The sequence below is a fragment of the Thermosynechococcus sp. B3 genome, assembly GCF_030323045.1.
Classification (GTDB): Bacteria; Cyanobacteriota; Cyanobacteriia; order Thermosynechococcales; family Thermosynechococcaceae; genus Thermosynechococcus.
The window spans coordinates 114,213-170,943 of the sequence record NZ_CP097584.1 but is presented as its reverse complement, the minus strand read 5'-3'; the positions used below and the strand labels follow the sequence as shown (position 1 = coordinate 170,943).

Annotated in this window: 59 protein-coding genes, 1 tRNA gene, 2 pseudogenes and 1 other annotated feature (2 of these 63 only partly in view); of the genes and pseudogenes, 39 read left to right on the top strand and 23 right to left on the bottom strand. The window is 48.4% G+C overall.

The window, feature by feature from the left end; all coding sequences use genetic code 11:
• From M0646_RS00850 to M0646_RS00835, 4 genes are all read right to left on the bottom strand, one after another.
• Positions 1–581 carry the 5' portion of an FAD-binding domain-containing protein gene (locus M0646_RS00850; protein ID WP_286626181.1) on the bottom strand. The gene continues 247 nt to the left of window position 1, outside the view, so only the first 581 of its 828 coding nucleotides appear in the window; it begins with the start codon at positions 579–581; its stop codon lies beyond the left edge, outside the window.
• A gap of 4 nt (positions 582–585) precedes the next feature.
• A complete protein-coding gene (locus M0646_RS00845; protein ID WP_190278139.1) occupies positions 586–1,314 on the bottom strand; it encodes a circadian clock KaiB family protein in 729 nt (242 codons plus the stop codon).
• A gap of 4 nt (positions 1,315–1,318) precedes the next feature.
• Positions 1,319–2,683: a type IV pilus twitching motility protein PilT gene (locus M0646_RS00840; RefSeq protein ID WP_149817266.1), complete on the bottom strand. Its 1,365-nt coding sequence runs from the start codon at positions 2,681–2,683 to the stop codon at positions 1,319–1,321.
• 83 nt (positions 2,684–2,766) lie between these two features.
• A complete protein-coding gene (locus M0646_RS00835) occupies positions 2,767–3,750 on the bottom strand; it encodes an AEC family transporter (protein WP_286626178.1) in 984 nt (327 codons plus the stop codon).
• A 66-nt stretch (positions 3,751–3,816) separates the two neighbouring features.
• Here M0646_RS00835 and M0646_RS00830 point away from each other — a divergent pair, with 66 nt between their 5' ends.
• Complete coding sequence (locus tag M0646_RS00830; RefSeq protein WP_286626176.1) at positions 3,817–4,980, top strand: MFS transporter; 1,164 nt, start codon at positions 3,817–3,819, stop codon at positions 4,978–4,980.
• On the opposite strand, the gene M0646_RS00825 is transcribed toward M0646_RS00830, so the two are convergent.
• Entirely contained in the window at positions 4,952–6,778 is a 1,827-nt protein-coding gene (locus M0646_RS00825; RefSeq protein WP_286626175.1) for an ABC transporter ATP-binding protein, read from the bottom strand. The genes M0646_RS00830 and M0646_RS00825 overlap by 29 nt on opposite strands.
• Before the next feature lie 413 nt (positions 6,779–7,191).
• Here M0646_RS00825 and M0646_RS00820 point away from each other — a divergent pair, with 413 nt between their 5' ends.
• Positions 7,192–8,793 carry a hypothetical protein gene (locus M0646_RS00820; RefSeq protein WP_286626173.1) on the top strand — a complete coding sequence of 534 codons (1,602 nt, stop codon included), beginning with the start codon at positions 7,192–7,194 and terminating at the stop codon, positions 8,791–8,793.
• Positions 8,794–8,827: 34 nt separating this feature from the next.
• Here the strand turns inward: M0646_RS00820 and M0646_RS00815 are convergent, their stop codons facing one another.
• Both M0646_RS00815 and M0646_RS00810 read right to left on the bottom strand, forming a co-directional pair.
• The gene (locus tag M0646_RS00815; RefSeq protein ID WP_286626172.1) at positions 8,828–9,406 is read right to left on the bottom strand and encodes a hypothetical protein; all 579 of its coding nucleotides are present in this window, start codon (positions 9,404–9,406) and stop codon (positions 8,828–8,830) included.
• Positions 9,407–9,418: 12 nt separating this feature from the next.
• Positions 9,419–10,018: a DJ-1/PfpI family protein gene (locus tag M0646_RS00810; RefSeq protein ID WP_286626171.1), complete on the bottom strand. Its 600-nt coding sequence runs from the start codon at positions 10,016–10,018 to the stop codon at positions 9,419–9,421.
• Positions 10,019–10,116: 98 nt separating this feature from the next.
• Between M0646_RS00810 and cobM the strand changes: the two genes are divergently transcribed.
• Entirely contained in the window at positions 10,117–10,902 is a 786-nt protein-coding gene (gene cobM, locus M0646_RS00805) for a precorrin-4 C(11)-methyltransferase (RefSeq protein ID WP_286626170.1), read from the top strand.
• Positions 10,903–10,938: 36 nt separating this feature from the next.
• On the top strand, positions 10,939–11,199 hold the full coding sequence (gene yidD, locus M0646_RS00800) for a membrane protein insertion efficiency factor YidD (protein ID WP_286626169.1): 261 nt from the start codon (positions 10,939–10,941) through the stop codon (positions 11,197–11,199).
• Positions 11,200–11,212: 13 nt separating this feature from the next.
• Here yidD and M0646_RS00790 read toward each other — a convergent pair.
• From M0646_RS00790 to pseB, 3 genes and pseudogenes are all read right to left on the bottom strand, one after another.
• Positions 11,213–11,895 (bottom strand): annotated as a pseudogene (locus M0646_RS00790) (PD-(D/E)XK nuclease family protein).
• A 59-nt stretch (positions 11,896–11,954) separates the two neighbouring features.
• Positions 11,955–13,118: a UDP-4-amino-4,6-dideoxy-N-acetyl-beta-L-altrosamine transaminase gene (pseC, locus tag M0646_RS00785; RefSeq protein WP_286626167.1), complete on the bottom strand. Its 1,164-nt coding sequence runs from the start codon at positions 13,116–13,118 to the stop codon at positions 11,955–11,957.
• Entirely contained in the window at positions 13,119–14,147 is a 1,029-nt protein-coding gene (gene pseB / locus M0646_RS00780; RefSeq protein ID WP_286626165.1) for a UDP-N-acetylglucosamine 4,6-dehydratase (inverting), read from the bottom strand.
• 293 nt (positions 14,148–14,440) lie between these two features.
• On the opposite strand from pseB, the gene M0646_RS00775 reads away from it, so the two are divergent.
• From M0646_RS00775 to M0646_RS00755, 5 genes are read left to right on the top strand one after another with little or no spacing between them, the layout of a single operon-like run.
• Positions 14,441–15,892: a DUF354 domain-containing protein gene (locus tag M0646_RS00775; RefSeq protein ID WP_286626164.1), complete on the top strand. Its 1,452-nt coding sequence runs from the start codon at positions 14,441–14,443 to the stop codon at positions 15,890–15,892.
• 1 nt (position 15,893) lies between these two features.
• Positions 15,894–16,565: a class I SAM-dependent methyltransferase gene (locus M0646_RS00770; RefSeq protein ID WP_286626163.1), complete on the top strand. Its 672-nt coding sequence runs from the start codon at positions 15,894–15,896 to the stop codon at positions 16,563–16,565.
• The gene (locus M0646_RS00765; protein WP_286626161.1) at positions 16,534–17,502 is read left to right on the top strand and encodes a glycosyltransferase family 2 protein; all 969 of its coding nucleotides are present in this window, start codon (positions 16,534–16,536) and stop codon (positions 17,500–17,502) included. The genes M0646_RS00770 and M0646_RS00765 overlap by 32 nt, the downstream gene beginning before the upstream one ends.
• 18 nt (positions 17,503–17,520) lie before the next feature.
• Positions 17,521–18,330: a class I SAM-dependent methyltransferase gene (locus M0646_RS00760; protein WP_286626159.1), complete on the top strand. Its 810-nt coding sequence runs from the start codon at positions 17,521–17,523 to the stop codon at positions 18,328–18,330.
• A gap of 55 nt (positions 18,331–18,385) precedes the next feature.
• Positions 18,386–19,240, top strand: coding sequence for a hypothetical protein (locus M0646_RS00755; RefSeq protein WP_286626157.1), 855 nt, complete (start codon positions 18,386–18,388; stop codon positions 19,238–19,240).
• On the opposite strand, the gene M0646_RS00750 is transcribed toward M0646_RS00755, so the two are convergent.
• The 6 genes from M0646_RS00750 to M0646_RS00730 all read right to left on the bottom strand — a co-directional run bounded on the left by M0646_RS00750 (position 19,237) and on the right by M0646_RS00730 (position 23,948).
• Positions 19,237–20,154, bottom strand: a complete 918-nt coding sequence (locus tag M0646_RS00750) for a histone deacetylase (protein ID WP_286626156.1) — start codon at positions 20,152–20,154, stop codon at positions 19,237–19,239. The genes M0646_RS00755 and M0646_RS00750 overlap by 4 nt on opposite strands.
• 10 nt (positions 20,155–20,164) lie before the next feature.
• The gene (locus M0646_RS13185; RefSeq protein ID WP_399374057.1) at positions 20,165–20,401 is read right to left on the bottom strand and encodes a DUF29 family protein; all 237 of its coding nucleotides are present in this window, start codon (positions 20,399–20,401) and stop codon (positions 20,165–20,167) included.
• 30 nt (positions 20,402–20,431) lie between these two features.
• Positions 20,432–21,514, bottom strand: a complete 1,083-nt coding sequence (locus M0646_RS00745; RefSeq protein ID WP_286649762.1) for a hypothetical protein — start codon at positions 21,512–21,514, stop codon at positions 20,432–20,434.
• 259 nt (positions 21,515–21,773) lie between these two features.
• Positions 21,774–22,781: a transposase gene (locus M0646_RS00740; RefSeq protein ID WP_399373867.1), complete on the bottom strand. Its 1,008-nt coding sequence runs from the start codon at positions 22,779–22,781 to the stop codon at positions 21,774–21,776.
• 14 nt (positions 22,782–22,795) lie between these two features.
• Positions 22,796–23,116 carry a hypothetical protein gene (locus M0646_RS00735; RefSeq protein WP_286626154.1) on the bottom strand — a complete coding sequence of 107 codons (321 nt, stop codon included), beginning with the start codon at positions 23,114–23,116 and terminating at the stop codon, positions 22,796–22,798.
• A gap of 94 nt (positions 23,117–23,210) precedes the next feature.
• Entirely contained in the window at positions 23,211–23,948 is a 738-nt protein-coding gene (locus M0646_RS00730; protein ID WP_286626153.1) for a histone deacetylase, read from the bottom strand.
• Positions 23,949–24,034: 86 nt separating this feature from the next.
• On the opposite strand from M0646_RS00730, the gene pseF reads away from it, so the two are divergent.
• The 18 genes and pseudogenes from pseF to M0646_RS00650 form a co-directional block, all read left to right on the top strand.
• Complete coding sequence (gene pseF / locus M0646_RS00725) at positions 24,035–24,742, top strand: pseudaminic acid cytidylyltransferase (protein WP_149817234.1); 708 nt, start codon at positions 24,035–24,037, stop codon at positions 24,740–24,742.
• A gap of 79 nt (positions 24,743–24,821) precedes the next feature.
• Positions 24,822–25,913 (top strand): UDP-2,4-diacetamido-2,4,6-trideoxy-beta-L-altropyranose hydrolase, encoded by a 1,092-nt coding sequence (gene pseG / locus M0646_RS00720; protein WP_286626151.1) that lies wholly within the window; start codon positions 24,822–24,824, stop codon positions 25,911–25,913.
• A 25-nt stretch (positions 25,914–25,938) separates the two neighbouring features.
• A complete protein-coding gene (pseI, locus tag M0646_RS00715) occupies positions 25,939–26,994 on the top strand; it encodes a pseudaminic acid synthase (protein ID WP_149817230.1) in 1,056 nt (351 codons plus the stop codon).
• A gap of 56 nt (positions 26,995–27,050) precedes the next feature.
• Positions 27,051–27,614, top strand: a complete 564-nt coding sequence (locus tag M0646_RS00710; protein WP_286626149.1) for a bifunctional 2-polyprenyl-6-hydroxyphenol methylase/3-demethylubiquinol 3-O-methyltransferase UbiG — start codon at positions 27,051–27,053, stop codon at positions 27,612–27,614.
• A 14-nt stretch (positions 27,615–27,628) separates the two neighbouring features.
• A complete protein-coding gene (locus tag M0646_RS00705; RefSeq protein WP_399374051.1) occupies positions 27,629–28,636 on the top strand; it encodes a transposase in 1,008 nt (335 codons plus the stop codon).
• A gap of 259 nt (positions 28,637–28,895) precedes the next feature.
• Positions 28,896–29,978, top strand: coding sequence for a hypothetical protein (locus M0646_RS00700; protein ID WP_286649762.1), 1,083 nt, complete (start codon positions 28,896–28,898; stop codon positions 29,976–29,978).
• 24 nt (positions 29,979–30,002) lie between these two features.
• Positions 30,003–30,245, top strand: a complete 243-nt coding sequence (locus M0646_RS13180) for a DUF29 family protein (protein ID WP_399374876.1) — start codon at positions 30,003–30,005, stop codon at positions 30,243–30,245.
• Positions 30,246–30,255: 10 nt separating this feature from the next.
• Positions 30,256–30,978, top strand: a complete 723-nt coding sequence (locus M0646_RS00695; RefSeq protein ID WP_286649761.1) for a histone deacetylase — start codon at positions 30,256–30,258, stop codon at positions 30,976–30,978.
• Between the two features lie 94 nt (positions 30,979–31,072).
• The gene (locus M0646_RS00690) at positions 31,073–31,393 is read left to right on the top strand and encodes a hypothetical protein (protein ID WP_286626154.1); all 321 of its coding nucleotides are present in this window, start codon (positions 31,073–31,075) and stop codon (positions 31,391–31,393) included.
• 14 nt (positions 31,394–31,407) lie between these two features.
• Complete coding sequence (locus M0646_RS00685) at positions 31,408–32,415, top strand: transposase (RefSeq protein ID WP_399373867.1); 1,008 nt, start codon at positions 31,408–31,410, stop codon at positions 32,413–32,415.
• A 113-nt stretch (positions 32,416–32,528) separates the two neighbouring features.
• Positions 32,529–32,870 carry a hypothetical protein gene (locus tag M0646_RS00680; RefSeq protein ID WP_286626147.1) on the top strand — a complete coding sequence of 114 codons (342 nt, stop codon included), beginning with the start codon at positions 32,529–32,531 and terminating at the stop codon, positions 32,868–32,870.
• Between the two features lie 61 nt (positions 32,871–32,931).
• Complete coding sequence (gene pseG / locus M0646_RS00675; protein WP_286626146.1) at positions 32,932–34,467, top strand: UDP-2,4-diacetamido-2,4,6-trideoxy-beta-L-altropyranose hydrolase; 1,536 nt, start codon at positions 32,932–32,934, stop codon at positions 34,465–34,467.
• Positions 34,464–35,189 carry a PIG-L deacetylase family protein gene (locus M0646_RS00670; protein WP_286626144.1) on the top strand — a complete coding sequence of 242 codons (726 nt, stop codon included), beginning with the start codon at positions 34,464–34,466 and terminating at the stop codon, positions 35,187–35,189. Before pseG (M0646_RS00675) ends, M0646_RS00670 begins: the two co-directional genes overlap by 4 nt.
• Positions 35,186–35,905 (top strand): formyltransferase family protein, encoded by a 720-nt coding sequence (locus tag M0646_RS00665; protein ID WP_286626142.1) that lies wholly within the window; start codon positions 35,186–35,188, stop codon positions 35,903–35,905. Before M0646_RS00670 ends, M0646_RS00665 begins: the two co-directional genes overlap by 4 nt.
• Positions 35,892–36,935 (top strand): pseudaminic acid synthase, encoded by a 1,044-nt coding sequence (gene pseI / locus M0646_RS00660; RefSeq protein WP_286626141.1) that lies wholly within the window; start codon positions 35,892–35,894, stop codon positions 36,933–36,935. The genes M0646_RS00665 and pseI (M0646_RS00660) overlap by 14 nt, the downstream gene beginning before the upstream one ends.
• Before the next feature lie 136 nt (positions 36,936–37,071).
• Positions 37,072–37,143 (top strand): hypothetical protein, encoded by a 72-nt coding sequence (locus tag M0646_RS13175; RefSeq protein WP_399363159.1) that lies wholly within the window; start codon positions 37,072–37,074, stop codon positions 37,141–37,143.
• Positions 37,144–37,159: 16 nt separating this feature from the next.
• Positions 37,160–37,330: a hypothetical protein gene (locus M0646_RS00655; RefSeq protein WP_286626139.1), complete on the top strand. Its 171-nt coding sequence runs from the start codon at positions 37,160–37,162 to the stop codon at positions 37,328–37,330.
• 231 nt (positions 37,331–37,561) lie between these two features.
• A pseudogene (locus M0646_RS00650) lies at positions 37,562–37,669 on the top strand (IS630 family transposase); the annotation flags it as partial.
• A 154-nt stretch (positions 37,670–37,823) separates the two neighbouring features.
• On the opposite strand, the gene M0646_RS00645 reads toward M0646_RS00650, so the two are convergent.
• Positions 37,824–40,832: a glycoside hydrolase family 38 C-terminal domain-containing protein gene (locus tag M0646_RS00645; protein ID WP_286626138.1), complete on the bottom strand. Its 3,009-nt coding sequence runs from the start codon at positions 40,830–40,832 to the stop codon at positions 37,824–37,826.
• A gap of 176 nt (positions 40,833–41,008) precedes the next feature.
• Between M0646_RS00645 and M0646_RS00640 the strand changes: the two genes are divergently transcribed.
• Positions 41,009–41,803 (top strand): hypothetical protein, encoded by a 795-nt coding sequence (locus tag M0646_RS00640; RefSeq protein ID WP_149817222.1) that lies wholly within the window; start codon positions 41,009–41,011, stop codon positions 41,801–41,803.
• 6 nt (positions 41,804–41,809) lie between these two features.
• Here M0646_RS00640 and M0646_RS00635 read toward each other — a convergent pair whose 3' ends face one another.
• Positions 41,810–42,691, bottom strand: a complete 882-nt coding sequence (locus tag M0646_RS00635; RefSeq protein ID WP_286626136.1) for an alpha/beta fold hydrolase — start codon at positions 42,689–42,691, stop codon at positions 41,810–41,812.
• A gap of 95 nt (positions 42,692–42,786) precedes the next feature.
• On the opposite strand from M0646_RS00635, the gene secE reads away from it, so the two are divergent.
• The 7 genes from secE to rnhA all read left to right on the top strand — a co-directional run bounded on the left by secE (position 42,787) and on the right by rnhA (position 46,698).
• Complete coding sequence (secE, locus tag M0646_RS00630) at positions 42,787–43,002, top strand: preprotein translocase subunit SecE (RefSeq protein WP_149817217.1); 216 nt, start codon at positions 42,787–42,789, stop codon at positions 43,000–43,002.
• Between the two features lie 30 nt (positions 43,003–43,032).
• Positions 43,033–43,716 carry a transcription termination/antitermination protein NusG gene (nusG, locus tag M0646_RS00625; protein ID WP_149817215.1) on the top strand — a complete coding sequence of 228 codons (684 nt, stop codon included), beginning with the start codon at positions 43,033–43,035 and terminating at the stop codon, positions 43,714–43,716.
• 14 nt (positions 43,717–43,730) lie between these two features.
• Positions 43,731–44,156, top strand: coding sequence for a 50S ribosomal protein L11 (gene rplK, locus M0646_RS00620; protein ID WP_149817213.1), 426 nt, complete (start codon positions 43,731–43,733; stop codon positions 44,154–44,156).
• A gap of 85 nt (positions 44,157–44,241) precedes the next feature.
• Complete coding sequence (rplA, locus tag M0646_RS00615; protein ID WP_190278287.1) at positions 44,242–44,958, top strand: 50S ribosomal protein L1; 717 nt, start codon at positions 44,242–44,244, stop codon at positions 44,956–44,958.
• A 27-nt stretch (positions 44,959–44,985) separates the two neighbouring features.
• Positions 44,986–45,118, top strand: a sequence feature (ribosomal protein L10 leader region).
• An 18-nt stretch (positions 45,119–45,136) separates the two neighbouring features.
• Positions 45,137–45,664: a 50S ribosomal protein L10 gene (gene rplJ, locus M0646_RS00610; RefSeq protein ID WP_149817208.1), complete on the top strand. Its 528-nt coding sequence runs from the start codon at positions 45,137–45,139 to the stop codon at positions 45,662–45,664.
• 75 nt (positions 45,665–45,739) lie between these two features.
• A complete protein-coding gene (gene rplL, locus M0646_RS00605) occupies positions 45,740–46,138 on the top strand; it encodes a 50S ribosomal protein L7/L12 (protein ID WP_149817205.1) in 399 nt (132 codons plus the stop codon).
• A gap of 80 nt (positions 46,139–46,218) precedes the next feature.
• Positions 46,219–46,698: a ribonuclease HI gene (gene rnhA / locus M0646_RS00600; protein WP_149817203.1), complete on the top strand. Its 480-nt coding sequence runs from the start codon at positions 46,219–46,221 to the stop codon at positions 46,696–46,698.
• Here rnhA and M0646_RS00595 read toward each other — a convergent pair.
• On the bottom strand, positions 46,631–47,428 hold the full coding sequence (locus tag M0646_RS00595; RefSeq protein WP_190278134.1) for a TIGR01548 family HAD-type hydrolase: 798 nt from the start codon (positions 47,426–47,428) through the stop codon (positions 46,631–46,633). The genes rnhA and M0646_RS00595 overlap by 68 nt on opposite strands.
• Before the next feature lie 91 nt (positions 47,429–47,519).
• Between M0646_RS00595 and M0646_RS00590 the strand changes: the two genes are divergently transcribed.
• Together M0646_RS00590 and M0646_RS00585 are read left to right on the top strand one after the other, a co-directional pair.
• The gene (locus M0646_RS00590) at positions 47,520–47,819 is read left to right on the top strand and encodes a 30S ribosomal protein PSRP-3 (protein ID WP_149817201.1); all 300 of its coding nucleotides are present in this window, start codon (positions 47,520–47,522) and stop codon (positions 47,817–47,819) included.
• Positions 47,820–48,018: 199 nt separating this feature from the next.
• Complete coding sequence (locus M0646_RS00585) at positions 48,019–49,095, top strand: isocitrate/isopropylmalate dehydrogenase family protein (protein ID WP_149817199.1); 1,077 nt, start codon at positions 48,019–48,021, stop codon at positions 49,093–49,095.
• Here M0646_RS00585 and M0646_RS00580 read toward each other — a convergent pair.
• Both M0646_RS00580 and M0646_RS00575 read right to left on the bottom strand, forming a co-directional pair.
• A complete protein-coding gene (locus M0646_RS00580) occupies positions 49,092–50,450 on the bottom strand; it encodes a TrkH family potassium uptake protein (RefSeq protein ID WP_315863014.1) in 1,359 nt (452 codons plus the stop codon). The two genes, M0646_RS00585 and M0646_RS00580, sit on opposite strands and share 4 nt — an antisense overlap.
• Positions 50,451–50,537: 87 nt before the next feature.
• Positions 50,538–50,611: transfer RNA gene (locus M0646_RS00575), tRNA-Pro, on the bottom strand.
• A 103-nt stretch (positions 50,612–50,714) separates the two neighbouring features.
• On the opposite strand from M0646_RS00575, the gene lepA reads away from it, so the two are divergent.
• Both lepA and M0646_RS00565 read left to right on the top strand, forming a co-directional pair.
• The gene (lepA, locus tag M0646_RS00570; RefSeq protein ID WP_181496686.1) at positions 50,715–52,526 is read left to right on the top strand and encodes a translation elongation factor 4; all 1,812 of its coding nucleotides are present in this window, start codon (positions 50,715–50,717) and stop codon (positions 52,524–52,526) included.
• A gap of 10 nt (positions 52,527–52,536) precedes the next feature.
• Positions 52,537–52,692 (top strand): hypothetical protein, encoded by a 156-nt coding sequence (locus M0646_RS00565; protein WP_206201713.1) that lies wholly within the window; start codon positions 52,537–52,539, stop codon positions 52,690–52,692.
• A gap of 6 nt (positions 52,693–52,698) precedes the next feature.
• Here M0646_RS00565 and M0646_RS00560 read toward each other — a convergent pair whose 3' ends face one another.
• Together M0646_RS00560 and M0646_RS00555 are read right to left on the bottom strand one after the other, a co-directional pair.
• A complete protein-coding gene (locus M0646_RS00560; RefSeq protein WP_286626131.1) occupies positions 52,699–54,420 on the bottom strand; it encodes a transglutaminase domain-containing protein in 1,722 nt (573 codons plus the stop codon).
• Positions 54,421–54,434: 14 nt separating this feature from the next.
• Positions 54,435–56,731: the 3' portion of an ATP-dependent Clp protease ATP-binding subunit gene (locus M0646_RS00555; protein WP_149817189.1), read on the bottom strand. The gene runs 178 nt beyond the window's last position; only the last 2,297 of its 2,475 coding nucleotides appear in the window; the start codon falls outside the window, past its right edge — the gene reads right to left on this strand; it ends in the stop codon at positions 54,435–54,437.

Genomic DNA, 56,731 nt, shown 5'->3' with positions numbered 1-56,731 from the left:
CGACACCAATGCACCACATAGGCCGCCAACCATAACCGCGCATGGTTATGCAAGTAGCCCATTCGCTGTAGGTCGTCACTAAAGGCATCCATACAGGCCAGTCCCGTTTCCGCTGCGATGAGTGCAGGAGGTAAGTCGGTTTGATAATCGGCTGCTTGCCAACCCGTTTTATAGGGTTCGATGTCCTGCCACAGACGATCGCCCCAGCGGGCATAGAGGCGCTGCCAATAGTCTCGCCACGCCAGTTGTTGGAGTAAGGCTTCCGCTTGATGGGGATGAGCTACCACTTCCCGCAGGCGATCGCGCACAGTTGCCAAACTAATCACCCCATGGCGCAAATAGGCCGAAAGCCCCGTTACTGCCCCCGCCAAAAAGTTGCGACTCTTGCCATACCGTAGAGGCTGTATCTTGGCCAAACGCTCTTGGGCTGCTCCTAAGCCACCACAGGTTTCACTGACCGCGTCATCCGCCCCCACCACATCGGCAAAGACTTGGCGCAGATAGGGCACATAGGCATCACGAGTTCCCGCCATTCGCTCCACAGCAGCAGCCGCGAGCAGATCTTTAGCAGAATTTGTCATCGGTCTAAGGGCTTAACAAACGTTGCAGGCGATCGCGATTATCCAAGTGTCCCACAAGGCGGCGCACCGGCTGGGGATAGACCCGCACCAATGTTGGCGTGGCCTGCACTTGATCCTCCTCCGCCAGATCGGGTTGCTTGGTGACATCCACCACTTTGAGCGTATAGGGCACCTTGAGGGAGCGACTCAGCAAGTCATGGAGGTTTTTGAGGGCAACTTCCGTGGCATGGGTTTCTCCACGCACATAGAGGCGAAAGACATAGCGATCGGGTTCCGAAGGACGCGGTGCAAAACTGCTCAGGGGGGTGGCTTCCTGCAAATCATAGATCAGTTGGTGAGGCTCCCACAGTTGGGGAAAGCTGCTGCGGTAGGCCTCTAGGGCTTGGACATCGCAGGGATGCTGCGGATCCTGTACCAACTGCCACGGCAATGTGGGCTGATGAGCAGGGGCAAAGAGGGCATTCAATAGGGGACGATGGGGCCATGCCAAGGGATAGACCTCCGCCGCCACTCGCAGGCATTGCTGCTCCTCATCAAACCAGTAATCTACCGCCGCTGTGTAGCAGGGGGATAGGAAAAGGGGCGGCTCCTCCAAATCCAACAGTTGTTGCAGGGCTTGACAAAGCGACTGATGCCAATGCCCCTGTTTTGATGGGTCACGGCAAAAGACCACATCCTCCCCCGGTGTAAAGAGGGCCAACCCCTTGTATAAGACAGGCTTGAGGCCAACCATTGCCCTAGACACGACCCCGTAGAATTTGCGCCATTTCGTTGGGTTTGGGGGAGTTTTCGATGGCGGTTTCCTCGTCAATGCGCCCCGCCTCATAGAGTTCGTAGAGGCACTGGTTCATCGTGCACATACCGTCGTAGGTACACTGCGGAATAATTGCCTCAATTTCCTCCACTTCACCCCGCAAAATGTAGTCCTTGATGGCATCGGTGTTGATCATGATCTCGTGAATTGCCGCCCGCTTACCATCCGTCGTGCGCACAAGGGCTTGGGCAATGACCGCCACCAGCGACTCCGCCACCTGCATCCGCATCGGTCCCTGTTCATCGGGGTTGTAAAGGTTGAGGATCCGCTCAATCGTTTTCACGGCACTGTTGGTGTGCAATGTACCAAAGACCAAGTGACCCGTTTGCGCTGCTTTTAGGGCTGTATTCACTGTCTCGCGATCGCGCATCTCCCCAATCAGAATAATATCGGGGTCTTCCCGCAATGACGCCTTCAGAGCATTGTCAAACTTCAGTGTATGGATACCCACCTCCCGCTGGCGGATCAGGGCACGGCGACTTTGGTGCACAAACTCAATCGGGTCTTCAATGGAGATAATGTGCTTCGGCATTTCGGTATTGATATAGTCCACCATTGCCGCAAGGGTGGTGGATTTCCCGGAACCCGTTGGCCCTGTCACCAGAATCAGACCCTTGTGGTAGTGGCAGAGATCCTTGAAGACCGGCGGCAAATTCAACTGCTCTAGGGTCAGAATCTTCACCGGAATCAAGCGCAGCACCATGGCGGGGCCTTTGAGGGCGACAAAGATGTTGATCCGCACACGGCACAGACCCTCGTACTGATAGGCACCATCGTATTCAAGGTGGGTGCGAAACTGCTCAATTTGTTGGGGGGTCAGCAGTTCATTCAGCCAGTAGTTAAAGGTTTCCTCATCAGTAACGGGATAGTTGGTAATTTCTAAACGTCCGCGATCGCGAAAACGGGGCGCTTCTCCCACTCCAACATGAATATCAGAATAGCCGTGCTCAAAAGCCTCCCGCACCAGTTGTTCCATTGTCGGGCCAGAGATCCGCGCGGCTGGTGTCGGCATCGGTTGGGTCGGTACCCCCTGTTGGGGCATTCCCGGCTGCGGCGGCATTGGTCGTGGCGGCATCCCCGGTTGTGGTGGCATGGGTCGAGGCGGCATGCCGGGCTGTGGGGGCATCCCTTGGGGAGGCGGTGGGGGGGCAGCAGGACGGGGAGGCGCCATTCCCGGTTGGGGAGGCAGCGGTGGAACACCCCCACCCATTGGCGGCCGGGGCGGCGGCATCGGGGGTGAATTGGGAACACGCGGCGGTGGCGGCGGAGGACTTTGGGGATTCGTCATAGGGAGACTCGTGAAAGGGCTAGCAATGGATCAGGTATTTTCAGTGTGCCACTGTTCTTGGAAAAGGAGAGCAGTCGTTAGCGTTATGTTAAAACTTGGCGGCACAGGAACACCCACAGCGGTAACACCACCACAAAGCTCAGGGTACTCAGGGCAATCACCGCCGGTGGCAGTTCGGTATTGAGTTCGTATTCCTCTGCCAAAATTAGCGCGGCAAAGGCGGTGGGCGTACCAGTCATAATCGCGATCGCCAGCAACGTATCGCCCCGCAAGCCCAAACCATAGGCGATCGCCATCATCGTCAATGGCAGCAACAACGTCTTCACTAACATAGGCAGCAACCCCATACGAAAACTTTGCCAGCCGGGGAGCCGACTCAAACGAATTCCAGTGAGAACAAAGGCAAAGGGAATCACCAAGTGAATATCTATCTCACACAACCTTTCGATTGCATCTGGCAAGGAAAGATCATGGGTAGCAAAGCCGGCCATGGAGGCCCAAAGTGTCGGTACCGTTGGAATCACCCCGAGGGCGCGCCACCAAGGTTGATCATTGCCCTTACCGTAGTACTGACCGAGAAATGAACCCAATCCATAGGTGCCGAGGGCATTTTGGGTAATGGCATAGAAGGCCGCCCAGGGCAATGCCGTGGCACTCAGGAGAGGAATCGTGACCCCCAAACCGACAAAGCCCGTATTGCCGAGAATGCTGGCAATCAGATAGCTCCCCTGAAAGCGGCGACTTTCTCCTTCGGGAACTGTACTTGTCAGGAAGGGGGGGGTGTATTGCAGCCACTGGGGTTGAAAGTAGCGTTGCTGCCAATAGTAAAGTCCTTGGGCAAGGGTATAGCCGACAATGAGCGCCACAAAGGCCAGCAGCGGTGCCAACCAAATTAACCCCGCGAAGTTGGTTTGCCGCACCAAAGCAAAAATTTGAATGGGCACTCCGACCCAATAGAGGCTGCGCCCCAACCATTGGGGAATCACTGCTGGCAACCAACGGCCACAGATGAACCCCAGACTTGTCCAAATGACTAAGGGACTAGCTGCGCTGAGTGCACCCACCATCGCGATCGCCCTTAACGATTCTCCACTCAATATACTGTGGACATTCCTAAATACAGGAGTTGAGTCATGGTTTGCCAGAAAGGCTCCGCCCTCAGGTTTGTCGTGCTCCTAGGGGTGGTTTCCCTCTGTGCCGATGCCACCTATGAAGGCGCCCGCAGCCTTACGGGGGTCTATTTAGGAGTATTGGGTGCCAGTGGTACCGTTGTCGGCCTCGTAGCGGGTTTGGGGGAATTCATCGGCTATGGTCTACGCCTTGGGATTGGCTATCTCAGCGATCGCACCCGTGCCTATTGGCGCATTACCACCCTTGGTTATGCCATCAATACCTTGGCTGTGCCCCTCATGGCCTTGGCCCATCGTTGGGAAGTCCTAGCGGGATTGATGATTGCTGAGCGCACCGGTAAAGCGATTCGTACACCCCCCCGCGATGTGTTGCTTTCCTACGGTGCTCGTCAAGTGGGTCGCGGCTTTGGCTTTGGTCTCCATGAGGCGATGGATCAAATTGGTGCCGTTGTTGGGCCGCTGATGGTGGCCGGCGTCTTTGCCCTCACCCGGCACTATCAATGGAGTTTTGCCGTCCTCGCCATCCCTGCCCTGATGGGGCTGGTCGTTTTATTGGTGACGCAGTGGCGGTACCCAGAGCCACGGGACTTTGAAACGGTGGTGCAGGATCTGGATACCAAAAGACTACCAACACTGTTTTGGATTTATCTATTGGCCATGGCCTTTCTGGGCGCCGGTTATGTGGATTTCCCCTTGATTGCCTTTCATTTACAGCAGGGGGATAGTCTGCAAACGAGTCAAATTCCGCTGCTCTACGCCTTGGCGATGGGGGTTGATGCCGTGGCTGCCCTGCTCTTTGGGTACTTACTGGATCGCATTGGCATCATGGCCTTGATCCTTGCGGTTGTGCTGTCGGTAGGCTTTGCTCCCTTGGTCTTCCTCAGTTCTGCGGTGATTTGGGGCATGGTGCTGTGGGGCATTGGCATGGGTGCCCAAGAATCCATTGTGCGGGCGATCGTCGCCAACCTCGTCCCCCCAGAGCGGCGGGGGTCAGCCTATGGCATCTTCAGCACTGGTTATGGCTTAGCGTGGTTTCTCGGCAGTTTGCTCATGGGAGTGCTCTACGATCGCTCCTTGGGGTTGTTGGTACTGGTGTCAGTGGTGCTGCAACTGCTGGGGCTGCCGCTGTTATTGTGGATTAGGCAAGGGGCGAGGCATCCTGCTTAGGGGCTGCTTCTTCAGCGAGTGCTTGCAATCGGTAGAGATGGGCATACACCCCGTTGCGAGCCAAGAGTTCACTGTGGGTGCCCTGCTCCACTAGTTGTCCCCGTTTGAGCACAAAAATGCGATCCACATGGCGAATCGTGGCGAGGCGGTGGGCAATAATAATGGCGGTTCGATTCACCAACAGGCGGTTCAAGGCCTCCTGAATCATTGCCTCCGTGCCCACATCCAAATTGGCGGTTGCCTCATCAAGGATAAGGATTTCTGGATTGCGAATCGCCACCCGCGCAAAGGCCAAAAGTTGTCGCTGTCCCGCTGATAGATTCGTGCCCCGCTGCCGCAGGGGAGTGTCATAGCCTTGGGGCAACTGCTCAATGAAGTCGGCAATGTTCATTTCGGCGGCCACCCGCTGAATTTCGGCAAGGGTGTAGTTGTCGCCAAGGGCAATGTTGCTTTTGACATCGCCGGAAAAGAGAAAGCTATCCTGCAAAATCACGCCAATGTGCTGCCGCAGTTCTGCTTGGGTAAAGTCGCGAACATTGCGACCACTAACAAGGACTTCACCGCGCGTTGGATCATAGAGGCGACAGAGCAAGCGAATAATTGAACTTTTGCCTGCACCCGTAGGGCCAACAATCGCCACCTTTTCGCCAGCATGGATCTGAAAGGAAAGTTGCTTGAGGACATAGTCATCGTCTTTGTAGGCCAGCCAGACATCGCGAAACTCAACGGCAGCGGCTGTATTTTCTGGCTTGGGCAAACGCAAAAAGGTGCGATCGGGATCCTGAATTTCAATCGGTTCTAAGAGCAGATCATGGATGCGCTCAATGGCCGTTAAGCCCGCTTGCACCGTGGTAAATTTCTCCGCCAACTGCCGCAACGGATCAAAAACGCGCTGGGAAAAGAGAATAAACGTGGCCAAAGTGCCAAAGTCAATCGTGCGCTGCTCCACCAAGGCACCGCCCAGCCAGAGAACCCCCGCGATCGCCACAAAGGCAATCCACTCCAACGTTGCTGATACTGCCGAATCGTAGAAAATCGTCCGATCCACCTCTTTGATGTAGCGTTGATTGCGCCGCCGAAACAGTTGGCTATTAAAGGCCTCACGGCGAAACAGTTGCACCACGGTAATGCCAACGATGTTTTCCTGAAGATCGGCATTCAGTAGCGACAGCTCCTCGCGGGATTTGTAGTTGGCCACGCGGTAGCGATGTTGAAAATAGATAATCAGGGCGGTGATGGGCAGTACCAAGGCCAGCAGCAGCGTTGCTAGGAGGCGGTCAATGAAAAACATCGTCAGGACGACCACCAGCATTGAGAAGACATCGCTGAGAACCCCGACGGCGCCAGTGGCAAACACATCCCCCAGAGCATCCACATCACTGGTCAAGCGGGTAATGAGCTTACCGACGGGGGTGCGGTCAAAAAAGCGCGACGATAACCGGAGCACGTGGTCAAATAAGTCATGGCGAATATCGGCAGTAATGTTTTGGCCAATTTTTTGAATCCAGTACCCCTGCACCGCCTGCACCCCAAAACGCAGCACCACGGTAATCAGCAGTGCAATGCTCAGTAGATCAATCCCTTGGGTCAGGGTCAAAGGTTTCAAAAAGCTATAGGTACTCTCTTCCCCCTTGAGGAAGGCGATCGCCTGACCAATGATGATCGGTTGTAATGCTGCTGCTGCCGCCAAGGGAATCAAGAGCAAGCCACTTCCCACCAGTCCCCAGCGATAGGGCTTGAGGTAAGGAATCAGTCGTTGCAAAAGTTGCCAATCCGTGGAACGTGTTGCCGCTGTCATGCCCTGCTGAAACTTGTGAACATCCTTTTTCCCAGTCTAGTGGGTGCTTGTAATTGTTTGTAACAATTTACACGCTTTAGGCAGTTGTCATCTGGCCATCCCTTAGCTAAACTAAAGGTAGTTCGGGCTATTAATCCCCCGCATAGCCCCACTGAAATCCCCGAAAGGGTAAGTTACGCCGAAAGGGTAACGCACAAATCAAGGATCCTATAGCCGCCGCTTCAGAAAATGGTATGGATGTCCTTGATGCCGAAGGGATTTTTTCCAAGCTTCTCAACCGCTCTAAATTTAGGGTGTAGATTAGCTCGGTCGTTGATACGTAGGATAGTCAAGCGATCGCCCCCAGTCCCTCACCCCTCTCTGGAAATTGCAGTAGGCTAGAACTAGCGGCACCCCGTTCCATTCATCGGTTTATGAGTGATTCCCGTTTGCTCGATATTGCGCGGCAGGGCGACCCCCGTGCCATTGGTACGCTGCTGAATGCTGTCCTCCTGCCAAAGCGGGTAAAGGCCACTGTGGTACGTCAGGCCGAGGAGTTAATGATCACGCTGCATTCAGAAAAAATGCTCAATCAAGGGGCAGCCGTAACCCTGATCCGCACTGCCTTAGAAAAATTGCACTTGCCAGCGATTCAACGGGTTTTCATTGAGTCACGGGTGTTGGGCGTCCCCCTCTGGGAAAGTCATTTTCAGCTCCAAGTCCTGCCACCCACCCAACCCCATCGAGACGTGGTCGAGGATCCATGGGGCACCGAAACGGCAGCGACTGAGCCATCCCCCCCTGAACCCACGCTGCTGGATTTAATGTCTGCTTTTATGACCTCCGAGGCACCTGCCATATCTGAAAGTCAGGATGTTGTGGCGCGATCGCCCGAAGAGAAGGAATACCCGATTCCAGTAGAGAGCACACCTGAATATGGGGATGTAGCTCCTCCCCTAGAGCAAGTCACTGAGAATGGAACAGGGGCAGAACCCATCAGTGAGCCGCAAGAGAGTTTCCTAGATGAGATTCCAGAAATCGATCCTGATGAGGACATTAGTTTGGCAGATTTAGCTGCCGCCTTTGACCCCAACCCACCCTCACCAGAACCCAATACTGACCGTGGAGAATCTCCATTTGAGTCGCCCCCCCTTCAAGAAGAGCGTATTGAATCCGACACCCTTGCTGGGTTTTCAGGAGAATTGCCAGTCTTCGAGGTCGCTGCTGAACCACCTCCAGAAGCTTCTGAGTCCATAGAAGAGAGCATTGCAACACCAGAAGCCCAAGACAGTATTGCTGAGATCCCTGAACCAGCAGCCGAATTCTCTGAAGCTGCCCTAGACCAACCGACCCTTGAGGCATACGACTTCCCTGAACCGACGACTGAGGACATTGCCGCCCTAGAAGCTGAGGTTCGCCCACCCACCGCGATAACCCCTGAGATGACTGCTGAAGCTGAATCCTCGCCTGAGGGGGCGATCGCCCCAGACGCTGCCCCTGTTGTTGAGGATCCTTGGGCAGTCTCAGACATGTTGCCCACTGCACCCCCAGTCCCTTCAGAATCTTCTGCCCTTCCCCAAGACCAAGAAGCCGCCAACTATCCTCCCCTACGGGATCCTTGGTTAGAGGTCGAGCCTGTGCCGCAAGTGAAGGCAGATGAGACGCCTCCCCCTGAAACCGCCACAGAACCCCCACTACCCCCCTCTGAATCCGAGATTTACACCATTCCAACGATTGAAAAAGTCCCCCGCGATCATCAATCAAAGGTGGCAGGTCTTGCCGGCATAGTCATGGGTCTGGGCTTTTGTGCCACGGGGCTAGGCACCATCATCGGTCTGCCGATGGTCGTGGGCAGTATGTGGATGCTTGGGGATGAGGAAGTGTGGAGTGGCGAGTGTCCCCATTGTCATCACCCACTGAAAGTTCCGGTCGGTAAGCTGTGGCGCTTTAGTTGTGAAAAGTGTCAAGGGTTGATTGAAATGAAGAATGGCCGCTTCTACGCGCGGCAAACGCCCCCTGCACCCCCCTCGTCTTGAATCTGAATCTAAACAGAACTCTAGATGTCTAAACTTAGGTGTCTAAATTCTCTAAATTCAAACTGACCCGACCCCGTTGGCGGCGGGCTTCAAGAGCTTGGGCAATGAGATCCAATAGCCCCGGTGCTTCTTCCTGAATCGTCAGCAGGAGACGTTCCCCCATGGCCAAATCTGTATCTGGAGCGGGCGGTTCTTTTTGAACCAACTGCCGCAGCCGAGGCACTGTATTGTCAACGATTTCCACGAGTGCCCCCAAGCAGCGAAAAAATTGCCGCTCGGTGAGGGTGCTATCCTCAATGGGGAATTCAATCATGGCACGCACTTCACCGGTGTTGGGGTCGTACTCCCACTGCAACATTTTTGTCTGCCACGAAATGCACAGTAGCGTTTGCAAAATGGCATCACGAAACTGGTGGGTTTTAATCCCCGGCAAAAGATTGGGGGCATAGAGCTTAAAAAACTCACCTCCCTCATCTAGCTCAATGACGACGATAAATCGCTCAAGGTGATCACCGTTGACGCCCGTAATAATTTGGTGGTTGGCCGCATTCAACCGATAGTTCAGTTGGTGCCGTTGGAGATATTGGGCAATTTGGCTGAGGGCGATCGCCATGCCACGGTGATCCTACACTGCTGCCAAGGGTCGGTGGCTAATCGTTGTTCCCAAAATCTCTAAAAATGCCGCCAACCACTGGGGATGGGCAGGCCAAGCGGGCGCCGTGACCAGATTGCCATCCACTACGACTGCATCCACTGCCACACTGGTAAAGTTACCCCCAGCACTCACGACCTCAGGACCACAGGCCGGATAGGCCGTACAGGTTTTGCCCGCAAGAACGCCTGCTGCCGCCAACAGTTGGAGGCCGTGACAAATGGCTGCAATCGGTTTTTGGCTCTCGCCGAAGTGCTTGGTGATTTCCAGTACCCGTGGATTGAGGCGCAAATACTCTGGGGCGCGCCCCCCCGGCACCACTAGTGCATCGTAGGTAACGGGGTCAATCTCTGCAAAGGTGGCATTGAGGGTAAAGTTATGTCCCCGCTTTTCACTATAGGTTTGATCCCCCTCAAAATCGTGAACTGCCGTGCGAACAATGTCCCCAGCAACTTTATCAGGGCAGACAGCATGCACGGTATGACCCACCATTTGGAGGGCTTGGAACGGCACCATCACTTCGTAATCTTCTACATAGTCACCCACAAGCATGAGAATTCGTTTGCCGCTCATGATTCGCTGCCTCTTAAACTGACCTGTCTTGATCCTGACATAACTTGTGTTACCGGCAAAAGTTAATCTTAGTAAGGGGAATAATCAGGTGCAGTGTAGTGCTAAAAAGACAGACCTCGGCTGGGGTTTACTTTGTGGGTGCTGGCCCCGGTGATCCAGAATTACTCACCCTCAAGGGACAACGGCTGATTCAAGAGGCCGATGTGATTTTCTATGCCGATTCTCTTGTGCCGACGGGGATTTTGCAGTTTGCACCGCCGAGTGCCACCTGTATTCCCACAGCCGCAATGACTCTTGAAGAAATGATTCCGCTGATGGTTGAAGCAGTCCAAGCGGGTAAAAAAGTGGTACGGTTGCAATCGGGAGACCCTAGCCTCTACAGTGCCATTCACGAGCAGATTGCCCGCCTCGCCGAAGCAGGCATTACCGTTGAAGTTGTCCCCGGCATCAGTGCCTATCAATTGGCTGCCGCCCGCCTTAATGCCGAACTCACCCTACCCGAATTGGTACAGACAATTATCCTCACCCGTGCCAGTGGCCGTACACGCGTCCCACCAACAGAAGAATTGGCCAGTCTAGCCGCCCACAAAGCCAGCCTTTGCCTCTACCTGAGTGCGAATTGTGTCCACCGTGCTCAGCGAGATTTGCTTCAGCACTATCCACCCGAAACCCCAGTTGCTGTGGGCTACCGCTTGGGATGGTCCGATGAGCAGTTGTGGCTCGTTCCCTTGGCTGAAATGGCATCATTCAGTCAGCAGCAGCACTTGACGCGCACCACCCTTTACCTGATCAGTCCAGCACTGGCAGTACAACATCAAGGCCATGGCTCATTGCGCTCCTGCCTCTATAGTCCAGAACATCACCATCTATTTCGCCCCCATTAACCTGGGTATAATTGGGATACCTTGTAGGCAAAGGCTGTGGACAACTGGCTAAGCAAAGCACTGATCTTTTTGATTCGCGCTTATCAGCATTGGATTTCGCCGTTATTTTTGCCCACCTGTCGCTATACGCCCACTTGTTCTGTCTATGCGATTGAGGCGATCGCCCGATTTGGAGCAGTCAAGGGAACCTATTTAGCCATTCGTCGTATTTTGCGCTGCCACCCCTTTGCTGCCGGCGGCTATGACCCTGTACCCGATCCCCACGATGACTCTGTGCCCCCCTCTTCCCCTTGTTAGTGTCCGGGAGAGCCTATAGACCCTCTACAGCATCGGCATAGCGATAAATTTCTATTCCCAATGCTGCGGCAACCGGTCGTGCTCGATCATCTACCATTGGCAAAATCACGATTTTACGGTCAATTTGGCGTTGGTGGTGCCGTGCATAAAAATTCACCTTGCGATCAAAGATATACATCCCTGCCTTGTCAATTGAAGATTTAATTTCACAGGCGATCGTGAGACCATTCTTGATGATCAAGTCTAGTTCCACCTGATCCGGACGACCAAAGACCTCGCGCTCATGGTCCCAGAGGCTTCAACCCCAAAGGATTCCGTCAAGATCCCAGCAAGTGCCTTCCGAAAACTTGTTTTAGAGGCAATGCCCCAGCGAGCACCTAGGGCACCTATCGTACTCTCAAACCGTTTATCCAGACGCCGAATTTCTGCAAGTTGCTCATGCCAGCGGCGATCCTGTTCCTCCCATCTGCGGACTTGTGCTTCCCATTTACGATTTTCTTCCTCCCAACGACGGGCTTGTTCCTCGCGATCGCGCCGCAGTTCCTCTAGGATGCGATCGAACTTAATATCTGCCTCACGACGGGGAAGGGATAATTCTGAGACTGTGCGCAGGACAAAGTCCCTCAGGCTGGGATCTTGAGCCACGAGCCGAGGTAGCTCCTGTTGAATGAGGGCAATAATCTCTGCCTGCTCCATGACATGCTTTTACCTGAGCTATTTTCAATTCTAGGGGAGGGACTGTTGGCGTCACGGCCTTAAGCCAAGACTTGCTTGAGTGCCTGAATCACTTGATCCTGTTGAGCAAGGGTCAGTCCATAATACAGTGGCAAGCTAATCGCTTCTTGGTAGTAGGCTTCGGCGTTGGGAAAGTCTCCCCATTGAAAGCCCAATTGCTGATAGTAGGGTTGGGTATGTACAGGAATATAGTGCAGATTCACCCCAATCCCAAGGGCGCGCAGGGCTTCAAAGACTTCGCGATGGGAAGTTTGAATCTGGTCTCGCTTCAGGCGAATGATGTACAGATGCCAACTGGAGCGGGTGTCAGGATGCTGAAAGGGGAGCGTGAGGGGCAAATCAGCAAGGTATTGATGGTAGCGTTGGGCTAAAAAACGCCGCCGCTCGACAAATAGATCGAGGCGTTGCAGTTGCCGTAGGCCGAGGGCGGCTTGGAGGTCGGTCATGCGGTAGTTAAAGCCCAGTTCCAGTTGTTGGTAGTACCAAGGGCCGTGGGAGTCGCTCACCATTTGTTGGGGATCGCGGGTAATGCCGTGGCTGCGCAGACGGATAAGGCGCTGGTAGAGGTCTGGATCATTGGTGAGAACGGCACCGCCTTCACCCGTGGTGATAATCTTGACGGGATGAAAGCTAAAAACCGCCATCGTCGAGAATTCACAGCAGCCAATGGGCCGGCCACGGTACTGACCCCCAAGGGCATGGGAGGCATCTTCAATAAGCATAAAGCCATAGGTCTGCGCCAATTCAGCAAGGGCAGCCATCTCACAGGATTGCCCTGCCAAATGAACAGGAATGACGACCTTGGGAAGCGTCCCTTGCTTTTTGGCCATTGCTAGCTTGTCGGCAAGGGCAGAAACACTCAGGTTATAGGTGTGGGGGTCAATATCAACAAAATCCACCGTGGCACCACAGTAAAGGCCACAATTGGCGGAGGCCACAAAAGTAATCGGCGATGTCCACAGGCGATCGCCCCCCTGTAGCCCCGCTGCAATACAGGCGAGGTGAAGCGCTGCTGTGGCACTACTAACCACAACGGCATACCGTGCACCACAACAACTGGCCAGTGCTGCTTCAAACTCGGGAACCTTGGGGCCTTGGGTCAGCCAGTCCGATTGCAGGACGTCAACGACAGCCGCAATATCCTCTGGTGTAATGTCTTGGCGACCGTAGGGAATTGTGCCCATTTAGGCCCTGCCTGGAACAAAGTGCGGGTCAACGTGTTGGCGAATCAGGGCGCGTAGCTCCTCGACACTAAGGAAGCGATCGTTGGTGCCAGAATTATAGCTGAAGCCCGGTTTAACCCGTGTTGCCCCTGTTTGGGCACAGTACTCTTCTAGCGTGAAGCGTCCCTGAGTTGGCAAAATGGCATAGTATTGACCCAAATCAACCGTGGTATAAGAATCGGAAGTGGTAATCATCTCTTCGTGGATCTTTTCCCCTGGACGGATACCCACAAACTGTTGCTCACATTCCGGGCAAATCGCCTCTGCAACATCGAGAATGCGGTAGGAGGGAATTTTCGGCACAAAGATTTCGCCCCCCCAACTGTGCTGCAGTGCCCACAGTACCATTTCTACCCCCTCTTGGAGGGAGATATTGAAGCGAGTCATGGCTGGATCCGTAATTGGTAGGCAGCCCTCACAGCGCTTTTTCAAGAAAAAAGGAATCACGGAGCCTCGTGACCCCATGACGTTGCCGTAGCGAACCACACTGAACCGCAGATCACGACCCGCAAAGTTATTGGCAGCAATGAAGAGTTTGTCACTACAGAGCTTTGTTGCCCCGTAGAGGTTGATGGGGGCAGCCGCCTTGTCGGTGGAGAGGGCAATGACTTGCTTGACACCGGTGTCGAGGCAGGCTTGAATGACGTTTTCGGCCCCCATGACATTGGTGCGAATAAACTCAATGGGGTTGTATTCCGCCGCAGGCACTTGCTTCAGGGCAGCCGCATGAACCACAATATCGACCTTGTTCAGAGCCCGGCGTAGGCGATCGCGATCCCTAACATCGCCAATGAAGTAGCGGATACCTGGATACTTTTGGTAGGGGAACTCCTGAGCCATCTCGAACTGCTTTAGCTCGTCACGGCTAAAAATGACGAGACGTCGAATATCAGGGAACTGCCGCAACACCTCCTTGACAAAGGCACGGCCAAACGACCCTGTACCCCCCGTCACCAGTATGCTACTCTCTCTTGTCAGTCCTTGAGACATCCTATAGACCCTCTACGGCATCCGCATAGCTATAAATTTTGAGTTCCTCAGCCTAGGAAGCCTATTGTACACGGACTTTACCTCTTGCGATCGTGCTAATCTTCAGCATAGAATTGTAACCAAACCTACATATTTACTTTATGATGAAGAACAAAGTACAGTTTTGAAACTGTACAAAAGACAAAGTTTCCTAGTCTGAATATCTTATACTTCGATCCGAAGTGACTCCAGCTAAATTCAGTGCACAAATTTTAAGTTTGTTAATCATCAAGTTTACTACATAAAAGGTAAAAATGGCCGTAGATATATTACTGATAGAAACGTTTGCCTACTGTCCTCACTTAGAAACCTCTGGTGAGATTGCTATTGAACTCAAAAAAACAAATGATCTTGAGGTTGGTATTGCATTCATTGATGTAGATAATCCTGATGACTATATTCCAAAACCTAAATTATTTATTCCTAGAAGTCGTCAAAATCGTGTAAGAGCTCTCTTTAGAGTTCTTAATAGATATGGTATTGAAAATTGCTGGATAGAAATTCCTGATGAAGTATCAACTAAATTAATCTTTGAGAAGATCCAGAATCAAATTGATAACTGTAATGATATTCAATCGATAAAAGAAATAAGAATAGATGATTTTAAGATTGGTATGGGAGTTGCAAGCTCCTATGTTTCATACATGAAAGATCCAGAACCCTATATCAATAAAAACTTAATCGAGCGGTACTTCAAGTCAGCAATCGCTACATATCTGACAGCAGAAAGATTAATTAAATGTTTTAATCCTCTTAAAGTCATAACATATAATGGAAGATTTGCTTGTTCGAAACCAATTGTTGATGTATGTAAAAAATATTCAATACCTCTACTATATCATGAAAGAGGCGCAACAAAAGAGCGATACTATTTATCGGATAAGTCTCCCCATGACTTTAAGGCTATTAGGGCATCAATAAAGGAAATGTGGGAGCTTTCTCAAGATCAAAATAAAGAAGAAATAGCAGAATCTTACTTTTTAAGAAAAATAAAAGGTGAAGGAATCGGCTGGGTTTCTTTCACAGAAAAACAGATAAAAGGGATGATTCCTGAAAAAAGTAAAAAGTATAGATGGACGTATTATAGTTCCAGTGACGATGAATATATCTATGTTGAAGATTCAATAGAACATCCTATTTTTAAGTCACAAATTGAATCAATTCATTGGCTTATAAATTATGCAGCACAACTAGATGACGTAGAGCTAGTTATACGTGTTCATCCTCATAAAGAACAAAAGAGTCAGAAACTGAGAGATTCTTGGAATAACCTTAATGGTAAGAATGTATTGGTAGTACCTAGTTACTCTCTGGTTGATTCCTATGCCCTAGCTAAAAACTCTGATCTGATTATTGTTTATGGCTCAACTATGGGAGTAGAAGCAGCCTATCTTGGTAAACCTGTGATTACTATTGGTGATGCTACTTACAAAGGATTAGACTGTACTTACGAGCCATCATCGTTGCAGGAGCTAAGGGACTACTTATCTTTGAAAAAACTTGAACCTAAAGAGACTAAAAACTCACTTCCTTTTGGATATTATTATATGCTTTATGGAAACTTATTTTCGTACTACAAGCCTTATAACTTATTTCAGGGTAAATTTGTGGACGAGCATTTATCCTATGAAAATCAGATCTTTTCGAGATTATATGAAATGAAGCTAAAATTGACCCGGTTATTTCAATTTATAAAAAGGAGTTGAAATGCGATATTTTCTGAAAAAGATTAAATCTAAAGTTAGTAACTCATTATGTCAGTTTTTAAGAATTGACTATGTCAGATTTTTTATTGGCTCCCTTCGTTTGAAATATTTTGCTCTAACTCGCGGAATTAAGTCATTAGAATCAGATAATGCATTTGAGTTGACTATATTTCACAATATGAAGTCAGTTAAAAATCATAAATTAGACTTTTTAATGCCTCGAATGAATAAACTCATTGTACCATTATTGGGTATAGAAACAGTGTTTCCTGAGTCTTCAATTCTAGTGATTGGGCCAAGAACTGAAAACGACTTACTTCGATTATTCAGTTGGGGTTTCAAAAATGTTAAAGGCCTAGACTTAATAAGCTACTCACCTCTAATTGATCTTGGAGATATGCACTCTATGCCCTATGAAGATAGTTCCTTTGATGTAATAATATGCGGCTGGACTATCTCATACAGCAAAAATCCTGAAAAGGCAGCTTCTGAAATGATTAGGGTAATTAAGAGCGGTGGAATTATTGGTATAGCAGTGGATTTTTCAAATATGTCGCCCATAGAAGCTGAGAAGAAATTCGGTTATTCAATAGAACCAACAGATGGTAGCTTTGTAAGATTAAATAGTGCTGAACAAATTTATGAACTCTTTAGTGATGCAAATGGAGTATAAGCTGAGTAAAGCAGTTCTTTTTCTCATTTTCAATCGTCCTCATACGACACAACGAGTTTTTGAGGCGATTCGTCAGGCTCGGCCACCAAGGTTATATGTGGCTGCTGATGGACCTAGGGCAGATCGAGAAGAGGAAGCTGAGAAGGTTGCGCAGGCGAGGGAAATTGCGACACAGGTTGATTGGCCTTGTGAAGTTAATACTTTGTTTCGCGAGAAGAACTTAGGGTGTAAGATAGCGGTCAGTAGTGCTATTACTTGGTTTTTTGAGCACGAAGAAAAGGGGATTATTCTAGAAGATGACTGTTTGCCCCATCCTGACTTTTTTAGGTTTTGTGATGAATTGCTTGAATACTACGAACAAGACGAACGGGTTTGGGTTATCACGGGAAACAACTTTCAGGATGGGCAGTGGCGTGGAAAAGCTAGCTATTATTTCTCTAAATATAATCACTGCTGGGGTTGGGCTACGTGGAAACGGGCATGGTCTAAATACGACGTAAACATCTCATTTTGGCCGGCGTGGAGCAAATCATCAGCGTGGCAAAATCTTCACTTTAACTCTGTTGAGGAGGGATACTGGCGTAAGATTTTTAATCGAGTGTATTCAAGTGAGATTAATACATGGGACTATCAATGGACGGCCTGTGTCTGGTATCATGGCGGGTTAACGGCAACACCCAATGTTAATCTTGTAAGTAATATTGGTTTTGGTTCTGATGCAACTCATACAAAGACTGCAGGTCATATTCATGCAAACTTGCCCGTTTTTCCAATAGGAGAGATTCAACATCCAAGTGAAGTGGCTGTTGATGTAGAAGCAGATAAGTATACCTTCAATGAGCATTTTGGTGGTAAGTTTATACACTCGCCATTGAGTGTAATTAGGCTATTCAAGGAAAAACTTTATCGTTTTTTATTTTTTAAATCAAGTTCTTAGGGAGTAGTAATTGTAAAAATGAGTACATATTATCAGCTTAATAAAATATGTCCTATTTGTGGGAGTAGCCTAGAGTTTTGCTTTTCTCATCAAGTATTAGATAAGTATTTTGCTAAATATTACTTCTGTAAAACATGTGGCTATCTAAAAGCTGATGATCCCTTTTGGTTAGGTGAAGCATATTCATCAGCCATAAGTAAAGCAGATACAGGAATTCTGATCCGTAATTTATCTTTACTTCCTAAAGTTGCATCAATTTTATACTGGCTTTTTAATGAAAGAGGGGAAGGCAGGTATCTAGATATTGCTGGTGGATATGGTATACTAACTCGCTTAATGCGTGATATTGGTTTTGATTGCTATTGGAATGATAAGTACTGCCAAAATTTATTTGCACGCGGTTTTGAATATACTAGTGAGCTAGGGTGTTGTAAGGCTGTCATAGCTATTGAAGTAATGGAACATTTGGTTGATCCATTAACTTTCATGAAGGAAACAATTGCAATGAGTTCTGCCGAAACAATTATTTTCACAACTGAGCTTTTTTCCGGAGATTCACCTCCACCAATCAGCTGGTGGTATTATGTATTTAAAACAGGCCAGCATATTAGCTTTTTTCAAGCAAAAACTCTTGCTAAATTAGCAAGTTTACTTAATATGAACTTTTATAGCTCAAACGGTATACATATGTTTACTCGTAAAAATTTGAATAGACTTGCTTTTCACCTTCTAACAACTAGATTTATCAGCCTTGCATCATTCTTAATAATCAAGAAACTAATGCAGTCAAGAACTTTACCTGATCATTACTTAATGCTTAATGATTAAATAACCTCAAGAAAACTAATTCAAACTTTAAGAATTCTAACTAAGGTGATCAGCAATGATAAACCTGTTAATCACTGGAACAGTCCGTAACGTTGGAAATAGTATCTTAAAAAGAGTATTAAAACTAGAAAAGAATCTAAAATCTGCTTTTGATACAAAATGGTTAATTATTGAATCGGATAGTGAAGATGACACTATTGTTGAGTTATTGAAACTAAAACAACTGGTTTCAAATTTCGAATTTATTAGTTTAGGAAGACTACAGGAAAAGATACCTCTTAGAACACAACGACTTGCTTACTGCAGAAATTTATACCTACAGAAGCTAAAAGAATCACCTAAGTATGAGAATATTGAATATATCATGGTTATTGATCTAGATGAAGTAGGTGATCAACTAACCCAAGAATCTATTTCTAGTTGCTTCGAGAGAAGCGATTGGGATGTTTGTTGTGCTTGCCAAAATGGACCCTATTATGACATTTGGGCATTGCGTCATTATTTATGGTCTCCCAATGACTGCTGGAAGAGTTACCAATTCCTAATAAACCACGGCTCTAGTAGGTATACAGCTTTAACCTCTGCTGTATATAGCCGAATGTTAAACATATCTAAATGCAAGGATTGGATAGAAGTCGATTCTGCATTTGGTGGATGTGCAATTTATAAGAAACATATTTTGCTAGATGTTTTATATTGTGGAACAAATGAAAATAACGAAGAAGTATGTGAACATGTTGAGCTTCACAGGCAAATAAAACAAAAAGGGGGACGTATTTTTATTAATCCTAGGTTTATTAATGCTAGAGTTATTGAACATTCAATTTATGCAACTCATTTGGGCTTGGTTAGGCTTTGGCTTAAGGATTTTATTAAGTCTGTAATGGCTTTATTTTTTGGACGATTTTAGAGGCGAGCAACTACCTCGACAGCACTGACTACTGATCGCCCCAAGGCATTAAGGTTGTACCCTCCCTCCAAGCCAATGACAATACAGTGAGTGATCTGCAAGCATTGGTGCATCATCCAGCCATAGTCTGCCTCCTGTAATTCAATGCTAGAAAGGGGATCATCGCGGTGGGCATCGTAGCCCGCACTGATGATGAGCACATCTGCGCCAAATTGCTGCAAAAAGGGCATGACTTGATCTTGAAAAGCAGTGCGATAGGCCGCTCCAGTGGAGCCTGTGGGCATGGGTAAGTTGAGGACGTTGTTGTGGTGCCCGCGATCGCCCCCATCCCCCGTACAGGGATAGGCAGGAAACTCATGAAGTGAACAATAGGCAATCTGAGGATGGTCTTGAACCAGTGCTTGGGTACCATTGCCGTGGTGGACATCCCAATCGAGAATTGCGACTCGTCTTATCCTTGGCAAACTGAGGGCATAGTGGGCAGCAATGGCTGCATTCGCTAGTAGGCAAAAGCCCATTCCCCGCTCCCGCAACGCATGGTGGCCGGGGGGGCGTGCCAAAACAAAAATCGGTTGCTGCCGCTGCACAGCTAAATCCACCCCATCGAGCCACGCCTGTACTGCTAACCGCGCCACGCGATCGCTCTGGTCATTGAGGTAGGTATCGGGATCTAGCCAGCCGCCCCCTTGTGCTGCAATCCGCGTTAATTGGTCTAAATACACCCGACTATGTACCTTTTCCAACCAAGGAGTTAATCCTTCTCCGACAGGTGTAGGTTCACGCCATTCTGCTGCTGGAAATGCTGCCTGTAAGTGCTGACGGATGGCCACTAACCGTTCGGGTCGCTCAAAGTGAAACTGGCGGCAGCGGTGTTCGAGGAAGCGATCGCTATAGATAAAGACAGGGGAAAACATAAGCGCTTGGTCAGGCTGGGTCGTTCCAATCGCCACTTGTATCACAAAGAAATGTTGGATCGAGCACCTGCTCCAACGTGTAGGGATAGACGTCGGGAAAGACTCGCAGAGACAGCAACGTTTCTCGCAAAGTTAAATCTACCACCACCCTTTCGAGGCCATCACTTAAGGCTTCAGCTCCCAAGCTCTGCAGACTAGGGCTCCAGCGCAAATGCCTCTGAATATTGGTAGTGTCTCCAGAAGCCACTAACACCCTAGCTGTCGAAGAAGACTAAACTCAAGAGCAATCTAGAAAATTTAGAAACTCTAAAAAAGAATCCAAGAATTTTTTTTCAGTCTCATCATTTGCTCTTCCTAGCTCATACTGATCATTTTCGCTTATATTCATTATGCAGTTTTTCTCTAAAGCTTTTAAGTAAAGAAGAAACTTTTCTCTTGTTAGATCGAATTCTTGGTTGCATATTTTTTTCAAAGCGTTAGAGCAATCACTCAAATCACGTATTGGAAAGACTCCAGGAGCATACTGATAAACATGATAGCCAAAAAATAAAACTGGTTTCTCTTGATATAACGACTCCAAAGTAACGGTTCCAGTAATAGTCGCAACACAAAGACTATTCTTGATTAAATCAAAAGAAGAACAGCGACGAGAAACTAACCTTACTCTAGGGATTCTCAAGATATCGCTGTAGAAACTTGGCTCCCTATATCTACTGGTGTTTAGGTCGTATGTCTGAGCTGGGTGCTCCCTCACATATAACCATACATCCTCTGGTCTTGAGTGAGACAGCCATTCTATCATGATTTTTTGGTTCTCAAAAAACTCGCCCATTGGAAGTGTGGAACATTCAGGTTGATAATGTAGAGGAACATAAATATACCGCTCGTTATCTAAGCAGCTGTTATTTGTAATTGTACATAAACCTTCGTAATAAGTATCAAAGCATAGGTTACCAAATCTAGGTCTATGCCTATTTACTAACTTAAAAGTTCTTTCTACTGGTTTAACAACTCTAGTTATTTTTATAATCCTAGCTATTCTTTTCAAAATCCCAGTCAATTTTAACTTGGTATATGAAAACTTAATACTAATAGTCATCAAGTATTTTAACATTTTATTTCTAATTGAATTAGGATTGATAGACTTGGTATTAATAGCCATTAAGTATGACAATATTTTATTTTTACCTAGCTGATCAAAAGTCTGCTTCATGTAAGGAGGATGCATTTGGAATTTCTGGTTACTTATAAACTCGGCAAACTGTGGCGACCAGCGACTTATGTCCACAGAATCAGGATCATTGATGTGCTTTTGGCACAAGGTATCTACCCTAGGATCTGGGATTCTCCAGTCACTCATTAGTGTATACGACTCCGAGATTCCTAGGGGGTGAACAAGGATAGTTTTTATAGACATTAGCTTGCAGAGGTAATAAATAAGTGAATAGTAAGTTTCATGGGGTACAACTCCAAAAAAGAGATTAATTTTTCTATCCCTTAAGTACCATGACCAAAATTTTAAGTGTTGATAGTATTGGTCTCTAGCTTGTGTATACGACAAGTTAAGCCATCTATAAATAATAGCAGAAGTGTTGAATCCTGCAACAAAACTTAACATTTTAAGTGACCAGTAGCTCTGGCTGCCAATCAAAGCTCCAATGCACTATTGAGCAGCGACGACTGAGTTCCAGTTGCAAATATCGCAATTTGTCTAATAGCTTCTTCCCAAAGTATTCAGGTATCTCCACCAGCTCTAAAATTAAATAGGCAATTAAAACCATATAAATCTGATTTATCACCCCGTTCAAACTCTTCGTAATCAACTTGTCTAATGATAAATGCATCTTCAGAAATTTCCATAGGTTCTCAATCGCCCACCGATGCCGATATAACTCACTCACTTCCTCATCACTCAGCTCCTTTAGATTTGTCGCTATACGAAACTCCGTTTGATTCTCGTCAAAAAATTGAACCACGCGATATCTCTCATGATTGAGCTTCATTCTCATGTTATTCTTGATACGTACAACAAATGGGCACTTCCTCTCACTTAGTCGCTCTAAAAATTGCCAGCTCGCAAACCCTCTATCCATGATTACAACAGCATTCTCAGGGATCATTTCTAGAATCTCCTCTTGAAAGCTCAGGTCATGTCTCTCCCCAAAAGAAATCACCGCTTTACCCATGATGTTCTCTGTTAAATCAAATCCCGTAAGTAACTTCACTTGATGATATTTATAGAACCAAAAGAGTTTACTCGTCAGGGTAATGATGGTTGAATCGATAGGAAACAGCGTCATGCTTGAAGTACGATGTCTCTTTTGAGCTTGAGACATCAGTTGAGTGTAAATCCCCTCAAATAAGCTGGTTGTCCGAGTTTTGTTGGCTTTGGAAAACGTGGACATATCCACTGTAATCCCTGCATGATTCAAGCGATAAAATAAGGCTCTCATACTGGTTAACCCTTGGTCGAGAACGTAGGTCAACCAGATTTTGAAGAACAATTGAGAGTTCAGCACGGGGTAGTCACAGGGGCTGAGCCGATTGAGAATGGACTTGACAAGAGTTGCAAAAGATGCCATAGTAAATTGATTTTTTCTTCTTCTTTTAAGGGAAGAATATGACATTTCTTCCCTTTTTTCTAGCCTCTCAAACTATCTTTCAACACTTCTGAAATAATAGATATTATTTCTGACTTGTACATTTCCATTGAATTTAAAATGTATCTATCTACTGGAGGTATGCTAGTAAGCAATTTTTGATTGTAAATACAGTGCTGAAGATCATCATGATCCATGATTTCAATAGTAAAGTTTACATTTGAAAAATCTTTAGTCTGCCCATGATACTTAAATGAACTAAATTGGTAAATACACAAGCAAAATCCTAGGTCAATAGCAGTTGATAGCATCTTGGCAAAGTAGGGTTGCTGTAAAACGATCGCCCTGTATGGAGTTGCCATTTCAGTTTTCCAATATTTACTCAATTTATTAATTCTATAAAGAAAAGACTAAGGAGTCAAGACCAGTTTGCCATAGGAAAACGCGAAGACTCAACTAGGGAGGATGGTTAGGAAATACTCGGAAATAGTCATTGTTGTCCGCTTGGAAAGCTCTTCGGTAGGTTGCCCCGGTTGAGCCACTGGGCAGAGGCAGATTAAGGACGTTATTGTAGTGCCCGCGATCGCCCCCATCCCCCGTATAGGGATAGGCAGGAAACTCATGGAGCGAACAATAGGCAATCTGAGGATGGTCTTGAACCAGTGCTTGGGTACCATTGCCGTGGTGGACATCCCAATCGAGAATTGCGACTCGTCTTATCCTTGGCAAACTGAGGGCATAGTGGGCAGCAATGGCTGCATTCGCTAGTAGGCAAAAGCCCATTCCCCGCTCCCGCAACGCATGGTGGCCGGGGGGGCGTGCCAAAACAAAAATCGGTTGCTGCCGCTGCACAGCTAAATCCACCCCATCGAGCCACGCCTGTACTGCTAATCGTGCCACGCGATCGCTCTGGTCATTGAGGTAGGTATCGGGATCTAGCCAGCCGCCCCCTGCTGCTGCAATCCGCGTTAATTGGTCTAAATACACGCGACTATGAACCTTTTCTAGCCAAGGTGTCAATCCTTCTCCGACAGGGGTAGGTTCTCGCCACTCAGCTCGTGGAAATGCCACCTGTAAATGTTGACGGATGGCCACTAACCGTTCGGGTCGCTCAAAGTGAAACTGGCGGCAGCGGTGTTCGAGGAAGCGATCGCTATAGATAAAGACAGGAGTTGGCACTGCTGTTGCGTCCATGCATAGAAGTTGGTATCGTAGAGCGCAGGATGGCTCATAAAGAGAACCAGTAAACTACTGACGAACTATACCGCAACCCTAACATAATGAAAGTCGCGATTATTCCTGCGCGAGGAGGAAGCAAGCGAATTCCTCGTAAAAACATCCGTAATTTCTGTGGAAAGCCAATGATTGCTTACGCGATCGCGATCGCTCAAGACTCCTGCTTATTTGATCGCATCGTTGTTTCTACTGAAGACCCAGAGATTGCTATTATTGCTTCTCAATGGGGTGCAGAGGTTCCTTTTGTGCGGCCAGCTTCCCTAGCTGACGACTATGCAGGCACCACACAAGTCATTGCTCATGGTATTCAAGTATTGCAAGAGCAGGGTTGTCATCCTGAACTAGTGTGCTGTATTTACCCCGCCGTGCCGCTGCTACAGGTTGATGATCTCAAAGCTGCCTTCGACATGCTACTTAGTTCTAATGCTTCCTATGTTTTTCCCGTAACGAACTTTCCTTCCTCCATACAGCGAGCTTTACGACGACATCCATCTGGTCAGATGGAGCCTTTTTATCCAGAGTATGAGCAAGAACGCACTCAGGATTTAGAGCCTGCTTATTATGATGCAGGTCAGTTCTACTGGGGCAGAACTGAAGCATGGCTTGCAGACATCAGTATTCATCAGCAAGGTATTGGTCTTGTCATTCCCCAGTGGCGGGTTGTGGATGTCGATACCCTTGAGGATTGGCAGCGTGCCGAACTTCTGTATAAAGTACTGTACTCTACTGAAGTGGTGCAGGATTCATGGTAGTCATTTTCTACTGGGGCTTTTCTTATCTAGGCTGTTTGAAAAACAGAACTAATACCATTGTTCAGGAAACATTATTTATATGCGAAGATTAGGTAATATTGCGATTAGGGTAGAGGCTAATTCAGAGATCGGCCTAGGACACTTACGACGTTGTTTAACCTTAGCAAAACAGTTATTTGAAGATGGCTTTTGTGTCTACATTGTTTCTCTTTCGTCAATTAGCCACGATCTTTTACAGGGTTTTCATCATATTTGCATGAGAAACATTTATAGGAATCTGGCCCAAAGTAATATATTTGCTAATAACTTTAATAAAGAATTACTTGATGCTGAATGTACATTAATAGCAATTAGAAACTTGTCAATTGATTGGGTAGTACTAGATAGCTATAATTTGGGGATTTGGTGGGAACAACGAGTTGCTGAATCTGGATATAAAATACTGGTGATTGATGATTTTCGTAATAGAGAACATTATGCAGATATAGTATTGAGTGATATTGATATCCCTTTTGATAAAAATCTGCTAAAGAAATCAACTAATTGTCATCAATTAGTAGGCTTAAGATATGCATTAATTGATTCACATTTTATTGCTGTAAAGAATAGTGATCAAGACTGTACTGTACAAGATAATAGAAAGAAAATTCTGATTTCCTATGGTGGAAGTGATCCTACAGGAGAGACAATTAAAGTGCTAAAATCAATAAAGTTGCTAATGAAAAGTCATCCTAGCTTTAAACAAGAAGTTAGTACTGATGTAGTAGTTGGTTGTTTCAATTCACAGCTAAAAACAATTAAAAAAATCAGTAAGAACTTAGATGAAGTAAAAATTCATTATGCTCCCGAGAGCTTAGCAAATCTGCTTAAGAATGCTGATATTTTTTTAACTTCGGGAGGCAACTCTATGATAGAAGGTTTATTTATGCAAAAAAAATGTTTAATTACAACAACAGCTGAAAATCAAATTCTCTCTGTTATGTGCTTACTTAAACAAAACCTTATTAACTACTTAGGTCATTACAATAAGGTAAATTCTCATATTATATGTGACTTCTTGTTAAAGGCTATAAAAAATCATTCAGGTTTTAAGATCAACCACAATCCGGTATGCGATCATCTAGGGGCTAGCCGAGTAAGCCATATGCTACAGTTAATCATGAGCAAGTAAATCCATAAAAATTTGAAGTAATAGTATGAACACATCTATTTCAATCGGTTCTAAAATTATTGGACAAAGTTATCGTCCCTTAATTATTGCCGAAATGTCTGGTAATCATCATGGTAATATAGATAGAGCATTTGCTATTGTCGATGCTGCGGCTAAAAATGGTGCAGATGCTATAAAGTTACAAACTTTTACACCTGATACTTTAACTATTGATAGCAAACGTCATGAGTTTCTTATAGATGATTCTGAGAGTCCATGGTTTGGTAAGTATCTCTGGGATTTATACTCTGAGGCTTACATGCCTTGGGAATGGCAGGAGGAGTTATTTAAATTTGCTCGCAATAAAGGTTTGGCTTGCATTAGTACTATATTCGATATTTCTTCATTAGAATTTCTCCTATCTATTGGAGTCGATGCTATAAAAATTGCATCATTTGAGCTTATTCACATCCCTCTACTGTCAGAAGCATCCTGTTGCGGTAAACCATTGCTCCTTTCTATTGGCATGGCAACATTAGATGAAATACAAAAAGCTGTAGAAACAATCAGAAAAAGAGGCTGTGAAAACTTTATTCTACTAAAATGCACTAGTGCCTATCCTTCAACTGAAAAAGATGCTAACATCTTAACAATACCAGACTTGAGAAGTCGCTATAATTGTTATGTAGGATTATCTGATCACACTTTGAGTCCTTATGCTGCGTTTGCTGCCGTTGCTCATGGAGCAGTGATGATTGAAAAGCACTTTACTTTATCCCGTTCTGAAAGAGGAGTGGATTCAAGTTTTTCAATTGAGCCCGCAGAATTACACCAGCTTCGACTAGGTACGGAGATGGTTTGGGAAAGTTTAGGCAAAGTCTGTTATGAGCCGTTATCATCAGAAAAAACTTCACTGAAAGAACGTCCCTCGATCTATGTTGTGAAATCTATTAAAAGCGGAGAAACATTTACGCATGAAAACGTCCGTATTATACGACCTTCAGGGGGATTACTACCTGAGTTCTACGACCAAGTAATCGGAAGAAAAGCTAAAGTTACGATGGAAGCAGGCACCCCTCTATCTTGGGATATAATTGACTAACTTCAGCCAACTGTTTAAGTCTTAAGAGCATAAATAATTCTCAAGAGGAAATATCGATGAACGACTATCTTCAAACAAATGCTCGTTATTGGTCAGGAACTTACAACGCTCCAAACGTAGAGAGCTTTATTTTTAGGTTTTATGGCAGAATCCTGAAGTTTGACTACGGTATTGACGGCTCAGGACATGAACGTTTACTAGATTTTGGTTGTGGACAAGGTGCTGCCTTGGCCTTTTTCGATAATTTAGGATTTGATTGTTTCGGAGTTGATATTGCGGCTAACGATATTGCCGTTGCTCGTAGCAGAATGCCACATATTGCTTCCCACTTTGCTGTCATTGATCCTAAACCTAATCCAGAGCAAATTTTCTTTGGAGGTAACTTTGATATAGTTATATCGATTCAGACCTTAGACTTTTTGTCGAATACAGATTTTGATTTAGCAATTAGGTGTCTTTATAACAATATGAAAGTTGGTTCCAAAATTTATGCTTCTATGAATGGATGGGCGCACTACTATAGAAATTACGCAACTTATGTTGGGGACGGTTTGTGGCATGTCCAATTTAAGACTGACCGTTTAGACTCAGAAGTGTTGAAAGATAGTTTGAGAGGCTAGAAAAAAGGGAAGAAATGTCATATTCTTCCCTTAAAAGAAGAAGAAAAAATCAATTTACTATGGCATCTTTTGCAACTCTTGTCAAGTCCATTCTCAATCGGCTCAGCCCCTGTGACTACCCCGTGCTGAACTCTCAATTGTTCTTCAAAATCTGGTTGACCTACGTTCTCGACCAAGGGTTAACCAGTATGAGAGCCTTATTTTATCGCTTGAATCATGCAGGGATTACAGTGGATATGTCCACGTTTTCCAAAGCCAACAAAACTCGGACAACCAGCTTATTTGAGGGGATTTACACTCAACTGATGTCTCAAGCTCAAAAGAGACATCGTACTTCAAGCATGACGCTGTTTCCTATCGATTCAACCATCATTACCCTGACCAGTAAACTCTTTTGGTTCTATAAATATCATCAAGTGAAGTTACTTACGGGATTTGATTTAACAGAGAACATCATGGGTAAAGCGGTGATTTCTTTTGGGGAGAGACATGACCTGAGCTTTCAAGAGGAGATTCTAGCAATGATCCCTGAGAACGCTGTTGTAATCATGGATAGAGGGTTTGCGAGCTGGCAATTTTTAGAGCGACTAAGTGAGAGGAAGTGCCCATTTGTTGTACGTATCAAGAATAACATGAGAATGAAGCTCAATCATGAGAGATATCGCGTGGTTCAATTTTTTGACGAGAATCAAACGGAGTTTCGTATAGCGACAAATCTAAAGGAGCTGAGTGATGAGGAAGTGAGTGAGTTATATCGGCATCGGTGGGCAATTGAGAACCTATGGAAATTTCTGAAGATGCATTTATCATTAGACAAGTTGATTACGAAGAGTTTGAACGGGGTGATAAATCAGATTTATATGGTTTTAATTGCCTATTTAATTTTAGAGCTGGTGGAGATACCTGAATACTTTGGGAAGAAGCTATTAGACAAATTGCGATATTTGCAACTGGAACTCAGTCGTCGCTGCTCAATAGTGCATTGGAGCTTTGATTGGCAGCCAGAGCTACTGGTCACTTAAAATGTTAAGTTTTGTTGCAGGATTCAACACTTCTGCTATTATTTATAGATGGCTTAACTTGTCGTATACACAAGCTAGAGACCAATACTATCAACACTTAAAATTTTGGTCATGGTACTTAAGGGATAGAAAAATTAATCTCTTTTTTGGAGTTGTACCCCATGAAACTTACTATTCACTTATTTATTACCTCTGCAAGCTAATGTCTATAAAAACTATCCTTGTTCACCCCCTAGGAATCTCGGAGTCGTATACACTAATGAGTGACTGGAGAATCCCAGATCCTAGGGTAGATACCTTGTGCCAAAAGCACATCAATGATCCTGATTCTGTGGACATAAGTCGCTGGTCGCCACAGTTTGCCGAGTTTATAAGTAACCAGAAATTCCAAATGCATCCTCCTTACATGAAGCAGACTTTTGATCAGCTAGGTAAAAATAAAATATTGTCATACTTAATGGCTATTAATACCAAGTCTATCAATCCTAATTCAATTAGAAATAAAATGTTAAAATACTTGATGACTATTAGTATTAAGTTTTCATATACCAAGTTAAAATTGACTGGGATTTTGAAAAGAATAGCTAGGATTATAAAAATAACTAGAGTTGTTAAACCAGTAGAAAGAACTTTTAAGTTAGTAAATAGGCATAGACCTAGATTTGGTAACCTATGCTTTGATACTTATTACGAAGGTTTATGTACAATTACAAATAACAGCTGCTTAGATAACGAGCGGTATATTTATGTTCCTCTACATTATCAACCTGAATGTTCCACACTTCCAATGGGCGAGTTTTTTGAGAACCAAAAAATCATGATAGAATGGCTGTCTCACTCAAGACCAGAGGATGTATGGTTATATGTGAGGGAGCACCCAGCTCAGACATACGACCTAAACACCAGTAGATATAGGGAGCCAAGTTTCTACAGCGATATCTTGAGAATCCCTAGAGTAAGGTTAGTTTCTCGTCGCTGTTCTTCTTTTGATTTAATCAAGAATAGTCTTTGTGTTGCGACTATTACTGGAACCGTTACTTTGGAGTCGTTATATCAAGAGAAACCAGTTTTATTTTTTGGCTATCATGTTTATCAGTATGCTCCTGGAGTCTTTCCAATACGTGATTTGAGTGATTGCTCTAACGCTTTGAAAAAAATATGCAACCAAGAATTCGATCTAACAAGAGAAAAGTTTCTTCTTTACTTAAAAGCTTTAGAGAAAAACTGCATAATGAATATAAGCGAAAATGATCAGTATGAGCTAGGAAGAGCAAATGATGAGACTGAAAAAAAATTCTTGGATTCTTTTTTAGAGTTTCTAAATTTTCTAGATTGCTCTTGAGTTTAGTCTTCTTCGACAGCTAGGGTGTTAGTGGCTTCTGGAGACACTACCAATATTCAGAGGCATTTGCGCTGGAGCCCTAGTCTGCAGAGCTTGGGAGCTGAAGCCTTAAGTGATGGCCTCGAAAGGGTGGTGGTAGATTTAACTTTGCGAGAAACGTTGCTGTCTCTGCGAGTCTTTCCCGACGTCTATCCCTACACGTTGGAGCAGGTGCTCGATCCAACATTTCTTTGTGATACAAGTGGCGATTGGAACGACCCAGCCTGACCAAGCGCTTATGTTTTCCCCTGTCTTTATCTATAGCGATCGCTTCCTCGAACACCGCTGCCGCCAGTTTCACTTTGAGCGACCCGAACGGTTAGTGGCCATCCGTCAGCACTTACAGGCAGCATTTCCAGCAGCAGAATGGCGTGAACCTACACCTGTCGGAGAAGGATTAACTCCTTGGTTGGAAAAGGTACATAGTCGGGTGTATTTAGACCAATTAACGCGGATTGCAGCACAAGGGGGCGGCTGGCTAGATCCCGATACCTACCTCAATGACCAGAGCGATCGCGTGGCGCGGTTAGCAGTACAGGCGTGGCTCGATGGGGTGGATTTAGCTGTGCAGCGGCAGCAACCGATTTTTGTTTTGGCACGCCCCCCCGGCCACCATGCGTTGCGGGAGCGGGGAATGGGCTTTTGCCTACTAGCGAATGCAGCCATTGCTGCCCACTATGCCCTCAGTTTGCCAAGGATAAGACGAGTCGCAATTCTCGATTGGGATGTCCACCACGGCAATGGTACCCAAGCACTGGTTCAAGACCATCCTCAGATTGCCTATTGTTCGCTCCATGAGTTTCCTGCCTATCCCTATACGGGGGATGGGGGCGATCGCGGGCACTACAATAACGTCCTTAATCTGCCTCTGCCCAGTGGCTCAACCGGGGCAACCTACCGAAGAGCTTTCCAAGCGGACAACAATGACTATTTCCGAGTATTTCCTAACCATCCTCCCTAGTTGAGTCTTCGCGTTTTCCTATGGCAAACTGGTCTTGACTCCTTAGTCTTTTCTTTATAGAATTAATAAATTGAGTAAATATTGGAAAACTGAAATGGCAACTCCATACAGGGCGATCGTTTTACAGCAACCCTACTTTGCCAAGATGCTATCAACTGCTATTGACCTAGGATTTTGCTTGTGTATTTACCAATTTAGTTCATTTAAGTATCATGGGCAGACTAAAGATTTTTCAAATGTAAACTTTACTATTGAAATCATGGATCATGATGATCTTCAGCACTGTATTTACAATCAAAAATTGCTTACTAGCATACCTCCAGTAGATAGATACATTTTAAATTCAATGGAAATGTACAAGTCAGAAATAATATCTATTATTTCAGAAGTGTTGAAAGATAGTTTGAGAGGCTAGAAAAAAGGGAAGAAATGTCATATTCTTCCCTTAAAAGAAGAAGAAAAAATCAATTTACTATGGCATCTTTTGCAACTCTTGTCAAGTCCATTCTCAATCGGCTCAGCCCCTGTGACTACCCCGTGCTGAACTCTCAATTGTTCTTCAAAATCTGGTTGACCTACGTTCTCGACCAAGGGTTAACCAGTATGAGAGCCTTATTTTATCGCTTGAATCATGCAGGGATTACAGTGGATATGTCCACGTTTTCCAAAGCCAACAAAACTCGGACAACCAGCTTATTTGAGGGGATTTACACTCAACTGATGTCTCAAGCTCAAAAGAGACATCGTACTTCAAGCATGACGCTGTTTCCTATCGATTCAACCATCATTACCCTGACGAGTAAACTCTTTTGGTTCTATAAATATCATCAAGTGAAGTTACTTACGGGATTTGATTTAACAGAGAACATCATGGGTAAAGCGGTGATTTCTTTTGGGGAGAGACATGACCTGAGCTTTCAAGAGGAGATTCTAGAAATGATCCCTGAGAATGCTGTTGTAATCATGGATAGAGGGTTTGCGAGCTGGCAATTTTTAGAGCGACTAAGTGAGAGGAAGTGCCCATTTGTTGTACGTATCAAGAATAACATGAGAATGAAGCTCAATCATGAGAGATATCGCGTGGTTCAATTTTTTGACGAGAATCAAACGGAGTTTCGTATAGCGACAAATCTAAAGGAGCTGAGTGATGAGGAAGTGAGTGAGTTATATCGGCATCGGTGGGCAATTGAGAACCTATGGAAATTTCTGAAGATGCATTTATCATTAGACAAGTTGATTACGAAGAGTTTGAACGGGGTGATAAATCAGATTTATATGGTTTTAATTGCCTATTTAATTTTAGAGCTGGTGGAGATACCTGAATACTTTGGGAAGAAGCTATTAGACAAATTGCGATATTTGCAACTGGAACTCAGTCGTCGCTGCTCGATAGTGCATTGGAGCTTTGATTGGCAGCCAGAGCTACTGGTCACTTAAAATGTTAAGTTTTGTTGCAGAATTCAACACTTCTGCTATATAGGGTTACAAGAAAATATTTAATATTGCTAGAGCCTGCCTACGAATTTGCCAGCGAGGATGCTAGGAAAAGAATGGATTTTCATGGTTATTGCCGAAACTTAAAAGCTTACGCTGACACCCTAGGATTTGAGGTCATTGAACATACTCTTTTTCCTTACTGCGGGAATCCACTCAACCCTACAGCAGTGACAATCATAAAGAAAGCAGAAGCAATCTCTTCTCGCTCTGCAACATATGATGATCAAGTACTTGTTTGCCCAAAATATAAAACAGAATTGATTAACATTGAGGGCATGCTATTCAGCCCAGAAGCACTCGTAGTTTATCCGATAATTGGCGGTATTCCTTGTTTACGAATTGAGAATGGAATTTGGGCAAGCAAGTATCCTGATTTCATGCTTGCTAAGAAGTAATTGGAAGGATCAATCTGCCATGGGAAAATGCGAAGACTTAACTAGGGAGGAGGGCTAGGAAATGCTCATTGTTTTCCGTGCCGACTCGGCAACCCACATTGGCACTGGGCACATCATGCGGTGTATGACACTGGCAACAGCGCTGCATGAGCAAGGGGCAACCTGTATTTTCATTTGTCGCAACCATCCAAACAATATCATCGCCCTTGTGCAGAAAAAGGGCTTTAGGGTCTATGAGCTGCCAAGGGGAGCTGAACCCACAACAGCCGCTGACCTAGGCGTCCCTCAAGAAGTGGATGCAGTCCAAACCAAGCAAATTATCGAAAGTCTAGAGGCAACCCCTGACTGGCTGGTGGTCGATCACTACGGCATTGACAAGGCGTGGGAGCAGCAGTTGCGTCCAGTCGTCAAGCAGATTTTTGTCATTGATGACCTTGCCAACCGTTCCCATGATTGTGATGTCTTGCTGGATCAAAACTATACACATCGCTGGGATCGCTACGTCGGCTTAGTTCCTCCGCACTGTTGCCAGTTGCTAGGGCCTGAGTACGCTCTCCTCAGACCAGAGTTCATCGCTGCCCGCGAAAAATTGGAGCGTCAAGGACGCTCACCGTTTGATCCGCGTAAGGTAATGGTCTTTTTTGGCGGGATGGATCCCCAGAACTACACAACCCAAGCTCTGCGCATCCTGCGGGAAATAGGCGACTTTGCCCCTGAAGTGGTGATTGGTGGAGCCAATCCTCACCGTGCGGAAGTGGAATCGCAAATGCAGTATTTCCCTGAAGGACAGTTGCATATTCAAACCGATGAGATGCCGGAGATCATGTTAAGATGCTCATGGTACTTGGGGTCTGGAGGTTCTATTACATGGGAGCGAATGTGTCTTGGTTTGACGGGAATTGTTGTAGTGACCTCTGATAATCAAGTAGAGTTCTGTGAGGCTTTGCATGCTGATGGTTTCGATGTTGTGATTTTTGATATCTCTAAATTAGGAGAGTTGATTAAGAAACATTTGAATTCCAGTGATTTAGATACTAAGCCAGTGGTCACAAATGTCTTAATTACCGATGGCAAAGGTAGCAAAAAAGCCGTATTAAAGATGACTCAGTTGATTGATCAGAAGCAGTTATGGTTAAGACCTGCCAGTCAAAATGATTTGATTAATTTGTTCTACTGGGCAAATGATATTACTGTTCGTCAAAATTCGTGGAACCAAGGGTTTATTACTCTAAATCAACATAACAAATGGTTTAACAACAAATTAAACAGTGGCAAGGTCAAGATATACATCCTGATGTATAACGATATACCTATTGGACAAATAAGATATGACTTCTTTAATGAAAAATGGTTGATAGATTACAGCATTACCAGTGCACTCAGAGGTTTCGGTATCGGTTCGAAACTCTTAGAACTAGGTGAACAGTATTTGTTGAAAGAACTTGGTTGTCCCTTAAGAATTTCAGCTGAGGTAAAGGAAAAGAACACTGCTTCGCTAGTTTGTTTCCAAAAGAGTGGCTATGCTATAAAGCAAAATGTGATCGAGCAATCTAGCTACTTCTCTTTTGAAAAAATAATTACAAACACTGAAAAATGACTAGTTATTTTAGAGACAGATCGGTATTAGTCGTCGCTGCCCATCCTGATGATGAAATTCTTGGCTGTGGTGGCACGATAGCTTTACATGCTGCCCACGGGGATAAAGTAACTACTCTAATCTTGGCCGAAGGCCTAACTAGTCGAAGTGCCAAGCGAGATATTCAAGAATGGGAGGAGGAACTGGGGCAACTGAAGGAAACAGCACGAAGGGCTGGGGAAGTGGTAGGGTGTAGGGATGTGCGCTTTGGTGGCTTTCCTGACAATCGGATGGACAGCGTGGACTTGCTGGATGTTGTGAAAGTAATTGAGGGAGTAATAGATGACATTCGCCCAGAAATAATCTATACTCATCACTACGGCGATCTCAATATTGATCACCGTATTACCCATGAAGCAGTTATGACAGCAGTACGCCCCTTGCCTAGTAGTTCAGTAAAGCAGATTCTGTTTTTTGAGGTACCCTCTGCCACTGGATGGAATACACCAACGGCTTTTAATACTTTTATTCCGCAGTACTTTGTGAATTTATCCGAGAAAGTGAATGATACTGAAAATGCACTTGACCTTAAATTGAGAGCATTGGACATGTATTCTAAAGAGATGCGTCAATATCCTCACTATCGCTCTATAGATGTGGTAAAGTACCTAGCCTATATTCGTGGCTCATCTGTGGGTCTTTTTAGTGCAGAAGCATTTCAGATTGGGAGGATCGTAAGATGAGCTATGACTCTATCGTGATTGTTACGAATAGAGAAAGAAATAAGTTTTTAGTTGAATCAATTTCAAAAAAAATCAAAACTAAGACACATTTAATTCAAAAAGAATCAGATTTTACCTACGATAATTTGTCTAAGCTGTCACCTCGCTGGATCTTTGTACCCCATTGGTCAAAATTAATTCCAGCAGAAATCTATGAGAATTTTCAAGTCGTCATTTTTCATATGACTGATCTTCCTTTTGGACGTGGAGGAAGTCCGCTACAGAACTTAATTATGCAAGGATTTGAAAGTACTTCTATCTCTGCTATTCAGTGTACTAAAGAATTGGATGGAGGACCAATTTACCTAAAGGAGCCACTTAGCCTTCACGGAACTGCCGATGAGATACTAATTCGTGCTAGTAGGATCATTGAGAACATGATCATCAGGATTGTAAAGGAAAATCCATCTCCTACACCCCAAATCGGAACCCCTACTTACTTCAAGCGACGCAAACCCGATGAAAGCAGAATTGATATCAGTCAAATATCATCTCTTGAAAAGCTGTACGATTTTATTCGAATGCTAGATGGTGAGGGATATCCCCCAGCTTTTTTAGAAATTGGTAATTTTCGTATTTCTTTCTGTTCACCCCACCTCCGCTATGGTTATATTGAAAGTCAAGTTAAAATTGAGCAAGTAAAGTTTCCTACATTAGATAGTGATGAGCAAAATTAGTATTAATAAACTCCAAACGGTGGTTCCCTTCATTATTGCCGAAATGTCGGGTAACCATAATCAATCTTTAGAGAGAGCGTTAGCTATTGTTGAAGCTGTAGCAAAAGCCGGTGCCCATGCCCTTAAGCTCCAGACCTACAGGGCTGATACAATCACAATCTCCTGTGAAAAACCTGATTTTTTCATTCATGACAAAACCAGTCTTTGGCAAGGGGAATATCTCTACAATCTCTACCAAAAAGCCTATACCCCTTGGGAGTGGCATGAGCCTATTTTTAGGCGCGCTCGGGAACTGGGTTTAATTGCCTTTAGCACCCCTTTTGATCTGACAGCAGTTGATTTTCTTGAAGAGTTGGATTGCCCAATCTATAAGATTGCTTCCTTTGAAAATGTGGACTTAGGACTGATCCGGCGGGTGGCCGAAACGGGCAAGCCCATCATTATGTCTACAGGGATGGCAACTCTTGCGGAACTGGATGAAGCGGTGCGAACAATTCGGGCCACGGGCAATGATCAGATTGTCTTGCTCAAATGTACTAGCACTTATCCTGCGAGTCCAACGGATTCTAACTTACGCACGATTCCCCATCTAAAGGAACTCTTTGGCTGTGAAGTGGGACTATCGGATCACACGCTGGGCATCGGTGTCGCAGTAGCGGCGGTGGCCCTAGGGGCAACGGTCATTGAAAAGCACTTTACGCTGAGTCGTGCTGAGGGCGGGGTAGATGCCGCCTTTAGTTTGGAACCCCACGAAATGAAACTGCTGGTGGAGGAAACGCAGCGGGCTTATCAAGCGCTGGGGCGGGTGCACTATGGGCCTACGGAGGCGGAGAAAAAGTCGCTGGTGTATCGCCGCTCACTGTACTTTGTCAAAGATATGGTGGCGGGGGAAGTGATTACGCCAGAGTGTATTCGTTCCATTCGCCCCGGGTATGGGTTGCCTCCTAAATACTATGAGGTACTGCTGGGCAAGCGAGTGAATCAGGCCATTGAGCGGGGTACGGCTGTTTCATGGGAGCATATTGGCTGAGTTTGTACTATCTGTTGTAGTATTGGCCATAATAAGCAAATAATATGGTTTTTTAGATGATAGATGACAGAAAGATTGCTGCATGCTGTAGATTATACCAGCTCTTTGTAACATTAGCCGTCCACAAATTGCCCAATTGCTCCATGGCAACGAGTCCACCATTACTCGCTGGCTGAACGCCTATCGCCAAGGAGGACTCCAGCAGTGATGGCACAGTTGCAGGAATGCCTACAAGACCCCACAGTTACAAGGCCATTGTGCAGTGGCTGCGACAGGAGCATCAGCTTGAGGTCGCCTACCCGACGGTGCATCGCATTGTGGGCAATGTCGTGCCTGTGTTTGCCCCCGAGGTCAATCCCATTGAGCGGTTGTGGCAACATCTGCGAGCAGCATGAGCATGGCAGTCCTTCGAGACGCTGGAAGCCCTGCGTCAAAAGCTGCAAGCTGTATTGTCACAACTGACGGCGGGGGTGATTCGTTCTTTGACGGGCTGGTCATTCATTACACAGCCTTTATTAACCCTATCTTCAAATTGAATTGGTATTAGTAGCAGGACGGTATAGACACCAGAAAGACTTCATCGCCCCAATGCTGTTTTGCAGATATTTGAATGCGGTAGGGTTTGTGATTTGAATGTGATTGAGCACGACTTTAGTGCGCTGAAGCGAGCGCGGATGTATGCAGGGTCAAACAGTTCTATTGATGAGGTGATTCGCAATTATTGTGCTGGATAATGTCTCATTCTTTATTGGAATAGCTATAAGGCAAAAAATGAGCACTCATCAATAGAGTATGGGTAGTGAACTGCCATGCAGTGAGGGATCAATTTGCTTGGCTAAGCGAGATTTGTCTCAGAATCGCCAAGAATCCTCAAGGCGCAATTGCAGGTCAAGGGTGCAGCCGAAAGGCTTGAATTTGCCACGGGCTGAGGGTTACTGAGTCTGTGTCCCCTGCGGGCGTCTCTAGGAGCGTTTGCTGCTCTTTGACTTGCCATGGAATAAACGTTGAGTGCAGCTCCAAGGTGCCCCCTTCACCAACCACTTCAGCGACTCGCAATTGCCAACCCTGTCCATCCTCCGCTTGTTTCAGGGCCAAACATTGAATGTGGGCATCCGACCAATGGAGCAGGTGAGCGTGGGGGGGTAAGGTGCCTGACAAGTTGACAGGGGCGATCGCGCTGCGGAGGGGATGATTAAACTGAGCCGCCCATTGGGAGACAGCAGCCGCTTGCCATGAGCCACTGTGGGGAAACACGCCATAACTAAAGCGGTGGTGGCGGCGATCGCTCGTCGGATCTGGCCAAGTGGGCGATCGCAACAGGGTTAATCGCAATTGATTCGCTTGGGCATCAAGGCCATGCTTGCAGTCGCTGAAAAGACTCACCCCATACTCTGGGGTACTCAGATCCACCCACGTTAAAAAGGGCACCTCCCATTTTGTTTGCTCATGGGCGCTGAGGTGGGGATTGGGAAGGGTCGGGCGCAGCGTAACGCCGCCGGGAGTTTCACAGGTGATCTGCTCAGCCCTGATTGCCAAGGGAAAAGCCGTCTTGAGGAGAATATGTTCCTCTTGCCAGTCAATCACTGTATCAATGCGCAGCCACGGGGTTTGATACTGCAACACATACTCCTGCTGCATCCGCGAGGACTGAAAGCGCCATCTGACCCGTAGTCGCTGCTCCAGTTGATGCCACGTCACCCATTCAATGGCCTCTAGGGTCGCCCCCGGCAGTCGCTGCTGCCCATAGTTGGGGTCAATGTTCCAAGCATCCCAGTATTGCCCCTGATCACGGAAAAATTGCAGTTGATTACCGCGATCGCCCAAGCAGGGACGATGATTCAACTTGTCATACAGATTGGTGATTTCCCCTGTTGCCGGATCAATTTCAACGTGGAGATAGTTATTTTCTAAGACATAGCCCAAGGGTGGGGTTGGTAGCGTATCAGGGCGCGATCGCGGGCAGAGCCACAGCAGTGTGTAGCCAATTCCCGGCACCTCAGGGGTACGAAACGTCAAGCAACCTTGGGGAGCATTCAACTGCGCTGGTAAATCGTAGTCGCCCCGTGGACAATAAACCCGCCAAGAGGAAACCTCCTCAGGGAGCTGTGCCAAGTCAATGTGGACAACCCCGGCGCGATCGCCCACCAATCCATTGAAAATCACAACGGGAATTGCCTCTTTCACCGGGGGTTCACCGCCGTCAATGGACTGGCACAGCGCTGTTTGTGCTTCCCTTAGGACTGTCTCTGTCGTGGTCAGGAGTTGCTGCCACGTTGGCGCCACCTCAGCATAGACCTCTGGAATCGAGGAGCCAGGGAGAATATCATGAAACTGGTTAAAGAGAAGTTGTTGCCAACAAGCTTTGAGTTCTTCTTTGGGGTAGGAAAAAGAAGTTGTGATTGCCGCGAGGGCACACCAGCGTTCCGCCTCTTGCAGTTGGCGTTGGGCGCGATCGTGGGCAGCCTTTTGATCGCCATGGCTGGTGTAGCAGCCGCGATGGAATTCCAAGTAGAGTTCCCCGTGCCAGACGGTTGTGGGGGGTGTTTCTTGGGTTAATTGTTCCAAATACTGCTGCACCGTTGTCCATTGCCACTGCGGCCCAATGCCACCGAGGTGTTGCCAGCGTCGCACCCGTTCTAACATGTCTGCCGTTGGTCCACCGCCATGATCGCCGACACCGGGGAGCCAGAGACTGCGCCGCGATCCCGTTTGTTGCCACCACTCTTGGGCATAGGCAGCCATTTTTACCGCATCAATGCCCTCGCCAATGGGTGCTGACATCAGGGCATTCACCGCCGCCCCCGCCACATCCCGCCAGACAAACCAACCGTGGGGAAAGCGTGTGGTGTCATTCCAGCGCAATTTTTGAGTGACAAAGTAGCGAATGCCCCCCTGAGCCAAGAAACTGGGGAGCCGTTCCGGAAAGCCAAAGGTATCGGGTAACCAAGCAATCGGGCTAATGCCACCAAAAGCCTGCTGCACGTACTGCTGCCCATGGAGAATCTGACGGGCAATGGACTCAGCATGAATGAGATTGAGTTCCGGTTCTACCCAAAGACCTGCCGCCACATCCCACCAACCCGCTGCCACGGCTTCCTGAATCCGCCCAAAAAGTTCTGGGGCATGGGTCTGCAAATAGGCATAGAGGGCGGGAGTGGAGTGGGTAAAGGTGAGTTCGGGATAGCGTTCCTTTAGCTGCAAGACGGATCGAAAAGTGGACTGTGCCACTTGCCAGGTTTCGGCGATCGGCCAAAGCCACGCCAAGTCCAGATGGGCATGGCCACACAGGTGCATGGTGAAGTCCCGCAAGGGGGTGGCGATCGCCTGCATTTTCTCGTGGATCTCCGCCAGCAACGGATCTAAGATGGGGCGCTGTCCATGACTTTCTAAAACGTCCTTCAGCAGGGGTTCAAGGGGTTGCAGGTTGAGGGTTTCACCAAAGATCGCCAAAATGTCCAACTCAGTGGCAATAAAGTCGGGATCCACTCCCGTTGGCAATTCAAACCGCAGGCCTGATCTCACCAAAGCACCGTCATCGTGGCCGGGACTCACAAGATGCAACACCACCTCCCATGCTTGGCCGGGGGTCACTGCCTCCCCTAGGCACAGACTCACCGAATGATCAAATAAATCCCCCTGATGCACCGCCTGACCATTGACATACACCGTTGCCTGATCCGCCCACCACGTGAGATCAAGGTGTAGAGTTAAACCCGCCACACTATAGCCTTGAACCGTCGCGGGTACCGTGATTCGCTGCCCCAACCAGAGGGAGTGCCGACCCTTGGGCCACGCCAAATGCCCTTTAGCATTCACTGCATAGGGGGTCGTCGCCGCATCTTTGAGCGAGGGGGAACTGAGGGGAAACCACTGGGAATGAATCTCAATGACTGCCAATGACTGCAAATAGTCACGAGATTTTTTAACTAATTCTGTCAAGATCATAAAACTTCGTTAATTTTCCTGCGATCGGCCTAGGCCAATTGCTATGCTGGAGGTGTGAGGAGCCGTCATCATTCGTTTAACCAAACTGTCAATAAAATAAGCAAACTTTATTTCAGAGGAGTGACCTCATGGTAACCCGATTTGCGCCGTGGCGGGGCTTTTTGATCTCCTCAGTCTGTGGGATATTGACAGCCCTTGCGATCGCCCCAGTAACGCCTGCCCAAGCCCAGCGACCCTCAGCCCCCGATCAACCCGTAGAAACAGTAGTCACGGATCCGCTTCAGAGTCCTTTCCCCCTCCCTTGGAAATGGATTGACGACGGCCACGCCGCTGCTCTAAAGGCTAAGAAATCTCTCCGCTTGACTCAGCAGACGCCCCAATATCTCTCTCCCGATGGCCGCTATGTGGCACAGGCCACCCTCTACTTCACGGCCCATCCAGAAGCCCATCGGCAACAACTGGTGAGTGTTTTGGAAATTCGCGATCGCCAGAGCGGCAGTCAGCAGCGCATTGAAAGCCTCAAGGAAATGCCGCCTGAATTTTTGGCAGAGGTGCCCCAAGGTCAAGGTCTGATTGCAGTACTGGTTCCAGTTGGCTGGTCAGAAACGGGCAATCGTCTCTTGGTGCGCCAGCTTAGCGGCTTGTTTGCCACTGATTTAATTAGCGATGGCGCGTGGATTTGGCAGGCGGGGTTGGGTCATGTGGCCACGGTTTATCCCACCGCTGATGAATACGACTTTGCCACCCTTTTGGGCTGGAGCACAACGGATCCGCAGCGGGTGCTCTTTCAAACCCAAACCATGGGGAACCCCAAAGCCACAATTTGGGCAGTGGATACTCAAGGCAGCACCCAATTGGCCCAGGGCGATCGCCCCCGTGTCTATGGCACAACCCTACCCGCCACTGCCAATGCCCAGCGTTAGATCACCTCAGGGGGAGGCCAGCAACTGGCCAAGGTAGCGATCAATCCAGCCAATCATCACCGCAGGGCACTCCAACTGCGGCGTTAGTCCCACCCCTGGCATCACATCAAAAGCACGAATCGCGTCGGGGTTTAACTGTGCCAAGCGTTGACCCACGGCCACAGGAGGGAGTTTTGCCTGCTCTCCCCAAACGATATAGGTCGGCACCGTCAAATGGGGTAAAAAGCGACTGAGATCGCAGCAGAGATCACCCCGCACAAAAGCCAGTGCAGCAAATTCTGCCCCCGCCGACTGCGCTACTTGCGTATAGGTGGCAACCATTTCCGGGCTGATGCGGCTAGGTCGGGCAAACTGTTGATTGGCCATAAAGGATTGCACACTCAGGGAATTGGCCACGCCGAGGCGATAAAAGGCGATATCCACATAGGACTGGCGGGCAATCTGGGCAAGGGGGGTCTGGCGGTAATCTTGACCAAAATCACTCAGCCCCGTTGGACAGGTGAGAATCAGGCCACAGAAGCGTTGGGGATGGGCGATCGCCCCTTGAATAGCAAAGGCTGCCGTCAGTGACGACGTGATTACCACTGCTGGTTCTGCCGTCAATTGACCAAGGCACTCTAGCAAATGATCCACATAAGCCGCCACCGTATAGGGTTGATCGCGATGCTCAGAGGCGCCCCAACCGGGCAAATCCAAAGCAAAAAGGGGATACTCGGCTGAAAAGGCCAGATAAACTGCCGACCATTCATAGCGGCTCGAGCCACCACCAAAACCATGCCAAAAAAATAAAGGCGGCCGAGCAGGGTTAACATTGCCGAGATCATTGGTAACGTAGGCCACCTCACCCATAGCCGTCGTGAGGGTGCGCGATCGCAAGCAATCAAACATCGGGATTTCCTAAAAAGAAGAAACCTGCTATGATAATAAATCGCGCTGAATTAAACGGGTAGCAACGGGCTGCCCCCGCCCTAAGGAGTGCCGCCGTGACCAAGAGTACCGAAGGCGAAAAGCCCACTAGTGGCTTTAATCTAACCGAGTTTTTCCGCGAAACCAAGGAAGAACTCAGCAAAGTGGTGTGGCCCGATCGCCAGCGTCTGATTGGCGAATCTGCGGCAGTCATTCTCATCGTTTCCCTTTCGGCTGCGGTCATCTACCTAGTGGATGAACTCTTTCGTTGGCTGGCCACACTGATTTTCTAGACAGCCAAAGATTCCTACGAGTACGCGCCTATGGTGAGTGAATTTACTGATCATTCTGATCTGAACGATCCTCTTGACGACACCGTTGAAGTGGCCGAAGGGGATCAAGCGGGTAAGGTCAAACGGTTTTGGTATGCCGTGCAGGTGGCCTCTGGCTGCGAAAAAAAAGTGAAAAGCACCATCGAGCAGCGGCTCCATACGCTGGATGTGGCCGATCGCATCTTTCGCATTGAAATTCCCCAAACCCCCGTCATCAAAATCAAAAAAGATGGCTCGCGGCAAACCATTGAGGAAAAAGTTTTTCCCGGTTATGTTCTTGTCCAAGTGCGGGCACAGCAGTCCCCCGAAACAGGTGAATGGCAAATTGATGATGAAGCTTGGCAGGTAATTAAAAACACCCCCAATGTGATTAACTTTGTGGGTGCCGAGCAACGCCGCAGTACAGGCCGCGGCCGCGGTCACGTCAAGCCCATGCCCCTGAGTCCGGCCGAAGTGGATCGCATCTTCCGCAAAGCCCAAGAACAAGAACCGGTGCACCGCATTGATCTCAATAGTGGTGATAAGATCAAAGTTCTCAATGGTCCCTTTAAGGACTTTGAGGGAGAGGTGATTGAAGTCAGTGCTGAGCGCAGCAAACTGAAAGCATTACTCTCGATTTTTGGCCGCGAAACGCCGGTCGAACTCGAAGTGACTCAAGTGGAAAAAGTAGATTAGGACGCTAACTCACTATGGCGAAAAAGGTCGTCGCAGTTATTAAACTTGCCATTCAAGCGGGTAAAGCCAACCCTGCTCCCCCCATTGGTCCGGCCCTTGGTCAGCACGGTGTGAACATCATGATGTTCTGCAAAGAGTACAATGCTCGCACCGCCGATCAAGTGGGGATGGTGGTTCCCGTTGAAATTTCGGTCTATGAAGATCGCAGTTTCACCTTTGTTCTGAAAACGCCGCCCGCTTCCGTGCTGATTCAAAAAGCTGCGGGCATTGAAAAAGGCTCCGGCGAACCCAACAAGAAAAAAGTGGGCAGCATCACCCGTGCCCAACTGCGGGAAATTGCTGAGAAGAAAATGCCGGATCTCAATGCCAACGATATTGAAGCGGCCATGCGGATTATCGAAGGTACTGCTCGCAATATGGGCGTGACCATTGCTGACTAAAGCTTTCCTTCGTGTGTTCCTGTTGAGTCCGTTGTTGTGTTGGGGGGAGAAACTTCGTTTCGTTAGTACCCCGTGGAGGTAAATTCTGATGCGTAAACTCTCGCGACGACTGCGTGAACTCTATGCCAAGGTGGAGGATCGTCCCTACGCTCCCCTTGAGGCCTTGCAACTGCTGAAGGAAACGGCCACAGCCAAATTTCCTGAATCGGCAGAAGCCCACATCCGCTTGGGCATTGATCCCAAATATACCGACCAACAATTGCGAACCACTGTGGCGCTCCCCAAAGGCACCGGTCAAACGATTCGCGTGGCGGTCATTGCCCGGGGTGAAAAAGTGACTGAAGCCAGTGCCGCCGGTGCCGATGTTGTGGGTTCAGAGGAACTCATTGACGAAATTCAAAAGGGGCGGATGGACTTTGATCTCCTCATTGCCACCCCCGATATGATGCCCCAAGTAGCTAAAGTGGGTCGGATTTTGGGTCCGCGGGGGCTAATGCCGTCGCCCAAAGCCGGTACAGTGACCTTTGACTTGCCCCAAGCGATTCAGGAGTTCAAAGCGGGGAAAGTGGAATTCCGCGCCGATCGCACCGGGATTGTCCATGTGCTCTTTGGCAAAGCTAGCTTCAGCGCCGAAGACTTGCTCGTCAACCTCAAGGCACTACAAGAGAGTATTGACCGCAACCGCCCGAGTGGTGCCAAGGGTCGCTACTGGCGCAGTGTCTATGTGGCCGCAACGATGGGGCCGAGCATTCAAGTGGACATCAACGCCCTGCGGGAGCTAAAACTGGCCGAAGCCGCCTAAGGAGGACTTGCCTATTGCCCAATACTGGACAACTCAAGACTGAAACCGAAGACCGCAGGGGTCTGGCTCAGACATAATCTTCCTGCCGAGGTTTGCGAAGTCCATCCGTTGGGATTGGGCGATCGCCCCGGCACCACTGCTGGGGTTTTTCTTTCACTGACTACAGGAGGTGATGCGCGTGGGACGCACGCTAGCAAACAAAAAAGAAATTGTGGCGGAGCTAAAGGAACGCCTGAGCGAGTCACAAATGGCACTGGTGATTGACTACCAAGGTCTCACCGATGCTGAGATGAAGGATTTGCGGCAACGCTTGCGCAAGTGTAATGCCAGTTGCAAGGTCACTAAAAATACGCTGATGGAATTGGCGGTTAAAGAAAGTGACACTTGGCAACCCATGACCCAATTCCTTAAGGGACCTTCGGCGTTCCTCTTGGTCAAGGATGACATTGGTGGCACGATCAAGGCCTACCAAGAATTCCAAAAGGCCACGAAAAAAACCACCCTACGCGGTGGGGTCATGGAGGGACGGGCCCTTGATGAAGCGCAAGTGAAGGCCATTGGTGATCTGCCCTCAAAAGAACAACTCATGGCGCAGATTGCTGGTGCCCTCAATGCCGTCACAGCGAAGATTGCCATTGGCATCAAGGAGGTTCCTGCTTCCTTGGCGCGGGCAACCCAGGCGATCGCCGACAAAGGTGCGGCATAGATCGATCCTGTTTTCGGTTTCCCTTGGGAAGCCACCTGTTCTTGTTTTCTAACCTTGAAACGATAGGAGTTGACAATGTCTGCTGCAACCGATGAAATTCTCGAAAAGTTGAAATCCTTGACCCTGCTGGAAGCCGCTGAGCTGGTCAAGCAAATTGAAGAGGCCTTTGGTGTCAGTGCCGCTGCGCCGGTCGGTGGCATGATGGTCGCCGCTCCTGTGGGTGGTGGTGCTGCTGCTCCCGCAGAAGAAGTCGAAGAGAAAACCGCCTTCGATGTCATTCTCGAAGAAGTCCCCGCCGACAAGAAGATTGCCGTGCTCAAAGTGGTGCGCTCTTTGACCGGCTTGGGTCTCAAGGAAGCCAAGGAAGTGGTGGAATCCACGCCCAAACCCGTGAAAGAAGGTGCCACCAAAGAAGACGCCGAAGCCGCTAAGAAAGAACTCGAGGAAGCCGGCGCCAAAGTCAGCATCAAGTAGTCTTTGGTATCCATTTGTTTCGGGGGTGGTCTTGTGGCCCCCCCTTTTTTATTTGCAACCTTTGGAGGGCATAGAGACTCATGACCGAGATTCGTGCCATTTATACCGATGGTGCCTGCGAAGGCAATCCGGGACCGGGGGGCTGGGGCGTGGTCATTTACTTTACCGACGGCTCTGTGCAGGAACTGGGGGGACATCACCCCGCGACCACAAATAATCGCATGGAATTGCAGGCGGCCATTGCAGCCCTCAAGGCATGGCGCCAACTGGCTCCGGGGAGCGCGATCGCCCTTTACACCGACAGCGAATATGTCCTCAAGGGAATTACGGAGTGGATCCACAACTGGAAACGGCGGGGCTGGAAAACAGCCGCCAAAAAGCCTGTTCTCAACCAAGACCTGTGGCAGGAGCTAGATGCCCTCAATGATCCCTTAGTCCAGTGGCACCATGTGCGTGGCCATAGTGGCGATGTCGGCAATGAACGCTGTGATCTTATTGCCCGCAGTTTGAGTCGTGGGCAGCCAATTGCCCTAAGAACGCTGCCACCATCGCTGGGGTAATGTCGCGCGTGTGTTCAAAAACTGCACTGGCTCCCGCTGAGCGCAAGCGATCGCCATAGCGTTGCCGATCTTCGGGCTGGACATGGGGAGGAATCACCCCTAAGGCAATCCACGGCGTTGTTGCTTGTTCTTTGCGGGCATTGACAACGGTCTGCATATCCGCCACTGTATCCCCCACATAAAAGGCAGGAATGGTTTCCTGAGCCGCGGCCTGACGGTAGGCCATGCGGAGTCCTGTGGGGTCGGGTTTGCCGGGGGCATCTTCCATGGCGATCAAAAGGGGCTGATCGAGACCCAAGCGGTGTTTCAGAACATATTCTGCCGAGTCCCGCGTCGCACCACTGACAAACCCCCAGCGGATTTGTGCCTGATCAAGAGCCTGAAAATAGGCAACATCCACCAGCAGTGGCTCATCTTGAATATAGCCGCACCAATTTTCGCCACTATAGCGCTCCTCAAAAAAGATCACTAGGCGTTCATAGTCCAAGGGCACTTGGCAGCGGGGTTTCCCTTGGCGTTCAAAGTAGCGATAAATGAGTTCACGCGACCCTTCCCAGTCGTTATTCCAGCAGCCTTCCGCCTTGAGGTTGTCAATTTCCTTTTGACTGGGACGATAGGCACCCCCCGTAAAATGCTCGACGGTATCCGCTAGGGCACGGCGATAGGAACGACTGACATCGCGAATCACCCCATCAATATCAAAAAAGACACAGGCGCAGGGGGTACTCAACCGTAGCTCTCCAGAAACTTGTATGCAGTTGGCCTGATTGGTTATTATAAAGGATGGCTTTTTGTGAAAAACGAGTTTTAGGAGGTTAGAATTGTCCCGCTTTACCCTGAGAGTACTTTGGTTAGAAAAAGACGTGGCGATCGCTGTCGATCAAATTGTTGGCAAAGGGACAAGCCCCCTCACCTCCTACTTCTTTTGGCCGCGCACCGATGCTTGGGAACTCCTGAAGGCGGAGTTAGAGAAGAAATCTTGGATTACGGAAGCCGAGCGGATTGAACTCCTCAACCGTGCCACCGAAATCATTAACTACTGGCAAGAGGAAGGCAAAAATCGTCCCGTCAGCGAGGCACAAAAGCGCTTTAGTGATGTTAGTTTTGTAGGCACAGCCTAGGGTATTCTGAATCCCGAGGTAAATCACTACCTGTTGAGGAGAAACATGATGGGAATTGTTTTGTACTTTGTCATTGTTGCGGGCGCGATCGCCTTGGCGACAATTTTGTTTCACACGCTACGTACGGTGAAGCTCATTTAGCGGCATCCTACCCTCCTAATACCTTTGTCTTTCAGTTCTGCATAGGGAGAGAGAACTCGTGTCCCACGCTGTTACCTTAATTCGCGGCGACGGTATTGGTCCTGAGGTTGCCGCTGCCACTCGCACTGCCATTGATGCTACGGGCGTCAAAATTGATTGGGTGGTGGTGGATGCCGGTGTGGACATGATGGAACGCTACGGTACCCCCTTGCCCGAACACGTTCTCGATGCGATCAAAAGCACGAAAACTGCCATCAAAGGGCCGATTACCACCCCCGTAGGTACGGGCTTTCGTTCTGTGAATGTCGAGATCCGCAAGCGGCTCAATCTCTATGCGAACCTACGGCCGGCTAAATCCATTGTTGGGGTGAAAAGCTATTTTCAAAACATTGACCTTGTCATTGTTCGCGAGAATACCGAAGACCTCTATGCCGGGATTGAGTTTGAATACACCAGTCCCGAGGCGGCCAAAGCCCGTGCCTTTTTGAGTGATCTAGCGGGTAAGCCGATCCGTGAGGATGCTGCCATTGGTGTCAAGCCGATTTCTGTGCTGGGGAGCGATCGCATCATTGAGTTTGCCTTCAAATATGCCAAGGCCAACCATCGCCAGAAAGTGACTGCCGTTCACAAGGCCAACATCATGAAATTTACCGATGGCCTCTTCCTTGAACGTGCCCGCGAAATTGCTACCCGTTACCCCGACATTGCCTTTGAAGATCGCATCGTCGATAACATGTGCATGCAGTTGATGCAGAAGCCCGAACTCTACGATGTGATGGTGATGCCCAACCTCTACGGTGATATTCTTTCCGACCTTTGTGCCGGGATGATTGGGGGTCTAGGAGTGGCACCGGGGGCAAACATTGGCGATGAATATGCCGTTTTTGAGGCGATTCATGGTTCAGCACCTAAATATGCCGGCCAAAATAAAGCCAATCCTACGGCATTGATTCTCTCAGGGGTGTTGATGCTGCAACACTTGGGTGAAATGGAAGCGGCACGGCGTCTGCAAGCGGCTGTGGAAAAAGTCATTGCTGAGGGGCGCTTTGTCACCTATGATTTGGCTGCACCGGGCAAAGAACCCGTGGGTACCCAAGAGATGGCTGCCGCCATTGCCGAGTACGCTGCCCCCTAACCCACCAGCAGATTTTCCTCAGGATATTGGACGCTAGAAGGCTGGGGGTCACCGATAATTGCCGCCATCAGCAGCAGGATACCCACCCGTCCAGCATACATCGTTACAATCAAGACCAGCTTGGAAAAGACGGTTAGCCCACTGGTAATGCCGGTGGAGAGACCAACGGTGGCAAAGGCAGAAACAGTTTCAAAGAGAATATTAATGAAATTCTCTTCGGGGTCAGCGATCGCGATGAGGGTAGTGGAAACCAGCACCGTAAACATTGAGCCAAAGGCGACAGCGACCGCTTTCATGATCAGCGAGGGGGGCACCTGACGGCGGTAGAGCAGCACCACCTCTTTCCCTTGCAGAGCTGACTTGGTAATCCCTGCCAAAATCCGCAACGTGGTTGTTTTAATGCCCCCTGCCGTCCCACCGGGGCTACCGCCAATAAACATCAGGGCAATGATAATAAATAAACCGCCATTGTTAAACTCGCCAAGATTGACCGTATTAAAGCCAGCGGTACGGGAAGTAACGGACTGAAACCATGCTAGCAATAATTTTTGATCAAACGAAAAAACACCATACTGTGGCGATCGCATCTCCGTCGCAAACAGCATCGCCGTTCCCAAGATGAGGAGAATCGCCGTTGTACTCGTCACAATTTTGAAATTGAGGCTAAACGTCATCTGGCTCGCCTTGCGGATTAGATAGGCGGGTTTACCCCAGTGACGCAGATGCTCCCGCAGCCAAAGATAAAACTCAAAGATCACCTCATAGCCAATGCCGCCAAAAATAATCAGCAGTGAAATCACGAAATTCAGGGGCACAGAGGTTTGATACCCCATCAAGCTGTCACTAAACAGACTAAACCCGGCATTATTCCAAGCACTGATACTGTGAAACACCGCCAGCCACAGTGCCCGTGGATCACTAAAGTCTTGGCGAAAAATCAGCCACAGCAACAAGGCACCCGTCAGTTCAAAGAGAAACGTGAGACCCAAAATCGAGCGCACCAATTGCCGTGCCCCCTGCATGCCCCGCCGATCCAAGGCTTGCTGTACCGCTATCTTCTGCCGCAGGTTAAACTTGCGTCCCAGCAAAATAATCAAAAAGGTGGTCGCCGTCATGTACCCCAGACCACCCACCTGGATCAACAGCAGAATCACCAGTTGACCAAAGGGAGAAAAGTGGGTTCCCGTATCGACAATAATGTGGCCGGTCACACAAACGGCCGATGTTGCGGTAAAGAGAGCAACGATAAAGGGGTTCCATTCCCCATTACTAGTGGACCAAGGCAGCCACAACAGCAGCGTCCCCAGCGTAATCACCGCCAAAAATCCAAGGCAAATTGTCCGTGGAACCGTCAGCATCAATGAATACGTATCCAAAAGGCCTGAGGCTAATCTACCGCAGGATTGTATGGGCAACAATCGTTCTAGGTTTACGGTTCCGAATCGGGATGACAGGATTTGAACCTGCGACCCTCTGCTCCCAAAGCAGATGCGCTACCAAGCTGCGCTACATCCCGGCAGTTAATTTCTATCCTACCACCGAATTCTCAGCACAATCGGACAGGGACGCTTAGAATCAAGAAAGGAGTTTTTCATTTTGTTAAGGTTGCCCTCGCTGGTATGACCGACGTCCCCGTTTCCCACATTCGCAATTTCTCGATCATTGCCCACATTGATCACGGCAAATCGACCCTTGCCGATCGCCTGCTGCAATTTACAGGCACGGTGGATCCCCGTGAAATGAAGGAACAGTTTCTTGACAATATGGAGCTGGAGCGGGAGCGGGGAATTACGATTAAGCTGCAAGCTGCCCGCATGACCTACACCAGTCGCGATGGCGAAACGTATATTTTGAATTTGATTGACACCCCCGGCCACGTGGATTTTTCCTATGAGGTGTCGCGATCGCTGGCTGCCTGTGAAGGGGCACTCCTCGTTGTGGATGCCTCCCAAGGGGTAGAAGCGCAAACCCTGGCCAATGTCTATCTGGCATTGGAGCATAATTTAGAAATTATTCCGGTCCTCAACAAAATTGACCTACCCGGTGCTGAACCCGATCGCGTGAAGGCAGAAATTGAAGAGATTATTGGCCTCGACTGCTCCCAAGCGGTTCTAGCGTCTGCCAAGGAGGGAATTGGCATTGAGGAAATTCTGGAATCCATTGTGCATTTGGTGCCACCCCCCCGCGATACGGTAGATCAACCCCTGCGGGCATTGATTTTTGATAGCTACTACGATGCCTACCGAGGGGTGATTGTCTATTTTCGGGTCATGGATGGTGTGGTGCGCAAGGGCGATCGCATTCGCTTGATGGCCTCTGGCAAAGAGTACGAAATTGATGAACTCGGCGTTCTCGCGCCCAACCAAAAACCCGTGGACAGTCTCCATGCCGGGGAAGTGGGCTACCTCGCAGCCGCCATTAAAGCCGTTGGCGATGCCCGTGTCGGCGACACGATTACATTGGCACAAAACCCAGCCAAGGAACCTCTTCCGGGTTACACTGAGGCCAAACCGATGGTCTTTTGTGGTCTTTTTCCCACGGATGCCGATCAGTTTGAGGATCTGCGGGAAGCCCTTGAAAAATTGAAGCTCAACGATGCTTCGCTCCACTACGAGCCGGAAACCTCCAGTGCCATGGGCTTTGGGTTCCGCTGTGGTTTTTTGGGGCTGCTGCACATGGAAATTATCCAAGAGCGGCTAGAGCGGGAATACAATCTGGACTTAATCATTACCGCCCCTTCGGTGGTCTATCGCGTCACCACCATCAAAGGGGAAGTGCTGACGATTGATAACCCCAGCCTGCTACCGGAACCCCAATACCGCGAAAAAATTGAGGAACCCTACGTTCAACTGGAAATGATTACCCCCGAAACCTATGTGGGAACGCTGATGGAATTGGCGCAGTCGCGGCGGGGCATCTTTAAGGATATGCGCTACCTCACCCAAGGGCGCACCACATTGGTCTATGAAATGCCCTTGGCGGAAATTGTGACGGACTTTTTCGATGAAATGAAGTCGCGATCGCGCGGCTATGCCAGTATGGAATACCACCTGATTGGCTACCGTCCTAATGATCTGGTGAAACTGGATATCCTGATCAATAACGACCCGGTGGATTCCTTGGCAGCGATTGTTCACCGCGATAAGGCCTACTATGTGGGACGTGCCCTTGTCAGCAAACTCAAGGATTTGATCCCACGCCACCAGTTCAAAATTCCCATTCAAGCGGCCATTGGCTCACGGGTGATTGCCAGTGAAAGTATTCCCGCCTTACGCAAAGATGTCTTGGCCAAGTGCTACGGCGGCGATGTGACCCGTAAACGCAAGCTCCTCGAAAAACAAAAAGCGGGTAAAAAACGGATGAAGGCGATCGGGCGGGTGGATGTCCCCCAAGAGGCCTTTATGGCGGTATTGCGACTCAAGAATGAATAGGAGGCTCAGGGTGTCTCAACGGTCATCGGGCAAATGGGTGGCGATCGTCACCGGTGTCATTTCCCTGTTATTGGGAATTGGCTACTTGGTGTTAGTACAGCTTTTGGATTGGCGCGGCGATTGGCAGCCGGCTCCTTTGGGATTACTGCGAGTGCTCCTGTCTTAGAACTATTTAGGCAATTGGGGGCAGCTCACCATGAATGGTAAAGCGCACATGATTGAGGGCTAAATCTCCAAGGCGTAGCCCGCGATCGCGATAATTCGTGCTCTCAAAGCGAATCCCTTTACCCGCTTCCACGTGGTACCAAGGCAGTGCCATAAAGAACCGTGTTGGATAAGGGCCGCGCTCTACGACATCATCGGGATTGGACTCCATGGGCAACCAGCCAACCCCCGGCACATAAAACTCCAACCAAACGTGGTTATAGGTGGGTTGAAGGGGGATGCCCCGCTTTTGGGGATGGGGGGGACATTTGTAGCGACCCACCGTACGGCAGGCAATGCCATTTAATCGCGCCAAGGCAAGGAGCACCCCCACGTACTCACCACAGGACCCCGTTCCCCGTTTCAAAACCAAATCGGGCGTTTCAATCGTGGGTCGCATGGCATAGCTCAGGCGATCGTACACATAGTTACGAATCTTGAGCATCTTGCGCAGGATATTGGTCTCTGTGCCCACAGCTTGCCGTGCCACCTCCTGGACAATGGGTTGATCCATCGCCAACTCATCGTTATCCACTAGATACTGTGCTGCAAATTCTGGCGGCAGCGGTAGCGTCTCATCAATGTCGTCAAAGCTGAGATGGTACTTGATACCTCTCACTTCTAGCCAAGCACGCCAACCAAAAAGACGGGCTTCGTAGGGACGCACTTCAGGAAAATCAAACACCGCCACCTGCTGATCACCCACGGTTTCCAAGCGAAAGGGGGTACCGACGGGTTCAACCCGCAGCAATTTTTGGCGCAGGGAATTGGCGGGCAGAGCAATTCGCCACTCTAGGTTATCTAGGTGCAGCGCATCGAGGGGAGACATTTCCTCCACGTAGGCCATCTCAATCAGATAGCCATTGGAGACCGTGTAATACTGCTCTTTGTGGGTCTGATAGAGCAGAGGATGAATCAGGCAAATATCGCGATGATCAATTTCGAGGGGGGCTTCGCGGTTGTTGGGGTTATCCCGCAAATAGGGTTCTTCACCGCCATAGGCCACCCACAGTCGCCCCGTTGCATCAAAGGTAAACGCCGTTGGCTGGGCAAAGGGCGTCAAGGCCACCCATTCAACACGGCCACTCTGGCGATCGAGACAATAGATGGATTGCTCTAGGCGATCGCTCACCCACAGATAGCCATCCTTGAGGGCTAAATTTTCACAGCCAATGCCCGGCGCGCTGAGGCGATACTGCTCTCGACCTGTTTCATCAAAACAGTGGATGTAACCCGATTTTTGACAGGCCACATAGATGCCTGTGTCATCCACCGCCACACCGTAAATGGGATAGCGGCACTCCAGCACCTTTTCTACATGCCAGTCAGGCAGATGACAGCGATAGAGCCATGTGTCCCGGCAAAACCAGAGGGTTTCGCGATGGAGACAGAGGCCATCGGCATCGAGAAATGCCTCTAGATCGTAGGGATTGAGAATCTCACTGTGGTCATTTTCGCCATTGATGAGCAAAATAAAGCCCCGCACCCGATCCAAGGCCAAAAAACTGGCGCCAAGGGTTGCTTGGCAAAAGGGCAAACGGGGCAATTGACGTAGCCACAGGGCTTGGGGATCGACCCATGCCAGACCGTGGATTTGGTAAGCACCCAAGGGATAAATGGTGCGCCAGTCGTGATCCAGCGCTCGGGAGCTGAGGGAGTCCCCATAAACCTCTTGCGGTGTGTCTGGCATAGGAAGTCAATACCCTACTCAACCGCTTGGGGCAGTAGCTCACGCCGAGGTTGAGCTTGAATCTTCACTTGACCCGATTCATCCACATCAATGAGGGCAGTATCCCCTTCACGAATGCGGCCAGAGAGCATTTCCTCAGCCAAGGTATCCTCTAGGAGGCGCATAATGGCTCGCCGCAGGGGTCGCGCACCGTAGCTGGGATTGTAGCCTTCTTCAATGAGTCGCTCCTTGAAGCGATCCGTCACTTCTAGGGTGATTCCTTTCTCGGTCAGGCGTGAGAAGACCTCCTTCAAGAGGATGTCGGCAATTTGCTTGACCTCGTCTTTGGTCAGCTGGCGGAAGACAATAATCTCATCCACGCGGTTGAGGAACTCTGGACGGAAGTACTGCTTCAGTTCCTCATTCACCAAGGAGCGAATGCGATTGTATTGCGATTCAGCAGCATCCTCAGTGCCAAACTCAAAGCCAAGACCGCCAGCGCCTTTCTCAATCACCTTCGAGCCAATGTTCGAGGTCATGATCAAGAGGGTGTTCTTGAAGTCAACAGTACGCCCCTTAGAGTCAGTGAGGCGACCATCCTCAAGGATTTGCAGCAGCAGGTTAAAGACATCGGGATGGGCTTTCTCGATTTCGTCAAAGAGCACCACCGTGTAGGGACGCCGCCGCACGGCTTCGGTCAGTTGACCGCCCTCGTTGTAGCCGACATAGCCGGGGGGCGAACCAATGAGCTTGGAGACGGTATGCCGCTCCATGTACTCGGACATATCCAGGCGGATCATCGCCTCTTCAGAACCAAAGAAGTAGGCGGCCAAGGCTTTCGTTAGCTCGGTTTTACCCACACCGGTTGGCCCAGAGAAGATAAAGCTAGCAATGGGACGGTTGGGATTTTTTAGACCGACACGGGCACGGCGAATGGCACGGGAGATGGCTTTCACCGCTTCATCTTGGCCAATGACCCGCTGGTGCAGGGTCTCCTCCATGTGCAGCAGTTTTTCCGATTCGCTTTCGGTGAGCTTGCTGACAGGCACACCCGTCCAAGAGGCAACAATGTGGGCAATGTCCTCTTCGGTAACGACGGGGGTTTCCTCTTCACCATTGGCGCTTTCGGATTTTTTCTGCTGGGCAATGGCACGGATTTGCGCTTTCAGTTCCATCTCGCGATCGCGCAACTCACCCGCTTTGTCAAAGTTTTGGGCACGCACGGCATCGTCTTTTTCTTTGAGCACTTGCCGCAATTCGCGATCCAGTTCCTTGGCCGCAGGCGGTAGTTGCGAGTTAATCAGGCGCACCCGTGAGCCGGCTTCGTCAATGAGGTCAATGGCTTTGTCGGGCAGATAGCGATCGCTAATGTAGCGATCAGACAGCTTCGCTGCCGCCTCAAGGGCTTCATCGGAAATTTTCAGCTTGTGGTGCTTCTCGTAGCGTTCCCGCAGGCCGTAGAGGATCTCAATGGTTTCCTCAACGGAGGGTTCACCCACCATCACCGGTTGGAAGCGGCGCTCCAAGGCGGCATCTCGCTCAATGTGTTTGCGGTACTCATCCAACGTGGTGGCACCAATGCACTGCAACTCACCACGAGCCAAGGCGGGTTTGAGGATATTCGCCGCATCAATGGCACCCTCAGCGGCCCCAGCCCCAATCAACGTGTGTACCTCGTCAATCACCAAGATCACGTTACCGGCTTGGCGGATCTCGTCCATGATCTTCTTCAGCCGCTCTTCAAACTCACCTCGGTACTTCGTGCCCGCCACCAACAGGCCAATATCGAGGGTGACCACCCGCTTGTCTTCTAGAATATCGGGGACATCTTTATTGGCAATGCGTTGGGCAAGGCCTTCAGCAATAGCGGTTTTACCTACCCCCGGTTCACCGATCAGCACAGGGTTATTTTTGGTGCGGCGGCCGAGGATTTGAATCACCCGCTCAATTTCTTTTTGCCGACCCACCACGGGATCTAGCTTGCCATCAATGGCCATCTGGGTGAGGTTGGCACCAAATTCGTCCAGTGTCGGTGTTTTGGTGCGCCCTTGGCTGGCACCGGCAGCCACTTCTGCGGTTTCACCCAGCATACGAATCACTTGAGTGCGCACTTTCGACAGATCAACGCCGAGATTTTCAAGAACCCGTGCTGCTACCCCTTCCCCTTCGCGAATCAGACCCAAAAGAAGGTGCTCAGTACCAATATAGTTGTGTCCCAGTTGGCGGGCTTCTTCGAGGGAGAGTTCCAACACTCGCTTGGCACGGGGGGTAAAGGGAATCTCCACCGCCACAAAACCAGACCCACGGCCAATAATTTTTTCCACTTCGATGC

Bases quoted from the DNA above. Each gene is read 5' to 3' on its own strand.
- M0646_RS00775 (WP_286626164.1), top strand. From the start codon at position 14,441: ATGGCCGTAGATATATTACTGATAGAAACGTTTGCCTACTGTCCTCAC.
- pseB (WP_286626165.1), bottom strand. From the start codon at position 14,147: ATGTCTCAAGGACTGACAAGAGAGAGTAGCATACTGGTGACGGGGGGT.
- rplK (WP_149817213.1), top strand. From the start codon at position 43,731: ATGGCGAAAAAGGTCGTCGCAGTTATTAAACTTGCCATTCAAGCGGGT.
- nusG (WP_149817215.1), top strand. From the start codon at position 43,033: ATGGTGAGTGAATTTACTGATCATTCTGATCTGAACGATCCTCTTGAC.
- pseG (WP_286626146.1), top strand. From the start codon at position 32,932: ATGCTCATTGTTTTCCGTGCCGACTCGGCAACCCACATTGGCACTGGG.
- M0646_RS00655 (WP_286626139.1), top strand. From the start codon at position 37,160: ATGCCTACAAGACCCCACAGTTACAAGGCCATTGTGCAGTGGCTGCGA.
- M0646_RS00670 (WP_286626144.1), top strand. From the start codon at position 34,464: ATGACTAGTTATTTTAGAGACAGATCGGTATTAGTCGTCGCTGCCCAT.
- M0646_RS00690 (WP_286626154.1), top strand. From the start codon at position 31,073: ATGGCAACTCCATACAGGGCGATCGTTTTACAGCAACCCTACTTTGCC.
- M0646_RS00760 (WP_286626159.1), top strand. From the start codon at position 17,521: ATGAGTACATATTATCAGCTTAATAAAATATGTCCTATTTGTGGGAGT.
- M0646_RS00820 (WP_286626173.1), top strand. From the start codon at position 7,192: ATGAGTGATTCCCGTTTGCTCGATATTGCGCGGCAGGGCGACCCCCGT.
- M0646_RS00680 (WP_286626147.1), top strand. From the start codon at position 32,529: ATGGATTTTCATGGTTATTGCCGAAACTTAAAAGCTTACGCTGACACC.
- M0646_RS00845 (WP_190278139.1), bottom strand. From the start codon at position 1,314: ATGGTTGGCCTCAAGCCTGTCTTATACAAGGGGTTGGCCCTCTTTACA.
- M0646_RS00765 (WP_286626161.1), top strand. From the start codon at position 16,534: ATGAACTCTTTAGTGATGCAAATGGAGTATAAGCTGAGTAAAGCAGTT.
- M0646_RS00810 (WP_286626171.1), bottom strand. From the start codon at position 10,018: ATGAGCGGCAAACGAATTCTCATGCTTGTGGGTGACTATGTAGAAGAT.
- M0646_RS00835 (WP_286626178.1), bottom strand. From the start codon at position 3,750: ATGGTGGGTGCACTCAGCGCAGCTAGTCCCTTAGTCATTTGGACAAGT.
- M0646_RS00740 (WP_399373867.1), bottom strand. From the start codon at position 22,781: ATGTCATATTCTTCCCTTAAAAGAAGAAGAAAAAATCAATTTACTATG.
- rnhA (WP_149817203.1), top strand. From the start codon at position 46,219: ATGACCGAGATTCGTGCCATTTATACCGATGGTGCCTGCGAAGGCAAT.
- M0646_RS00710 (WP_286626149.1), top strand. From the start codon at position 27,051: ATGAACGACTATCTTCAAACAAATGCTCGTTATTGGTCAGGAACTTAC.
- M0646_RS00560 (WP_286626131.1), bottom strand. From the start codon at position 54,420: ATGCCAGACACACCGCAAGAGGTTTATGGGGACTCCCTCAGCTCCCGA.
- M0646_RS00695 (WP_286649761.1), top strand. From the start codon at position 30,256: ATGTTTTCCCCTGTCTTTATCTATAGCGATCGCTTCCTCGAACACCGC.
- M0646_RS00635 (WP_286626136.1), bottom strand. From the start codon at position 42,691: ATGTTTGATTGCTTGCGATCGCGCACCCTCACGACGGCTATGGGTGAG.
- lepA (WP_181496686.1), top strand. From the start codon at position 50,715: ATGACCGACGTCCCCGTTTCCCACATTCGCAATTTCTCGATCATTGCC.
- pseG (WP_286626151.1), top strand. From the start codon at position 24,822: ATGCGAAGATTAGGTAATATTGCGATTAGGGTAGAGGCTAATTCAGAG.
- pseC (WP_286626167.1), bottom strand. From the start codon at position 13,118: ATGGGCACAATTCCCTACGGTCGCCAAGACATTACACCAGAGGATATT.
- pseF (WP_149817234.1), top strand. From the start codon at position 24,035: ATGAAAGTCGCGATTATTCCTGCGCGAGGAGGAAGCAAGCGAATTCCT.
- M0646_RS00685 (WP_399373867.1), top strand. From the start codon at position 31,408: ATGTCATATTCTTCCCTTAAAAGAAGAAGAAAAAATCAATTTACTATG.
- M0646_RS00665 (WP_286626142.1), top strand. From the start codon at position 35,186: ATGAGCTATGACTCTATCGTGATTGTTACGAATAGAGAAAGAAATAAG.
- M0646_RS00640 (WP_149817222.1), top strand. From the start codon at position 41,009: ATGGTAACCCGATTTGCGCCGTGGCGGGGCTTTTTGATCTCCTCAGTC.
- M0646_RS00700 (WP_286649762.1), top strand. From the start codon at position 28,896: ATGAGTGACTGGAGAATCCCAGATCCTAGGGTAGATACCTTGTGCCAA.
- M0646_RS00745 (WP_286649762.1), bottom strand. From the start codon at position 21,514: ATGAGTGACTGGAGAATCCCAGATCCTAGGGTAGATACCTTGTGCCAA.
- M0646_RS00735 (WP_286626154.1), bottom strand. From the start codon at position 23,116: ATGGCAACTCCATACAGGGCGATCGTTTTACAGCAACCCTACTTTGCC.
- pseI (WP_286626141.1), top strand. From the start codon at position 35,892: ATGAGCAAAATTAGTATTAATAAACTCCAAACGGTGGTTCCCTTCATT.
- M0646_RS00815 (WP_286626172.1), bottom strand. From the start codon at position 9,406: ATGGCGATCGCCCTCAGCCAAATTGCCCAATATCTCCAACGGCACCAA.
- M0646_RS00755 (WP_286626157.1), top strand. From the start codon at position 18,386: ATGATAAACCTGTTAATCACTGGAACAGTCCGTAACGTTGGAAATAGT.
- M0646_RS00825 (WP_286626175.1), bottom strand. From the start codon at position 6,778: ATGACAGCGGCAACACGTTCCACGGATTGGCAACTTTTGCAACGACTG.
- M0646_RS00705 (WP_399374051.1), top strand. From the start codon at position 27,629: ATGTCATATTCTTCCCTTAAAAGAAGAAGAAAAAATCAATTTACTATG.
- M0646_RS00750 (WP_286626156.1), bottom strand. From the start codon at position 20,154: ATGTTTTCCCCTGTCTTTATCTATAGCGATCGCTTCCTCGAACACCGC.
- pseI (WP_149817230.1), top strand. From the start codon at position 25,939: ATGAACACATCTATTTCAATCGGTTCTAAAATTATTGGACAAAGTTAT.
- rplL (WP_149817205.1), top strand. From the start codon at position 45,740: ATGTCTGCTGCAACCGATGAAATTCTCGAAAAGTTGAAATCCTTGACC.
- M0646_RS00830 (WP_286626176.1), top strand. From the start codon at position 3,817: ATGGTTTGCCAGAAAGGCTCCGCCCTCAGGTTTGTCGTGCTCCTAGGG.
- M0646_RS00770 (WP_286626163.1), top strand. From the start codon at position 15,894: ATGCGATATTTTCTGAAAAAGATTAAATCTAAAGTTAGTAACTCATTA.
- M0646_RS00840 (WP_149817266.1), bottom strand. From the start codon at position 2,683: ATGACGAATCCCCAAAGTCCTCCGCCGCCACCGCCGCGTGTTCCCAAT.
- M0646_RS00730 (WP_286626153.1), bottom strand. From the start codon at position 23,948: ATGGACGCAACAGCAGTGCCAACTCCTGTCTTTATCTATAGCGATCGC.